Source organism: Alcaligenes faecalis, assembly GCF_009497775.1.
Taxonomy (GTDB): domain Bacteria; phylum Pseudomonadota; class Gammaproteobacteria; order Burkholderiales; family Burkholderiaceae_B; genus Alcaligenes; species Alcaligenes faecalis_D.
Map to the genome: position 1 here is coordinate 3,765,950 of NZ_CP031012.1, position 57,671 is coordinate 3,823,620.

Consider the following 57,671-nt stretch of genomic DNA (forward strand, 5'->3'; position numbering starts at 1 on the left):
AGTAAAGCGCCAGCTCGCCACCAATGGCACTGGTGGCACCAGTAATCAGAATCCGTTCCTGCCTTGCTGGTTCAGCTACGCCCACGCGCTCTCCTTTCTTGAAAGGACCAGTACAAAACCATGCCAAAGCCTACGCAAACCGTCGCATTCAAGGGAATCAACAAGTAATTGCCCATGTGTATGGCCACATACAGGGCCAATGCCGAATACAGGAAGGTGAACACTTCACCAATCAGCAAATACAGGTTGATGCGGGGCTGTCTAGCGGCCTTCTCGCCTTCGCCTTTGGGGGTGCGGTTAAATTCCCCGTAGACCCTGAAAGCGGCGCGTACTCCACCGACAAAATAATACCAAGCCATGGGCGGGAACATGGCGACATACAAATAGGTGTGCCACAAAGTGCCCAACACGCCCGGCCTGTCATCAAAACGCGCCCCTTTGCGAGCCCCAAAGGCATTATTCAAAGCCCAGACAGCGACCAGCAAGAAGAACAGCGGCGCGCCCCACTGCAAGACTACATGATCAAAATTCAACAAATAATTCAGCGGCAGGCTTAGCAAGATCAAGGCATAAATCGATGCCAGCATGACCGATGAAAACATCATGGAAAACGCATGCATACGCTTCATCAGGGGCATGTCCTGCTGCCACATCTGCCCCAGATGTTTGAAGGCACTGTGAATCAGCCCCCGCCCCCAACGCTCCCGCTGTACACGGAAGGCGCTGATGTTCTCGGGCAAGGTGGACATGGACACCACGTCGCGCAAATAGGCATACTTCCAGTCACCAAACTGGGCTCGATAACCCAGGTCCACGTCCTCGGTAATGGTGGAGGCATTCCAACCGCCCAAGGCTTCCACGCAAGCGCGTCGCCAGACACAGGAGCTGCCACTTAAAGAGGCCATGTCCCCATCTTCACTCAGCCCCACCGTCACATACTGCTGGTGGCCCATTTCCATGGCCTGAAAGCGAGTCAAGAAAGAATGATCGCGGTTTTCATAGCCAATACCAGTCTGCAAAAAACCCAGTTTCTCGTCCCTGAAAGGCGGAATGGTTTTCTTCAAGAAGTCAGCTGGCGGCAAAAAGTCCGCATCGAAAATCGCAAAAAACTCGCCCTGGGAATGCTGAATACCGTGCACCAGATTCCCGGCCTTGTAGCCGGAGCGGTCTTCACGCGTAATGCGGCGGATTGGCACACCTTGTCGAGCACGCTGATCCACCTTGTTCTGGGCCAGCTTGGCCGTCCTGTCGGTAGAGTCATCCAGCACCAGAATTTCCAGCGCGGACACCGGATAATCCAGGCGGCAAGCCGCATCAATCAAACGCTCAACAACGGCGGCCTCGTTATAAATCGGCAATAAAACGCTGACCTTGGGATACCAGTCCTGCTGCAAGGAGGCAGACGTCTGCACCAGTTCGCTTAGCTTGCGACGTTCCACCCGGCGCGAGATCAGCAGTACCCGCAGCTCCAGGACCACGTACAGGGCAAAGGCCCCAACAACCAGCAAGAACAGCGCCTGAATCAGGTACGCAAAAATACTCACAATCATGGAAAAAAGCGCACCCTAGAAGCCGACCACATCAGCCAACTCCTGGAGGCGATGCTCCCAGGTGTGGAACTGGCGCACATAAGCTGCCCCCGCCGCCGCACGCTCACAGTCCTGCTTGGTGGGGCCTTGGCGCAGACGGGCAAACAATTCACTGGCCTGCTCACGGGAATGCACCACGTGGCAGAAGTCACGGAAATAGCGATCCACCGCACGGCCAGGATTGGTCACCGCAATGCCCCCACTGGCCAGAATTTCCAGCAAGCGGCGCGAGCACATGGTGTCCGAGTCCGTGACCGAGTTCACGTTCAGGCACATCACATGCTCTTTGTAGATACGCCCTGTCTCGCGATGCGGCACCTGGCCGTGCACCTGCACATGAGTCGAGCGCGGAAAGCGGAACTCGATATGCCGGGACAATCTGTCGTGATTTCTGTCGTAGGCATTCAGCTGCATCTGCGCATCCTCACAGGCCCCGAAAATCATGTCCAGAAAACGGCGACGCTCACTCAAGATACGGCGGTAATAACTGCCGGTAAAACAACCTTCCATGCGCGTGAACTCAAAGCCCGTGAAATTATGAAACGCAGGCTGATACGGCATGCTCAGGGTGTTCACGGGGACATCAGGGTTCAAGCGAGCACGGTAGCGCGGCAAACAATCGCTGTCCGTAGTGAAGACATAATCAAAGGCCTTGGCCACATCAATGAAGTGCTCGAAATACGCCCCGTCGTCCTTGTTCCAGAACACCGTGGGCACGCCCTGATCTTTAGCAAACTGCACAAGCTTGTAAATCGTGCGAGGAGTACGCAAACGGATCAGGCGTGACTGCTTGGCCAGCTCGTAACGCCACGCGCCTCCCAAGCCATGAAACACGGACTCCACAAAGAGCAGATCGGGCTTCCAGGAGGAGATGACCTCCTCGTAGTTACGTGGGCTAAGAATACGGATAGAGCACTCGGCCGACAGGCAATCTGCCGTGAAGTAGTCCGAGACCAAAGCCACTTTCAATTGCCCAAACTGCCCTGCAGGCTTGCCGTCTTCGCTGACGGTTGGGTGCGTATAGATGCGCGCCCCCAAAGCCCGGATTGCACGACCGATCATGAGTTAGCCCCGGCCGGCAAAGCATGCACCACAAAATCAGCCCAGCTGCGACGCTGTGTGGCTTCTTCACGCGCCAAAGCGCCATCCTGCGCCAAGACGTCCGGGCCTGCCTGAAAAGTCTCCTCCAGCACTCGGGCCAGATCCTGCACATCACCCGCTTTAAAAAAGCGCACCGAGCGACATGGACCAACTTCATCCTGAAACACGGGCAAATCCGGCACCAGAACAGGCTTGCCCATCGCCATCGCCTCGACCAGCTTGATGGGCGGCACAATGCGGCACACTTCAAAGGGGCGACGAGGAATACACACCAGCGCGGCTTTAGCCTGCAAGCTGCGAGCCTCTTCAGGCGAGACTCGACCGGCAAACAGCACGTGCTTTTCCATACCCAGACTTTGCACCTGAGCCTGCAACTGAGCGCGCGCCTCCCCATCCCCAATAATGGTCAGGGTCAAATCCTTGCCACGGCCTGCCAGATCCGCCACGGCGTCGATCAGAACATCCAGCCCTTCATAAACAATCAGGGAGCCAGCGTAGACAATCGTATTGGGCTGCACATCCTGGGCAGCGCCAGGAACAAAGCGCGAGGGGTCGACACAATTGGGCATCAGTCCCATGCGTGCGGGATCCACATTCCAATGCTGGCGAGCGTATTGGCCCAACTGCTCGGAAATCACAAACAAACGGTCTGCCTGGCTGGCAACCAGACCTTCCAGCTCCAAACCCTGCTTGAAACCTTGGGAATCACGGAACTCCGGCATGCGGGAGGCTCGGCTCAACTCCCACAGCCCGCGCATTTCATATTGGAACGGAATGCCTAACTGACGTGCAGCGATCAAGGCAGGCAAGGCATTGACGTGATTGGAAGCGGCATGGATGACAGCGACGCGTTGCTTGATGGCTTCCTGGGCGATGGAGGTGGCGGCTTCTATGGCGAACTGCATGACAGGGCGATTATTGGCCGGACGTTGCACATGAACGTACTGCACTTGATCCACCACCGTTGTCTGCACCGACGCATCAGCCAATCTATCTTTGCGATCCCACGGGTAACCAGGGCGAGTCAAGACACACACATCGCCGCCTGCTTCCTGCAAAGCCTGAGCGATAGCATGTGTACGAGTGGTATAGCCGCTTATGTGATAAGGCAAGGCACTGGCCGCCACATACAGCATGCGGCCTGGTATCGGCTCATAAGGGGTTTGCACCGACCCACGCTGCTGCGTCTTGCGACGCAACATTCGCACAGTCAAAAACCGATTAAAGGCTAGCCAGGGTTCTCCCAGCAGCCTTTGTAAAAATTTCAGCGCCATCGCCTTAAACCTTTGCCTTCGCCTTCTTGTTTTTTTTCGGTGGAGGCGTGTACTGCGCTAACGATAAATCCACGGACTGCGGCGTGGATATCTTGCCTCGAGCATGCAAATCCAGAAACTCTGCTGTCGTGATCACATCGTAATCCTTGGTCAGGCGCGACAACATCTTGCGATACCCTTCCAGGCGACTATCGTCCCGGTACTCACCCAAACCGTTCTCATCCCAATACAAAAGAGACCAGGAATGCAGCAAGAACACGGCAAAAGACGGGCTACCGCTAACAGCATTTAGCAACAAATTTCCCCACCATGGCCGGAAACGGAAGTAGCGGGACTCTGGGTAAGTCAGCCGAACCCACCAATCTGGCTTACCTAACTTGCCCAGAATCCGCTTCTCGGTCATGGGGACCTCAAGGACACCATTGGACCAAACATAAGGGTCATTGGTGGCCTCGCTATATATGCATTGACCATTGTGCACAGCACATACCGAGTTATTAAAAGACAGCGGAATACCCACTTCTTTCAATGCCCGGATCGTATCGGCATTCCAGCGGAATGAACCTGCACGATGCGCCAAGACCGGCTTTCCCGTTTGCTCTGTCAACAAATCTGCAAAGTGCCGAAAAACAAACTCGGCCCGAGCCTGGTCCGTGTACTGATTCATATACTGTGGACGATTGGACAAGCCATGCTCTTCCCAGAAGCTGTCCGGCAAGTATTCAGGGTGCGTATGCAACTGTACATCCTGCCCCTGCTCATCCAGCCAGCGCACGACTTCCTTAAGCTCGTCCAGGTAAGAGTAGGCACCACACAAGTCTGTAAAAAACACATGCTTGGCACCGAACTCATCACCGATGCGGCACATCTCGGCCACCCCAGCTGTACCCTTCGGAAATCGCCCCCAGATCAGACGATTGACGTGGTCCGCAGACGCGCGCTTGGGCAGCGCCTCCGTATCCACCGTAATCATTGCGTAGCGATCCCTCATACCTGTGCTTCTACATGCTCTAAATTAACTGTTCGTGAAATGTCGATTTTACCCTGCGCATGCAGCTCCAAGAATTCGGCGGTCGTGATGACCTCACAATCCTTGACAAGGCGACGCAGAAATTTGCGGTAACCCTCCAGCAATCGATCATCTCGATATACCGCGTGCCCTGCTTCATCGCGCTCAAGCAAAGACCATGAGTGTAAGAGCACCACCGTGACTGGTGCGGGCTTAGGTGCAAAAGGATGTTTCCAAGCAGGGATGGGGCGTGAGCCGAATTTGAAGTAAGGAGACTCGGGGTAAGTCAGGCTGACCCAACGATCCGGGCGGAAGCCGGGTACTCCGGGTACCCAGCGTTCGGTAACGGGGACTTCGATGACGCCGTTGGACCAGGAGTAAGGAAGGCAGTCGGGCTCACCGTGTACGCCTCTACCGCTTTCCAGGGCACGCATGGATTGGTTGAAGGACAGCGGGATATTGAGTTCTTGCAAGGCACGTATGGTCAGGGCATTCCAGCGAAAGGAGCCTGCACGGTGGGCGAGGACTGGCCTACCCGTTTGCTCTGTCAGCAACTTAGCAAAGTGCTGCACAACAAAACGAGTTCGCGCCACATCCCGATACTGGTTCATAAATCGCGGAATAGCTGGTAACCCTTGTTGTTGCCAAAACACTTTAGGCAATGCTTCAGGATGGGTATGTAACTGCACATCATGGCCGTGAGCACTCAGCCACCGGATGGCTTTTTTCATATGCTCCAACTCCGTATAGCATCCACACATATCCGCAAAAAAAACGTGAGGAGCATTACATTCCGCGCTCAGCTCACATATTTCACGAATACCAGCAGTCCCAGCCTCATGCCTTCCCCAAACCAGGCGGTCAACATAGCTACTCGTAGCTCGACCGGCTAAAGCCTCTGTGTCAACTGTCAACAGTGCATAACGCCCATTCAACATCAAACACTCACGCAGCCAAATAAAACCGATTCAAAAAAAATTTCTATACCTCATACAACAAACTCCAAGCCAACAAACACAACGCTTTTACCCAATGAGTTTCTTACCGAGCAACGAACCTTATACTCGCCTTGCTCATCACAATTAAAGCTGAGCTCCTTATTACTACCATAGGGGACCTTAATCAGAGCGTCACCATTCCGTTCCACCACCCATCCATATCGCAACTCATCATCATCAATGTTGTGCCGAATCCTCACCCCCCCATTAACTCGATGAACCGTTAAAGGCCTTAATTTCAACTCCATGAAATCGCTTTCTTCTTCTTTCTTTTTTTCTTTTATTTCGCAGCTATTAATTTCATAAAATCGATACAGACGCTCTTGCACCATATCATCTCTAAAAAAACTCTCTATGATTTTTTTAGAAAACAATCCCAGCTTCCGTCTGCATGCAGATCCGGACATTAAAATATCTAAATCCGCTTCAATCCTCTTATCAATATCGTCTTCCTGTTCTACTCCAACACCACCAAAATTACTATACACCGCCTTTTGCCAGGTATCAGGACCCACTAAGCCACTATAGGAAGCACTTCCCAACGCAATAGTGGGAGTTCCACAACTCATAGCCTCTAATGCGCAACGACCAGGACCAATCACAACACTACTTCGACTGTACTCTTCGCTAAGATTCCTCCCCTCCAACCAACCCTTATAGACAACACTATTACCTTTTGCCAATATTTTCACTGTTTCCAAAAACTCAGCCTTTAATTTTCCATCTCCAACAATATTCCATATTATTTTTTTTGAATATTTTTTTGACACATAAGAAACAATCTTATAAAAAATATCAAGAATAAATTTCTTATCCGAATCCAATCTAGTAACCAACGAAAAAACCAAATCTTCCGATTGATACTTTCGAGAAGAGTCACAATCAAAAACACTTACATCAACAGCATTAGGGACAACATGAATATGTTCTTCTGGGATTTCCGCCTCTTTCACAAGATAACGTCGGATACCCTCTGAAACAGTAAAAACAGCATCAAAAAAAGAAATATTCTTCCTGATCTCATCAGTGTATTTTCCATGCATCGTCACAACACAAGGAACACCCAGAACTCGAGATACGATCACCCCTAAACGCCTTGAGGAGAACGGATGACAATGCACCAAATTTATTTTTTTTCTGCTATTTATTTCTTTAATTTTTTCAAGAACGCTATAGTAAGAAAACAAAGCATAGTCAGTAACCACAACAGCCACACCAATAGCCCGCAGCCTGTCAGCAAATACCCCCTCTTTACATGCAACGGTTACTTCATTATTTTTTGCCTTCAAGTAAACCGCAGTGGAGTATATATTCTCCTGCAACCCTCCAATCGGAGAGTTAAAAAAAACTGTCAAAAGCACATGCATGGCTAATCCTAAAAAAACTACAATTTCAAATATAAAAAAGAAAAGCCATACAAAAGATCACACCAAGAGACCAGACAGCTCCTCACCCGATATATTCACAAGTTGATCCAGAGAGGGTGGATTATGGCCCAGTTCCTTATCATCAAATATGAACTCCTTTAACGTAATTTGAACCTCACTGGCTTTTAAATGTTCAAAATAGGGTTTCATATGGTTTTCATAATGAAGGTTGTCAGATCTATTTTGAATATAGACAACCTCTGCATCAGGACTCATATTTTTAGAATTCATAGCCAACAAAGATACTCGAGGCTCATCAGTTTTGTCGAAAACATAGCCCTCCCCACCATAACTACTTACAAATTTCGCAACAGAACTTTTTGGTTGATATTTTTTAATATCAGTTTGAGGATTCACCACAATAGCCTTTTGAAAAAAGCCCATATGCAATCCTGACAAAGCAGCAAAACCACCAGCAGAAGACCCAAAAGAAATAACCTTAGCATTCTGGAATCTTTTTTGGACGGAACTCATTACCCCGTTTAGGCTCTTCTGAAGATAACACTCATCCTTCCTGCCTACATACCAACCCAGCGCTAATCCTGCATCTCCATATGTTGCCGGATCAGAAATAATTAATACCGGATGACGAAATTTGCTAGCCCATGTCCATCGTTGAAATGCATATCCATTTTTTCTTTGATCCAGGCTGACTGCACCATTAAAAAAAACCAAAATCTTTGAGTGATCGCTATTATTAAAAAAGAAAAACTCTTCAAAGCATCCAATATTTGATGCTAACAATTCATCAAAGCTAGAAAAATTTGGTATTTTCAATTTAGAATTCATAAAAACCTTGCGCATCAACCAATATTATTCGAACTGCTATCTTGACATATTTTTTTCAAGAGCTTATCTGCTTCTTTCGAATATCTTATTTTCAAGGAATTTTCCAAAAAAGACATGGCTGACTCCGGATCTCCATCCCTAGCAAGAACACGCCCTTTCTCATAATTCCAAACCGAGCATCCATTAAAATCATAGTTTATATCTATGATTTCATTACGCTCCATAACCCCCTCAATAAAGGATTTCAGAACTTTATGCTCACTTAAAACTTGTAAAACGAGATGACCACTAAAAGGAACTTTTACCAAATTAGCATCTTTATAGGCTGGCAAAACCAGGCGCTCTATATATCGAGCATCTTCCCTTTGATGCGGGTCATAGATAATAATAGGATTTCTTTTCGACTTTGGAGCATCAACGAGCTCTAAGTGCTTGAACTCCATGGGATACTTAAGATTATGCTTCAGCATAGGATGAGCTGAATTTTTTGGGGCAGCCGCAATCGCTTGAGCATTAATAATGCCTGCATAATACAGAGCACAATATCCTCCCAAACTTGATCCGTACGTATATACGTCCCTCTCGGCACAGAGAGGTAAGACAGCATCACGAAACTGCTCGAGGCTCAAACCCTGATACTGACTTCCTGCTGCTTGAGCAACGAAAATATGGTGATAACCTTTCTTGATTGCGTAGTCGCTGCCAAATCCGGTGCGTGTTTTACTGGAAGGCAATCCTCCAAAAGTAATAAGCATCTTCTTGGATTCAACAGCAGCCGGATGATAAGTAATTAAGTAACCTTCACCTTCTGCCAAAACCATACCTTCCTGCTCATTCTCTTTTTTTTTATCCTCAATGGAATCATGCTCAAGCATGTCACGAAAGAGCACAGGAGTCAGGCTTCCTTCTCGAACATACTCCTTCACGTAACTCAAAGACTGGTCAAGAAATTCTTTACTATTAGAATATAGGCCACCGGAATCATCATTATCATTGATGCCATGAAACATCAAAACAAGCCATTTATTTTCCAAAATTGCCTTATCTACCAACTTTTTAACTCGCTCAATACTAGATTTGCTATTCAGCGCGTTTGCATAGATTAAGCCATCAGCCTCTCCAATCAAGTTAAGCTTTTCATCAGCCAGCCTAACTTGCTTGTAGTACTTTTTTGCCAAATCAAGAACTTCATCATTGTATTTTGCAAATGGAATATTAATTGCTTCTATTTCTTTACTAACAAATCCATTCAATATTTTTTTACTATGTGACAGCTCATACTCAAGCTCATCATGTGTGAGCTCAGTATATTTTGTTTGATGGTAAACCCCATGAGAGACTATTTCATGACCTCTAGCGTCTGCATCCACAATCTCTCTGGGAGACATATATTTATCCCAAAACTCCGGATTTACTGCTCGATGAGCGATAATCGCCAAACTAGCAGGAATATTATATTTCTCATGCAGAGGCAAAGCCAGATGATAGTTATTCTTCAGCCCATCGTCATATGAGAATGTTATATATGCCATTATTCAAACCTGAATCAAAAATCACAAAAACTGGTATCCAGATAATTAGCCACAACTTGCGTCTGATTACCTGTCAAGAAATACTCATCCGTTACATTCCAAGTATGGCCTGCTGTCTCCCCTCTCCATACAATAAAATTAAACGGATCTGATGCGTAAATCTGAATACCATCTTTCTTAAGACGATCGATCAGATCACTATCCTCACCACGATTTAGCGATTTAAATTTATACTTTTTAAATACATCAGTTTTAAAAATGAAGGTAGCGCCAGCAACAAAATCGACATTCCGATGCTTCATGCCCGGGAATCGCCTAATAAGTTTATTAGCCCCGGAAAGATACATATATATCTCACTCTTTCCAACCAAGCCATAATTTCCAAAGCTGAATGGAATCAACATATCCGAAAGATAGTTAGCAAAGTAGAAATCATCATCATCCATCTTTGCAATATACTCGCCACGAACAAGCTCAGAAGCCTTATTGAAACGTTCACCCAAAGTATCCTCTGAGTTATTTTCAATAATCTCAATCCTCCTGACATTCGATTTTCTGGTTTGCAATTTATTAGTCAACTCATATTTCTGAGCAGCCGTAAACCCTTGGATAACCAATATCAATTCGCAGTTCGTGTAGTTTTGTCGACTTATATTCTCAACGATCCGATCTATCATATTCGGCCGCCTAGTACATGTAATGATACTTACCAGAGGCTTAATATCATGCACCTCATACCCTAAAGCCATTTCTATTGATCGAGCTCTATGACTATAAGTATGTTTGGTCATTACTTCACGATATCCCAAATGTGAAGACTTTTCCCAATAAAACTCATCAGACAACAATTTATCAATAATGACATTTGCTTCCTTGGAGTCGTTAGCGACATGAACGATTCCAGAGAACTGCGCATCAATCGCTTTTGATGGAGTTGACACAACTGGGGTGCCACATGCCAATAGCTCATACACGCGTCTAGACATCATTGTTGGGGAATCAATAATCGTATTGACGTTCAAAAATACTTTGAACTTTTTATACAATTTCACGATTTCCGTAAACGGTACAGCATCCCTGATGAAAGACTGATATTGAGGAGGGAACTTATAACGATCACCTTCAATTTTTGACATGCGATCGTAAATCGCACCATTAAAGTCAATAATTGAGGGAAGCAACGCATCCATTTGTCGCTTACGTTCATCGTGCCCCACACCGTAATACGAGCCGGCAAAACACACTGACTCAGAAGGTAGTCGAAATCGATCAGACGGATTGCATATTTTCTCTTGTGCAGCAAATGGAACCGCATAGACCTCTGCACCCGGCACATCACGGATATAGTCCTTGACCTTATTGGAGTCGGTAGTAAAGATAATGTCCGCAGACTTTGCAATCGGTAGGTACCGATCATAATGCATAGGGTCTTCTTTATTCCAGAAAACCAAAGGCATTTTATTTTTCACATTATCAATTAAATCCAACAATGCCTGTGCATTCGCATGCTTAAGACCAGGAGAGGTAAAAGCATACTCCCATGTCCCTTTATTCCCCTTCCAGCAACTCTCCAGAAAGCAAAAATCTGATGAAGACTCCACAACCTGCTTTTTATAGTTATTCCTATTAATTGGATAACATTTCATTTCATGCCGCCAGCATTCCTCTGAAATCTCATCCAAGATAGATACTGCCCTCAACTTACCGTTCAGTTTTCCCTTATTTTGCAAGAATGCACGCTTTCCAGTTTGACTTAACAAGGCTGCCCCCGCAGCCTTATCTGATCCATGCAGTCTTTCATAGCACAGATCCACATTAACTTTAAAAAACTCGGAACCCAACTTTGCACTCAACTCTCTATAAAGAGCAATAGCAGTTGAATAGTCCCCATTCCGAAAAGCATCTGCAGCTTTTTTTACGCCGGTTTGCGCCATGATTTTAAACTTCCACTTCCAGTTTCATTAGTCAGCAATGAATTAAGATCAATGTCTTCCATCTATTTCTAGATATTCTTAGGAAATCATTCCCACGACATCAATTTTTACTGGATGCTTGGCAATCTTCTCAGCCGCAGCAATGAAAGGCTGATGCTTAACCAGAACGCAAACTACGTCTGCATTATCCAGAGCAAAGTCTAACGACACCAAAGACACATTGTCCGCGGCCAGCTTGCCTGGCAAGGCATCCACATTAGGCTCTACAGCCAAAATCTGGCACCCCAAATTGCTTAATTGCCGCGCAATCAACGCAGCAGGACTTTCTCGCAAGTCATCGATATCAGGCTTGAAAGCCAAACCAAGGCAAGCCACCTTAACATCAGCCATACGAGCGTCGGAACGTACAGCCAAGACCCCAGCCATTGCAGCTTTCACTTTTTCAACGACCCATTCCGGCTTGTAATCATTGACTTCACGCGCCATCCGAATGATGCGCGCTTCCTCTGGAGTCGTGTCAACAATGAACCAGGGGTCCACAGCGATGCAGTGGCCACCCACCCCGGCACCAGGCTGCAAAATATTAACGCGTGGGTGACGGTTGGCCAGGCTAATCAGTTCCCACACATTAATATTCAAGCGGTCACAAATCAGGGATAGCTCGTTGGCAAACGCAATGTTGACATCACGGAAGCTATTCTCTGTCAGTTTGCACATTTCAGCAGTGCGAGCATTGGTTGGCACCAAAGCACCTTCCACAAAAATCCGGTACAGCTCAATCGCCATCTCGGTCGCTTTTTGGGTCATGCCACCAATCACGCGGTCGTTGCTAACCAGCTCATGGACTACGCGACCAGGCAAAACACGCTCCGGGCAATAGGCCACCTGAATATCAGCCTCCTCCCCTGCTTGCTGAGGAAAACTCAGGTCAGGACGGGCCTCTGCCAACCATTGAGCCAGTTGTTCAGTCGTACCGACAGGAGAAGTCGACTCCAGAATAACCAGATTTCCTTTGGCCAGCACGGGGGCAATAGCTTTGGCTGCGTCGGCGATGTAGCTCAGGTCAGGTTTATTGCCTTCCAGGAAAGGGGTTGGAACGGCAATCAGAAATGCGTCAGCTGGCTCGGGAGTCAGCGTGGCGTGTAAATAGCCGCCATGTACCGCTGCCTGCACAAGCATATCCAGCTCAGGCTCAACAATATGGATTCGGCCTTGGTTGATCGTATCTACCGCATGAGGGTTGACATCAACACCAACCACCTTTTTGCGGCGAGAGGCAAATAATGTTGCAGTAGGCAGGCCGATATAGCCTAGGCCGATCATGGATAAAGTTTCAAACATGTTTATCTTCCGAATCAATAGATCAAAGTTTTTAAAATTTCACTAATGCGGGTAGCGGCCTTGCCGTCACCATAGGGGTTATGTGCCCGTGCCATACGCTCATACTCAGCAGAGTTATCCAGCAACTGCATGGCAGCGCTGACAATGGCTTGGGTGTCTGTACCCACCAAACGCACAGTTCCAGCATCCACAGCTTCAGGACGCTCGGTAGTGTCTCGCATCACCAATACCGGCTTGCCCAAAGAAGGCGCTTCTTCCTGAATGCCCCCGGAGTCGGTGACCAAAAGGTCACAACGATCCATCAGGTAAACAAAGGGCAAATAATCCAGTGGTTCGATCAAATGAACGTCGGAAACGTCGGATAAGATACGACGTACTGGTTCCTGAACATTTGGATTCAAGTGCACTGGATACACCACCTGCACATCGCCACGGGAGGCAATCTGGCGCAAAGCCAGGCAGATGTTTTCAAAGCCAGAGCCGAAGTTTTCGCGACGATGCCCCGTCACTAGAACCAGGCGTTTGGCTGGATTAATAAAAGAAAATTGCGCTTCAAAACGACGACGCAATTCCGAGTCCTGGCGAACACGAGCCGCCACATCCAACAACGCATCAATTACGGTATTGCCCGTAATATGTACTGTCTTGGGGTCCACACCCTCACGCAGCAAGTGCGATTGCGATTGCTCTGTCGGAGCAAAGTGCACATCAGCCATCACCCCTGCCTGGCGACGGTTCATTTCTTCCGGCCAAGGCGAGTACTTGTTATGCGTACGCAAACCCGCTTCCACGTGCCCGACCTTAACCTTGGCGTAATATGCCGATAGGGCCGCAGCCATGGTGGTGGTGGTATCACCATGCACCAAAATCATGTCAGGCTGCCATTGCCTGTAGACATCACGCATACCCAGCAACACGTTGCTGGTAATGTCGTAAAGATCCTGGCCAGGCTTCATCAAATTCAGGTCAAAATCAGGTTTGATCGAAAAAATATCCAAAACCTGATCCAGCATCTGACGGTGTTGCCCCGTCACGCAAACACGTGCATCAAATGCAGGGTCCGCAGCCAGCGCTTTAACCACCGGAGCCATTTTGATGGCCTCCGGTCGTGTGCCAAATACAGTCAAAATCTTCATAAACTTACTTTGTGTCTTTAGGGTGAACAGTTATCAAACAGGCGTCTTTCTCGAACTTGTATTCCGTCAAAGCTCCAGGCACCTCGGTCAGCTTCAACTCAGAAAGCCAACGCTGTGCCGTTTCCTTTTCATCCTCACGGATATAGTCATCCAGAACAAAATCGATATGAGCCTTGGGAAAGCTATCAGCAACAATCGGTCCAGCCGGATAGCGCGCACGCGGTCCCGTCGAAGCAGGAGGCCCATCGACAATGACCAAAATGCGTTTAAAAACTGGACTCTTGCTACGAGCAAGATCACTTAATTTTTTGCGGCAATCGTAATAAGCCTGTGTCTCGCCATCCGCCCCCTTCCATTCCGTCAAAGGTGCTAAAACCAAATCAACAGAATCGCCAAACCCGGCTTGATCCAAATGATCTTTAGTCTGCTGGTAATAACGTTCCAGATGATCGAAAGACACAAAACGGGGAGCTTTATTTCCCGTTCGCTCTGCTACCGTAGCCAAGGTTTTTGCAAGCAGAACTGTAGACATGCCGGAGCCAAATTCCACGATCAAGTCGTATTGTTCAAGCACAACACGTTGCATCAAAAACAAGGCAAAGTCCGAAGAAACAGGCCAGCTATGGCTTTGGCTATTAAAGGCAGGCAGGCTACCTGTTGCCAAATACTCCTGCATGCCAATAAAAGACTGAACTTGACGAGTTGTATTGGCACTATTGCTTTTAATCAGATTTTCAAGATAGCGACGCACTCGCAGCAACTCGTCAGTCTGCTGTTTGGATTGCTGCTCCGCTTGCTTCTTCATCAAGGCAGCCACAGCAGTTTCAAGAGCAGGCTGTTGAGCTGCCAGCACTTGCGCTTGATCCTTGATACTTTGCATTTGCTCAGAGTGCACGCGCAGCAGTTCTTCGGCCTGGCTTTTTGCTTGTTGTTTCAACAAATCCGCTACCTTTACCTCCAGGGCGGGTTGCTGAGCAGCAAAAGTCTGAACCTGATCTCTAAGATTTTGCAGGTGCTCTGTCTCACGTGCCGTATGTACAGCCAACAAGCGCTCCAGCTCTTGTTGACGGACCTCCAATTCCATCTTGGATTTTTCAAGAGAGTGGTGGTCCCGAGCCTGCTGCAAAAGCTCACCCTGCCTTTGCGCAGCCAACTTTGCCTGCTCGTCCCTCAAGCGTCCCAGATCACGCAGCTCCTGCTGCAATTCATCGCGCTTGAGTTGCTCTTGCTTAACCTGGGCTTCCAGTTCCTGGCTATGCTGGGCCATCTCGGCAATACGTTCCTGCAAAGCACTGTTCTCTAAAGCCAACCCCTGCTTCAAAGCATCATGCTCATGCTCAAGCGCAACAAGTGCAGCTTGTAGTGACTCACCGTGCTCCAGCCGCTCTCTGGCCAAAGCATCGGCTATCTCATACTCTTGCTGAATGGAATGAAGCGAGGCCTGCAAAGCAGAATATTGTTCATGCATCTGCATTACCTGCTTTTGCCCTGTTTCCCCATCTGCTACCAGTTTGGCCTCAAGCTCGGCGCACTCTTCCTTCTGTTCTGAGACAAGCGAAGCCAACTCATCGCGTTGTTGGGTCAACTCGGCAATACCTGCCTGCAAGGAAACACCTTGCTCAAACCATTGTGCAGCCAAGTCCTTCTGCTCTTGATGCAATTGCTTGAGGTCACGCAATGAAGACTCCAGAGTTTTACTGCGTACTTGCTCCTGGCTAAGCAGAGCACTGCGTTGATCTCGCTCTTTATGGGCAAGCACAAGCTCTGCTTGCAACGTTTCACAACGAGTACGGAACTCCGTAACCGCCCTGCTCTTGGTGTCTTGCTCTGTCTTTAATGCTGCAGTCTCATTTTGTATCAATGCCAACTGCGACTGGAGCTGAACAAGCTGAGCACTTAACTGATCCCGAGACTTTGCCAATTCCTGCCATTGATGCTGAAGTTTTTCCTGCTGTTCCGTATGGGTATAAAAATCTCGTGCCAGGCTAAAACGAGAACGCTTTGATTCAATCTTCAAGCGATCCGCCTGACGAACTTCAGACTCACTGAACTTGATATCTGCCGGCAGTAAGGTCAGCAAGGCCTCCGCCTCCAGCAGGGCGCCCGCCTCATGTAAACGGAATGCCAACCATTTTTGTCGAAATGGCTTGGGCTCCAGCCCAAACGCTCGCCGGGCCATCGTGGCAGCAAGCTCCGGAGCAACTGCCATCTGCGTACGGGCCAACGCCGTCCATGCGCTAGCCTGCAAAGCCACAGATACGGCAGCTCGCCCTAGCAAAGACTCAACGACGGACTCTCCCCCCTCCTTATAGGCTTCAATGACCTTGTCAAAGGTTTTGCCGCCTAATGAGGCTGGTACCGCCTCCTGACGATTTTGACGCCAAGCTTTATGGAGACGCTTGGGCACAGAAAGCATTGCACCAGCCGAACGGCTACCATCAATCAAGATTGCGCCCAACTGTCCCGCCAAGGCATATTTGGACTGCAACGCATGCACTTCACTTTGTGCAGTCAACAAGGCCTGGCAACGCAAGTTTTCTGCGTGCGTATCAATCAAACGTTCATCTACTGGTGCCAACTGAATAATCGTAGTCGACATAGCGTGCTCAGCTACAACGGCAGACTGCGTCAATGTCTGAGAATGTCGGCGCTCCAGCTCCTCTTGCACGAGCTGCAACTGATCAAACAACAAACGATTCTCTTCCTGCAAATTGCGCGAACTCATATTTTTTTGCTTATTAGTAAGTAGATCTGGCTGAGCGGCAGTCGAGACTGTCATAAGTGCTCTCCTACAATTATTTTTAATCTACGTGATCCAGAACAATGCTCTTGAGCAGCTTCAGAATCCCGGCCAGCATCAGAGCCAGCAACAAAGTAATGATGGTGTTATAGACACGACGTGGCTCCATTGGATACTCAGCCAAGGTTGCGGTCTGCAGCACCGACACTTTTTCCAGCATGCGAGTAGCGTCGATCCGCCCTTTCTCAAGAGCGACCAACGAAGACTTATAAAGCTCCTGTGTGAACTGCACATCCATTTGCAAGCGATGAAACTCTTCAACATAACTATTCAGTGTCCCGCCTGACGGTGTGGCCAACTTAAGCTTTTCCTGCTTTATCTGTTTGTCTACAGCATTGAGTGACTGCTTAAGCAAAACGATATTGGGATGGTCCCGATCCAGGGACTTGGGCAAAGAGGCCAACTGCGTCTGTAACTGAGCGCGCTGAGACTCCAAGCTCGCCACGATGGCATTAATGCTGTCTGCGGTCGCCTGAGGCGACAGCAAACCAGCCTCGTTCTGATAATTCAACAAAGCCTGACTCGCTTGCTGGAAGCGTTGCTGAGCCTGATCGACCTGAGTGGTTAGAAAATCAACCTGCACCTGGGCCATTTCATGGCCCAGCAGGTTCATATACCGCTCCCCTTCCTGCACCAGCGTCTGTGCAATTGCCTGGCTGGTCTCAGCGTCATAGGCTTGGACCTTGATACGCAGGACGCCAGCGAACTCATCAAACTCAACTTGCACACGTGACAAATAATGCCGATAGAACCATTCCAGCGATGCATCCTGAAACCACATGCGTGAAATCAAATCATGAGACGAATCACTAAAATGCGTACGCAAATCCAGCTGTTTATCCAGCTTCTTAAGCATGTCTACAGACAGCAAGTAATCGCGCAATAGCAACTGATTTGCGCGATCAGCATGGGCTACGCCTGAAACCAGCATCCCCAGATCAAAAGAGGGAGCGCCCACCGAGTCAGTTTTGCGAATGATCACATTCGCCTCGGACACATAACGATCAGAAGCAAAAATCAACCAATATGCCGAGGTCAGAACAGCCAAAATCAAGATCAGGTTCACTGCGTAGTCAAATAAACGCAGAGAAAACCAGGAACGCACACGCGCCAAAAAACCAGTCTGTTGCGGCGAAGACTGAGCGGAAGCAACACTGGCCGAAGTAGAAGCTTGAGGTGTATCTGTCATTTGGGAATTGAATCCTTGTAGGCACGAAGCGCATCATCAATCTCATCGAACCAATGCGCTTTTCCTTGATACAGCCAGACACCAGCCTGGCAGAATTGTTTTAAAGTTTTGTTATCGTGAGCCACCATGATCAGGCCCGCACGATTAGTCATTGTTTTGAAGGCCTCTGCAGCTTTTTTTCGAAAAGCAGCGTCCCCTGCTGCAGTAACCTCGTCAGAGATATACACATCAAAATTAAAGGCAAAAGACAAAGCAAACTGAAGGCGAGAGCGCATACCGGACGAATAGGTATAGACCGGCTCTTCAAACGCTTGCCCAAGCTCAGAAAAGTCTTTGATGAAAGCCAGGCGATCAACCAGGTCCTCTTGATGCCCATGCACTCGGCAGACAAATTTTGCATTCTGCCGGCCGGTCAACGTTCCTTCCAGGCCACCATTACCCATAGGCCAGGACACGCGACACAAACGCTGCACAGAACCTTTATTGGGATGATCAACCCCACCGATCAAGCGCAATAAAGTGGATTTGCCTGCACCATTAGAGCCAATCAGCCCAACATTCACCTTAGGAGGTATCGTTAAGTTCACCCCTTCCAACACCCACTTGCCGACACCATGGGCAGTTTTGTAGCGCTTGTAGATATCGTTAACAATGATCATTTCATCACCAGCTGCAACGCAAAGCGGCGATACAACACCAAGCCAAGAAACAGACTAGTTACGCCCCAAGCGTACAGATAAGCCATACTCACGCCTGGCACAGCGTGGTAATAAGTGGCAAAGCCTTGACGCACCAGCTCTAAGCCATGCACCAAGGGGTTTAATAACAATAAGTCCTGATACGGCTGCGGGACGGCAGAGATCGGCATAATGACACCTGAAACCAAATACAAAGGCATCATCAAAATTTTCAAAATATGCTCGGTCTCCCGAACAAGCGCCATGAGCACCGAAGCCACTAGGCCGTAGCCCACTCCGAACAGCCACAAGCCAAACATGGTGACAAGAACTTGAATCGAATCATCCGGGCGTATATCGTGCCCTAACAACGCAACGCCAGTAAGAATGACCGCAGAGACCAGAATCATCAAAAAGGCCTCTAACGCTCCACGGGCAATAGCCGTATCAAACGGCTTGACCTGTCGATAAGCAAACAAAGGCTTATTACTATCTGCGGCATACATCACCTGTATTGCCGTTCGTCGGAAAGAAAAGAACGCCAGCATCCCCACCACAATCCAGATCGTGACATCGATACCACCGACCGTACGTAAGCGAATCACTGTAAAGATAAAGGTGACAAAGCTGATATGCAGCACCGGCTCCATCAAGAGCCAGAACCACGCCGCACGCATATCAAACAGACGATCCAAAGCTTCACGCAGAAACAGCGCACGCCAGACCGACCAGGTAACGGCCATGGGGCTGCGTACCTGATTACTCATGCCCGCCTCGGTTGAAGAGTTTGATTTCCGGCATAAAGCTCATCAATTCACCATTCTGTTCAACGTCGTACTAGGCACAGCCACCGACACCACTAGACGCAAGAACTTCTGGAACTCAGCCGCTGGCGAGTTGGACACGTAAATCACGTCCTTATCCTGCACCGGGAAGTTCTGGGTAACAAAGAAAGAAGCCGGGTCGCGCAGGTCAATCTCGTACACCACGGGTACGACACCCTTCTTGTCCAGCAGAGTCGATTCAGGGGCACCGTCCACCAGCGCGGCATCCTCAAAACGGAAGACAAAAACACCGCGAGCATCGGCTCGTGACGTATCCAGGCCACCCGAACGGGCCAGGGCCTGCACCAAGGAGATACCTTGGGCTTCAAACGGAATTTCTTCGTTCTTGCCGGTTGCACCCAAAATGGAGAAGCTCTGGTTCTGATACAGGGCAGTGATTACATCGCCCGGTTTCAGCATGATGTTCTGGTTCGGATTACGAATGATCGTATCCAGCGCCATGGTCGATGTATTCATCTCACGCGAGAGCTGAATGGCAATCCGGTTCACCGCTTGCTTGACGCCACCACCAGCTGCCAAGGCATCCAGCAGGCGTTCGCCTTTCGGTGTCAAAGCCATCAAGGTGCTTTGATTGACTTCACCCACCACGGTCACGTTAGAGGTGTTGTTCTGAATGACTCGCACCAGCACTTGAGGATTATTGGCCTTGCCCTGCAAACGCTTGGCAATGCTTTCTTCAATCTGTTGGGTATTGCGGCCCTTGACGGCAATACGGCCCGCAAAAGGCATGCTGATCATGCCGTCTGGTGTCACCATTTGCTGAGGGAAAGAAACAGCGTTGGTTGTTGCTGCAGTCGCCTTGGGATCCAAGGAAATGCTGCCAAACAACATGGCCGGTGGCGCTTCCCACACTGACACTTCCAACACATCGCCAGGGCCAATCAGGTAGTTGTTCGAGCCCGTGCTGGGGAACTGGGCTGCAAAGTCGCCCATGCGTTTTTTAGCGGCCAGCTTCTTGGTCAGCTCATCGGTCACGTTGACCAGGGTGATGCCTTCGATACGGCCTTCACGTCGTTCCTGCACTTGCTGGCGGCTGGGGCCGTCTGCAGGCATCCAGTCGGGCATCGTGGCACATCCGGCCAGTAAAGCGACCAGGGCGCTGGCCATGACAGGCCGTCCCATTGCTGCAATCTTGCTAACTGCTTTGTGTAGTAATTGAGCCATGCTTATTTCTTCATGAGCGTGTGAACGGTTTCACACGCCAGGTCTATGTCATCCTGGCTATGCGTGGAGGACAGGAAAAAGCGCAGACGCGCGGCTTTTTCTTCCACCGCAGGATGGATAATGGGTTGCACATTCAGACCGGCATCAAACAACTGGCCGGACAGTTTGACTGCTTTAAGTGAACTACCTGTAATCGCGGGAATGACGGCATAGCCTTGGGCAAAGCCGGTATTGACTCCCATCGAGCGCATCGAATTCAGAAACTGACTGCCACGCTCTTGCAAGGTATGCACACGCTCGGGTTCCCGGCGCATGATCTGCAGGGCTTTCAGCGAAGCAGCCGCCAGCACGGGTGAAATCCCCACGCTGTACACAAAACCGGAGGCAGCGTACTTGAGCAGCTCCACCAGCGCGCGGTCGCCAGCGATATAGCCGCCGCAGCTTGCCAGGGTCTTGCTCAAGGTGCCCATCCAGATATCGACATCACGGCCTGCCACACCAAAATGTTCGTGCGAGCCGCGACCCGTCTTGCCCAGCACGCCCAGGGCGTGAGCTTCATCGACCATCAAAAACGCTTTATAGCGCTGTTTTATGTCAATAAATGCAGGCAGATTCGGGATGTCGCCATCCATGCTGTACAAGCCTTCGATCACAATCAGCACACGCTCGAACTGGCCACGAATATCAGCCAGAATGCGCTCCAGAGCGGCGCTATCGTTGTGAGGGAAGGAACGGCGGGCGGCACCCGATAACTGGATGCCTTGCAAAATACTGTTGTGGATCAGGCTATCGTGAATCACCAGATCCTTGGGACCGAACAAGTAACCAATGGTGCTGACGTTGGTGGCGTGTCCACTGACAAAAACCACGCAATCATCCACCTCGTAGTTCTGCGCCAGCTCTTCTTCCAGCTCACGCTGCACACGGCGCTCGCCCGCTACCAAACGGCTGGCCGAGGCCGATGTACCGTACTGGTCCATCGCGGCTTTGGCGGCCGCATTCACTTCGGGGTGCGCGGACAGACCCAGATAGTTGTAATTGGCAAAGTTCAGATAGTCGCGCCCATCGATACGGGTGTGCGCAGCGGCCACACCGTCGTGACTGCGGAAAAAAGGGTTACGCACGCCCATACGATCCGCCATGGCCTTGGGCACCAGCATTTTCTCGTAACCAGGATGGCGGTCAAAGCGGGTGTAGGACTCCGGAATATGGCTGGCCGCGCCCTGACGGCTTGCAGACGACTCGGCCATGCGGCCATTGCTGGCCGCTTGCCCGGTTTTACGTCCCAGAATGCGCTGTATCAGTTGTGCTTTGCTGCCTGGCGCTAGATCGTTCTTACTCATTGATCAGTGATGTTCCTGTTTCTGCCAATCGCTGTACATCTTTCGCCAAGCCTTGCAAATCAGCCTCGGACATATCGTCCCCATGCTGACGTACGACATCGGCCACCAAATGCCCAGCGTCCTGCTCTGCCGAGTCCTCGCCACCGGCCGTCAGCTTGTCCACAATACGGGCCGCGACGTTCCAGACGGTGGGAGAATCGTTCAGTACCATGGCGGGCAACTGCACGCCAAAGCGTTGCTCCAAGCCCAAGGCCAATTCCACAGCCATCAAGGAGTCCATGCCCAGATCATGCAAGGAGCGCTGGGTTTCAATACGGTCTACTTCGGTGCGCAAAATGTTGGCTACTTCTTGCGCCACCCACTCGGCCACCAAAGCGTGAATTTGCTCGGGCGTTTTACCAGCGATCAAGGCGTGAATATCCTGGCCATCGCTGCCGGAATCATGATCTTTCCGAGCGCGGTTCAAGATGGCAAAGCGTTCGCTCTGAGCCGAAGCCAGCAAGCGGGCCAAGGCATTCCAGTCGAAGTTGGCCACGATGGACACTTCACCATTGACGGCCAGGACGCGATCCAGTTGATCCAGAGCCTGATCGGACTGCAAAGGCGCTTTGCCCAGACGTTTGCCCAAGCTGTCCTTCACGGTTTCATTACGCGTCAGGTAACCTGCGTCGCCAATCGGCCCCCAGGCAATGCAAGAAGCCGCCAGACCCAGGTTCTGACGCAAGCGCGTCAGACCTTCCAGGCCCGCATTGGCGGCTACATAGTTCGCCTGTCCGGGGTTACCAATAGAGGTCGTCACCGAGGAATACAGCACGAAGTGAGACAGCTTCAAATCCTGAGTGGCCAGGTGCAGATTCCATGCCCCTACCAACTTGGTTTGCAGCACCTTGTTCAAACTGTCCTGATCCATATTGGCGATCAGACGATCATCAAACACGGCGGCAGCATGCAGCACGCCGGTCAGTGGGCTATCACCCGTCTGAATCTGCGCAACAACAGCTTGCACCGCTGCGGAATCCGTAACATCACACGCCACGATTTGCACACGACAGCCTTGTGCCTGGAACTGCTCCAGCAGCTCTTGTGCACCAGGGGTATCGGCACCACGACGACCCGCCAGAACCAGAGAACGCACGCCACGCTTGACCAGCCATTGGGCTGAAGCCAAACCGAAACCAGACAAACCGCCCGTTACCAGCCACGTGCCTTGTCCAGACAAGTCGATCGGGGCCGCTATTTGCTTTGTGAGCAAGTGGGGCTGGGCATCCTTCAAGGACACCACCAGCTTGCCGATGTGACGAGCCTGTTGCATGGCGCGGAATGCATCAACCACATGCTCGGCACCGAAGCTACGGTAAGGCAGTGGGAACAGCGCACCATCATGGAACAGCTCCATGACTTCCTTGAACAAACGCCCCGCCAGAGCTGGGCGTCCTGTCAGCAACTGGTCGGCATCAATACCGAAGTAGCTGATATTGCTCTTGAAGGGGCGCAGACCAATCGGCGTGTTCTCGAAGAAGTCACGCTTGCCCAGCTCCAGGAAGCGGCCAAATGGGCTCAAGACATCCAGACTGCGGCGCATGGCCTCACCTGCCAGCGAGTTCAGCACCACGTCTACACCTTCACCGCCAGTGGCATCCATCACGTCCTGAGCAAAGCTCAAGCTGCGCGAATCGAACACATGATCAGCGCCCAGCAAGGAGGCGAATACGCGTTTCTCGTCCGTGCCAGCGGTGGCATAGATTTCAGCGCCCAAATGGCGAGCCAACTGAATTGCAGCAATCCCCACGCCACCTGCGGCGCCGTGGATCAGAACTTTTTCACCGGGCTGGATATGAGCCAAGTGCGTCAGGGCGTAGTACACCGTGAAGAACACAGTGGGAACGGTTGCGGCCGCTTCAAAATCCCAGCCTTCAGGCATGGGAGCGATCGCATCCGCACGTGTCACCACATGGCTGGCAAAGCAGGAGGAACCAAAACCCATCACCGGCTGGCCTACAGCCAAGTGGGTGACATCAGCACCAACCCGTGTAACCACGCCCGAGAACTCCAGGCCCAGACTAGCACCGGCAAAACCGTTTTCTACGGCTTCGTCCGGCAACAAGCCCATCAAATACATCACGTCACGGAAGTTCAGGCCCGCTGCCATGGTACGGACTTCAACCTGATCCGCCGCCAGCTTGGGCGCCTGAACAGCTTGCCATTCCAGATTGCGCAGTTGTCCAGGCACCTGGAAGTCCAGCTTGAAGCAGGCATCCTGGCTTAGCTGAGCAGCCGCTGCCGGAGTGGCCTCTTCCAACACCAAGGTATGGCGTGCATCTTGAGACAGGACAATTTCGGTTGCGTTATCTGGCCACAGCAACTCCAGTTCCAGACGCTGTGCAACATCGCTGACACTCACATCACCGGCCAGATCAATCAAGGTGCAGGACAAGGCAGGCAGCTCGTTCATCACGACACGGCCAAAGCCCCACAAAGCCGACTGGGCTGGATTCACCGCCCAATCCAATTCCTCTGCCATCGCAGGCAAGGCACCACCTTGCGTCACCAGGAACAAGCGGCTTGCAGCAGTACGGGCAGACAGGCTTTGAGTCAGGTTCAGCAGTTGCGCGCTGGTCTCGCTGACGGCAGCGGCAGTGTCAGCCCAACCCAGCATCTGCACCACGTTCAGCGTGCTTTCATCAGCCAAAGCATCGGCACTGAGTGGCCGGGTTTGAGCGCTGACCATTTGGCCAGCGGCTTCCAAACGGGCCTGTAAAGAATGAGCTTGAACTTGGGAAGCCTCATCAAACAACAACAGCCATTTCGCTGCAGCGACGACGTCCTGGTTTTGACTCGCTGGCTTTGTCGCGGCGCTGGCCAGAAGCAAGTAAGCACCTTCGCTCAACTCCAGAGCAGCAGGCTCTTGCGCAGTTTGCACCTGCTCAAAACCCGCTTGTTCCAAAGCCTGATGCCAGCCTTCAGGCGACAACAAAGAGGAGGATTGCGACTCACCAGCAGTGTGCCACCAGCTTTGGTCCAGGCCGGACAGAAAATCTGCATGCCAGTCAGGGTGACACTCGGCCAGCAGCAAGACGCCACCGCTTGCCAGCCACTGCTTGCTACGCAGCAAGGCAGGCGGCACATGCACGGTACGGTGCAGGCTGTGACGCAGAATCACGACATCAAATTGTGTATTGTCGGCCTGCTCCAGTTGCCACTCTTGCAGATCAAAACCGACAACCCGCACATTGGCCAGCGCATGATGTTGCGTCGCCTGGCGGGCCTGCAAATCAGCATCCGGCAAGGCCAGGACATACTCAAACTGGTCTTCGGACAGGCAAGCTGCCAAAGTCTTGGGCAGGTCACTAGGGCCTACGGCTACTTCCAGCACGCGCAGGCGCTGGGAAGCAGGCAGGTTCGTAGCCAGTTCTCGCAACTGGGCTTCCAGTGCCAGACGTACACCCAGATACATGGGGTCATCGTCATACAACACTTCAACCACCGGGGAACGGCGCAAGGAGGCCAGCAGTTTTTCACCCGAAAGCTCACCACGCAACAAGGCGGGCAGTTGGCTGCCAACCGAACCAATCTGGGTCAGTTGCGGCAAGCTGCTAGGCGAATCCTGCAAAATCGTGCGCCACAGGTCCTGGGCAGGAGGCATGTCGGCCTGGTCCACCACTTGGTAGCCTTCGCCCTCTTGCAGCAGCTCTTCACCGCGCAGCAGCTCGCTCATCCAGCGGCCATACGGGCTATTCAAGACTTCGGCGCTTAGCTCGGAAGGTTTTACGCCCTGGAAGGCTTCATAAATAAAGGACAGGCTCAAGGCATCCAGCAAAGGCAAAGTCTGCTGGAACCAGGTTTCGCGTTCTTGTTGCTGGTCAGCCAGTGCTGCCCAACCGCTTTGGGCCAGTTGTTCGGGCGCAAGCGTAACAGCGGCTCGCTCATCACGAGGATGAGGGCGCAGGTATGGCGTAATTTGCCAGTTGGAGACCGCATGGCGATCCTGACGCAAGAAATACGCGGCACGGAAACGGCAGGCCTGGGCGCTGGCCAGCAAACGGCCATCAGCACCATATAGCTCAAAATCCGCCAGTACCGAACGGGCGCTGCTACGACGCAGATGCGCACGGAAATGCGTCACCTGTCCTTCGGTGGACAAGGTAAAGCGGCCTACTTTCACAGGCAGCAAGGCGACGCCTTGGCCTGCTTCAATATCGTGTGCGAAGAAATCCACCAAAGACTGGTAGCACACGTCCATCAAGGCCGGGTGCAACAGATAGCCGTCTTGCTCCAGGCTGACAGGCATCTCCAGTTCGGCATTCAGGTAAGCACCTTGAACCTGCGAGGCTTTCAAACCCTGGAAGGCCGGACCGTAATCCAGCCCCAGAGAATGCGCCAGACGATAGTGTCGATCGCGGTCAATCTGCAATTCAGCCGAGGCCAAAGGCGAGAGCTCCGCCATAGGCATACGTTCATCCGAGGCCAGAATGCGACCACTGGCGTGTACCACCCACTCGTCCTGGCTCAGGCGCTGGCGGCTCTTGATATGAAAGCTGCCATCGCGCGGGCTCAACACAAAACGCAGGCTGCGGGCATGTTCACCGTCAAAAACCAGCGGAGCCAGAATATCCAGCTCGTCCACCAGGATCAGGGCTTCGCCCAGCCACTCACGGGCTGCGGCTAAAGCCATTTCCAGGTAAGCGGCGCCCGGATACACCATGGCTCCGCCCACTTTGTGGTCAGCCAGCCAAGGCAAAATCACCGGGTCCAACACGTTTTCCCAGCTGATATCGCTATCAGGCAAACGCCAGCCCAACAAATCATGCACACGGCGGCGCTCGATAGAATGCATTCCTTCAGTGCTGGACTTGTACCAGTGGCGCTCACGCTGCCATGGATAGACAGGCAGATCCACTGGATTGCCAGCCACGGGGAAACGGGCTTTCAATTGGGTCGGCAACAAGGCCAAAGTATGCAAAGCCGTATCGGCCAGACGCTGCGGGCCGTCGTCATGCTTGCGCAGACTGGACAGCACCACACCCTGAACATCATGCTGAGTCAGGGTTTCACGGATATAGCGCTGCAAAATGGCGTGCGGGCCAATTTCCAGAAACACGCGGCAGCCCTGTTTAGCCAGGCAGGCAATGGCCTGCTCGAACTGCACGGGCTCGCGAATATTGCGCCACCAGTAATCCACGCCCAGCTCTTGCGGGGACAGTTCTTCACCCGTAACGGTCGAAACAAAACGGGCTTGTGGTGCCTGTTGGCCGGGCTGCAAATCGCCCAGGCTCTTTTCCAGATGCGGCAACAAGCCATCCATATAGGGGCTGTGAAAGGCGTAATCCAGATCCAGCAGACGGAAGAAAACGCTTTGGCCTTCCAGAGCAGACTGAATACGTTGCAAGCCTTCCAGACTGCCGGACAAAGTGATATTGGAGGGGCTGTTCACACCCGCCACATTCACGCCCAAGTCTGCACCCAAGCCTTCCAGCAAAGTACTCACCGCTTCCAGCGACAGACCAATAACAGCCATCCGACCTTGGCCACGAGTCAGACCTTGAGCCTGACTACGGGCACAAATCACGCGTATGGCTTGTTCCAGATTCAGGGCTCCGGCCGCCCAGGCGGCAGCGATCTCGCCCACACTGTGGCCAGCCACGGCATCGGGTTCAATACCATCTTCGCGCAGCATGCGCGTCGCAATAACCTGTACGGCAAACAGCAAAGGCTGAGCGACTGTGGTGTCATCCATGCGAGAAGCAGCTGGCTCGGCCTGCAGTTGCTCCAGCAGCGAGAAACCCGCCAAGGGCTTCATCATGGCATCCAGTTCGGACAGCAAAGCCGCGAAACGAGGGGACTCGCGCAACAAGGTCACGCCCATGCCCAGCCACTGTGCTCCGTTACCGGCGTAGACAAAGGCCAGTTGGCCTTCTTTGCTCAGGGCATCTACAGTTTGCAGACCTTGAGGAGTCTGGCCTTGCGCGTAAGCACGCAATTGCGCCACGCCTTCTGCAACCGTTTCGGGCTGAATGATCAAACCACGAGCCAAGGTCTGGCGACGGTGAGCGACAGCGTAACTGACATCGTAAAAATCTTGATCTGTCTTGCCGTTCAGCAAGTCAGCATAATTACCCGCCTGCTCGCGCAGGGCGGCTTCCGTTTTGGCCGACAAGACCAAAGGTGGCAAACCCGCGTTCGGCAGTGTCACCGATTGGCTTGTTGTCGCGACAGGAGCCTGCAACAGGACGTGGGCGTTGGCACCACCAAAGCCAAAAGAATTAAGACCCGCAACCAAAGGCTTGCCATCGTTGCGCTGCAGTTCGCGGCCCTGGGGCAGCAGCTCCAGATTCAAGCCATCAAAATCAATGGCAGGATTAGGGGTCTTCAAGTGCAAAGCAGGTGGCAAGGCCTGATGCTGCAAAGCCAGCACCGTTTTGACCAAACCGGCCATGCCGGAGGCCGATTCCATATGCCCCAAGTTCGCCTTGACTGAACCAATAGGCAAGCGCTGTTCGCGTGATTTGCCATACACCGCACTGATCGCGGTGGTTTCAATAGGATCACCAACTGCAGTACCAGTACCGTGGGCCTCTACAAAGTCCACCTCACCCGCAGTCAGGCCACTGCGCTCCAGCACGGAACGCATCAACTCAATTTGTCCCTGACAGCTGGGAATGGTAATGCCGGTCTTGCGGGCACCATCGGCATTCACGCCGGTTGCCAAAATGACGGCCTGTACTTGATCGCCATCGGCCAGGGCTTGCTCCAAGGGCTTGAGCATCAATACCGCACCGCCCTCGGAACGCACATAGCCATTACCGGCTGCATCAAACGCCTTGCAACGGCCATCTGCCGACAACATCGAGGCTTTGGTAAAGCCGACAAAGGGATAAGGATGCAGCAGCAGATTAACGCCGCCCACCAAAGCAGTGGAGGCCTCGCCATTGCGCAGGCTTGAACATGCTTGGTGCAAAGCGACCAAAGAAGACGAGCAGGCGGTATCCACCGCCATGGACGGTCCGTGCAAATCGTAGATGTAAGACAGACGATTGGCCGCAATACTCATGGTATTGCCGGTCATCATATGGGCGGTCAGGCTGGCCAGATCATCCAGGCCACGCATGCCGTAATCCAGGCCGGAAATGCCGACATAAACCGCACAGTCACTGCCGGCCATGGTGGACGGCAAGACGCCCGCATTTTCCATGGCCTCCCAGGACAGCTCCAGCAACAAACGCTGTTGGGGATCCAGCCAGGCGGCCTCACGAGGGGAAATGCCAAAAAAGTCTGCATCGAACTCGTCGATGCGCGATAAGACGCCAGCCGAAAAAGTGATGCTGCGGCCAGGTTCGGACCTTTTGTCGTGTTGCAATTCAGTCGTCGCCCAGCGATCCGCAGGGATTTCCGTAACCAGGTCACGCTTTTCAATTAAGGCATTCCAGAACTGGTCGGGCTGCGACAGGTCGCCCGGAAAGCGGAACGCCATACCAATAATGGCGATTGCTCCAGACGCAGTATTGCTTTTACTAATATCCGTACGGGATGCTTCCAACTCCTTAGCACCCTTGCCTATATTTTGAGACACGCACCCTACCCTTTCGATCTTTACTGACTTGCCCTGTCACCGCGGAGCACGGAATAGTCATATTTGATAAAACGCTATTTCGGACAACGACTTCTGACATAGCCGTGTCGCAGGCAGCACACCAGTAAACAACGGTGAAAATTACACCCAGTTACTATGATTTACAAACCATAATTACATGGAATATATATAAAATCCCATGCAATTTGATAATATTTATTTTCGATTTTTATTTAAGCAATGACGCAAAAAATAAAATATCCAAATTAAATATTCACTGACAATATTGTTCTATTTATTGTTAACCACAAAAAAACGAGTGTTTGAAAAATAACCAGGCCTTGGGCGCATTTACCAAGGCAGTCTAATCAAGACACTAGGCAAAATATCAAAGGTGTTTTTATTTCGTCGCCACCCTTATCGAAATAAAAATTTCAATTCAATATTAAGCAAAGACCTTTACTCGCCAAGAAAACTTTGCCTACTTGGCGGTAGCCTGCTGCACTGCAAAAAGATTAGCAGCTGCGAATGTTACCATTGCGCAGTTGTTCTAATCTATAAAGAATTGAAATGAAGCAGGGGCGCACTGTAACAATCCGATGCTGCGCTAAAGCCGCCTGACTAGCTTCTTCAGTACTATCAGGCAGCTTACAAGCTAGTCATAACTGACATTTGCTGACTTTGTCACAGACACAATAAAACCACCTGGTCGTATTAAAAAACTCATTTTTGATACAAACACGACATACGCGCGACGAGTGCAAACCCGTTACTGGTGCCGGTATACAACGGTCCCCCCCCCCTGACCTGACCATGTGCCACCAAAGCAGTGTTTTCCCTTAGCCGCATGAAAAACGCCCGAATCAGGGCGTTTTTTTTGGGGGTTATCCCTCATTTATAGCTAGGTCCACCTAGGCTCTATACGAAATGTCTTATGGCTAGGCTGTCGCACGCCGTTACATTGAAATGGCTTCATCTAATAATTAATCCACTCTGGAGACATTTCATGGGTACGAACGCGACCACCGCACCCGTCGACGAACGATTACCGAACGGCAGGCTGGCTGCGCTGGGCTTGCAGCACGTTCTGGTAATGTACGCCGGTGCTGTCGCGGTTCCACTAATTGTGGGCCGGGCATTAAACCTGACGTCTGAAGAAGTATCGATCCTGATCGCCGCTGACCTGTTTGTCTGCGGCATCGTGTCCATCATTCAATCGATGGGCTTTACGCAGTATTTTGGCATCAAGCTCCCCGTCATGATGGGCGTGACCTTTGCCGCTGTCGGCCCCATGGTTTCCATGGCACAGGCCAACCCCGGCCAGGAAGGAGCCCAGCTGCTCTTTGGCACCGTGATCGGGGCGGGGATAATCACCATGATCATCGCCCCTGCGGTCAGCCGCATGCTGCGCTTTTTCCCGCCTGTGGTGACCGGCACGATTATTGCCATGATCGGCATTACGCTGATGCGCGTGGGGATCAACTGGATTTTCGGTAACCCCGTGGGCCCAACCGCTCCCAGCGTCATCAATCCCGATCACCTGGCCTGGATACAGCACGCACAATCGGCCGCCGCCATGCCGGGCTCTGCCTTGCCGCCGCTGCCTGAAGGGCTGGCCTTGAAGGCAACGGTACCCAACCCGCGCTACGCCAACCTGACTGGCCTGGGCATTGCCGCCATCGTGCTGACCTCGATCCTGCTGATCGCCAAATTTGCCAAAGGCTTTCTGGCTAACGTGGCCGTATTGCTGGGTATTGTCATTGGTGCGGTTGTGGCTTCGGCCATGGGCATCATGACCTACGAAAAAGTGGCCAACGCTGCCTGGGTGGATCTGGTCTTGCCATTCCACTTCGGGATGCCTCGATTCAACCTCCTGCACATTGCGACCATGACGCTGGTCATGATTGTGGTGCTGATCGAATCGACCGGCATGTTCCTGGCGTTGAGCGACATGACAGGCAAGAAAGTGGATCAGAAAGATCTGGCACGCGGCCTGCGTACCGACGGTCTGGGCACCTTGCTGGGCGGTATCTTCAACACCTTCCCCTACTCCAGCTTCTCGCAAAACGTGGGTCTGGTTGCCGTAACTGGCGTGCGTAGCCGATTTGTTTGCGTGGCCGGTGGTGTGATTCTGATCATTCTGGGCCTGCTGCCCAAAATGGCTGCCCTGGTTGAGTCTCTACCCACCGTGGTTCTGGGCGGCGCCGGGATTGTGATGTTCGGTATGGTGACGGCTACTGGTATCCGCATTCTGTCCGGCGTGGATTACAAGACCAACCGCAACAACTCCATGATTGTGGCCATCTCCATTGGAGTGGGCATGATTCCTCTGGTTGCGCCCAACTACATGCAGTGGATGCCTCACGCCATTCACCCGCTGATCGAATCCGGCATCTTGCTGACCTCGATTGCTGCCGTTCTGCTGAACTTGTTCTTTAATGGTGCTAAAGAAGATACTCACGCAGCGGTAGAAGCAGCCAAGCACGCTGAAGCCTAAAACGCTTGCCAAGCTTGTATTGAAACCGGCCTGTCGAATCCATGACAGGCCGGTTTTTTATCGTCCGATATACCAAGCGAAAACGCCCCCTTCAGGAACCACCAACTGAAAACGGCGTACAAGTTACTTTTCGCTGGGCAGTCCAAAGAGAAATATCGCCTCCTTGCTGGACATCAAACCCAAGGCGCAGCGCATGGCTGCTCCCCTTTTCTGAGGTCACGAAGCAAAGCGACGTGCACCGGCCACGCACAAGGCAGCACCTAAAGTCACCCAGATCATGCTGGCATTGACGGACTCGCCCAATAAAGCGGCAGCCAGCCCCAAGCCCATAAAAGGTTGCAGCAACTGTAATTGCCCCACCGCAGCGATCCCGCCATGTGCCAGCCCCCGGTACCAGAACACAAAGCCCAGAAACATGCTGAACACTGACACATAGCCGAAACCTAACCAGGCGGCAGTATTCACATTACTGAAGCTCTGGGGCCAGAACCAGAGCATCATGACGAACATGAAAGGCAAGGAAAGCACCAAGGCCCAGCAAATCACTTGCCAGCCACCCAGGCGACGTGACAAGCGTCCACCTTCGGCATAACCCAGGCCACACACCACCACGGCGGCCAACATATACAGATCCCCTTGCCAGGCCGCATCCAGACCTTCTCGCGCGGCGTAAGCCATCACCAGCAAGCAGCCTAAAACAGAGCACACCCAGAACACGGGTTTATGCCGCTCACCGGCCAAGGCCACCCCAAAAAGCGCTGTGCACAAGGGCAACAGGGCAACGTACACAATAGAATGCGCCGAAGTGATGTACTGCAGGGCCAGCGCCGTCAGCAAGGGGAATCCCAGCACAACACCAAAACCAACCACGGCCAGGGGTAAGAGGTCCGATCGTTGTGGTCGTGCCACGCGCCCAATCAGCAACCAGGCAGCCGCCAGCAAGGCGGCGACCACCGCTCGCGCACCCGTCAGAAAAAAAGGATCCATACCCAGCACAGCGACACGTGTAGCCGGTAGAGATCCGGCAAAGATTGCCACGCCTATAAAACCGTTTAGCCAGCTGACTGCCTTGCTATCCATCATTTACTCTCCAACAAAGATGCTTGTCAGTACAACACAGCTATGCCAGCATACACAGGCACAGTCCAGTACAGTTTTAAAAAACTGTACTGCTCACTAGACCCGTACACCGTGCCCGAGACCGCCCCATGTCTGCTTTGACCCGTATCGACCACATCATGCAATCCGTGCGTGAACGCATCGCGGCACGGACCTATCCGCCCGGCACTCGCCTGCCGTCCGTACGCGCTCAAGCAAAGTCAGCAGGAGTGTCGGTGTCCACGATTGTCGAAGCCTATGGCAGGCTGGCCGCCGAGGGGCTGATCGAGGCTCGTGCGGGCTCCGGCTTTTATGTGACGGCTCCTTTGGCTCCGCTCAGTTTGGCCGCTCTGGAACCTGCCCTGGAGAAGGATATAGACCCCTTATGGATCTCGCGCCAGTCTCTGGAAGCGGATTCCGATGTCTTGATGCCCGGCTGCGGCTGGCTGCCCTCAGACTGGATGTATGACCACGGGGTGCGCCGGGGTCTGCGCAAGGCCGCCCGTAGCCCCAGCGCGGACTTGACGGACTATGGCTCGCCCCTGGGTCTGGAACCCTTGCGCCAAATGCTGGCCCGCCGCCTCGTACAGTCCGAGATAGACGCTGCCCCGCATCACATCATGCTGACCGACTCGGGCACTCAGGCCATTGACCTGCTCTGTCGCTTCTTTCTGGAGCCGGGCGATACCGTCCTGGTGGACGACCCCTGCTACTTCAATTTCCATGCCTTGCTACGCGCACACCGAGCCAAGATCGCCAGCGTGCCCTACACCCATCAAGGCCCTGATCTGGCCGCCTTCGAGGCAGCCCTGCAAGAGCACAAGCCCCGCCTGTACATCACCAATTCCGGCATACACAACCCGACCGGCGCGCGTCTTTCCGCCATGACTGCGCATAGCGTGCTGGCCATGGCGCAACGTGCCGACCTCTACATTATTGAGGACGATATTTTTGGGGATCTGGAAACCCGACCCGCCACCCGGCTGGCCGCGCTGGATGGCCTGTCCCGTGTAGTACAGATAGGCAGTTTTTCCAAAACACTATCGGCCGCCTTGCGCTGCGGCTACATCGCCGCCCAGACTCCGTGGATAGAAAGTCTGGTTGACTTGCGTACCGCCACCAGCTTCAGCAGCAACCGTCTGGCCTCGCATATTCTGAATAGTGCCCTTAGCGACAGCGGCTATCGCAAACATCTGGAGCGGGTTCGATACCGGCTCTCCAAAGCCATGGATCACGCAGTGGCACAGCTGGAACAACTTGGCCTGACACCGTGGCTGCGCCCCCGCGAGGGCATGTTTCTATGGGCCCGTCTGCCAGCGGGACATGATGCCTTGAGTCTGACACGCGCCTGCCTGCCCCATGGTGTGGTGCTGGCCCCTGGCCCGGTTTTTAGCCAGGCTCCCGATGCAGCCCAGTTTCTGCGTTTTAACGTCGCACAATGCGGTGACAAACGCGTCTTTAGCGTCCTGAAACGGGCTCTGAACAAAGAGCTGTCTGTTTAAAGCATCAAGGAATTTCAGACCGTCCGCAAGAACACCCCGCGTCGGTGTCCTGGTCGCGGCCAGAGGATTACAATCTGCTCTGTTATGCGGCCCATGCGGACCGCCGCCACCGATCCCATTCCCATGTCCCCCAAAGACTTACGCGATTTATTCCTGCTGGCCGCCATCTGGGGCGGCTCGTTTTTATTTACGCTGCAAGCGGTCCCCGACTTTGGCCCCTTTCCCCTGACTGCCGTACGCGTCGGTGTCAGCGCCCTGGCCTTGATGAGCTACATCACCATCACCGGACGTTTGCCCGTCTTTCTGACGAACTGGAAACCCATTTTTGCCCTGGGTGTTCTGAATGCCGCTGTGCCCTTCTCCCTGTACGCCTTCGCGGCCTTGCGACTGGAGTCGGGCTTGCTGGCCGTTTTGAATGCCATGGCTCCCTTGTTCGGTGCACTGGTGGCCCGAGTCTGGCTAAAAGAGCGCCTGACACCCAGCCGCATTCTGGGCCTGTGTTTGGGCTTCCTGGGCATTCTGATTCTGGTGTACGACAAGCTCAGCTTCAATAAAGGGGCCGAGGGCTGGGCCGTTCTGGCGTCTTTACTGGCCACGGTGTTTTACGGTATTGCCGCCAACTTTACCGCCCGCTATCTGCGTGGTGTGCAGCCACAAGCCGTAGCGGCAGGCAGCATGGTCAGCGCAACATTGGTATTGTTGCCAGCGGCAATTTACTGGTGGCCCGCACAGTTGCCAGGCCTGCATGCCTGGGGCGCTGCACTGTCCTTATCCCTGCTGTGTACCGCAGTCGCCTACCTGATTTTTTATCGCCTGCTGTCCAATGTCGGCCCCTCCAAAACCATTACGGTGACCTTTCTGGTGCCGCCCTTTGGAGTACTGTGGGGCGCCTTGCTGCTGGACGAAGCGCTGACCGCACAGATGCTGATCGGCATGAGTACCGTTCTGTTTGGGACCTTGCTGGCCACTGGTTTGATCGGCAAGCGCAAGGCGGCGTAAGTCAGCTACGCCGCCCCCTGGGTCCTGCGTCTTCGTTCTCGGTTCTCGGTTCTCGGTTCTCGGTTCTCGGTTCTCGGTTCTCGCAGCCTATTTGAACTCGTGGCTGACGCTAGCCGTCTTTCCTGAACGCACCCGAATTGTTGTGCTGAACTCCGGCAAACCCGCATTTTTGATGACGATGCGGTGCGAGCCTGGAGCCAGCGACAAGGATTTCAAAGGCGGGCTGACACCTTGCTTGCGACCATTCACATAAACCTCACCCCAAGGGCGTACATCCAGGACGATCGTGCCCTTCGCCGGTGGCGCAGGCTTGGCGGCGACGGGTTCCAATTGCTCCACATGATCGACTTGAGCGACAGGCTCAGAGGATTCGGTTTGTGTGCTTGCGGCCACTCCTGATGCAGTGGCCGTAGCAGTCCCGGTAATTCCCATTGCTCCGGCACTTCCCGCAGCCACGGTAGTTTCATTAACTCCGGAGGCGCCTGTTGTTGCAGCCCCCCCTCCAGTAGCTCCTGTCACGCCGACGGCTCCGGCTGTTCCGGCTGCTCCGGCTGTTCCGGCTGTTCCGGCTGTTCTGGCTGTTCTGGCTGTTCCGGCAGCATGATCAGCCAAAGCCAAACGAGCTGTCTCATCCAGTGTGTTTTGTGTTTGCACTGGCATAGCAGGCTGCAAAGCCCCCAACTCGGACAGCAGTTTCAACTCCGGTGTTGCTGCTTGCGAACCCGAAGCCTGAGCTAGTTGCTGCCCTGCCCCCGTGCCATTTTGCGCACCTGTCGGCTGCGACCCAAGCTGACCTGCTCCTGCCGCCAAAGACTGCCCGGATTGAGGTGTAGACATACTCCCCGATAGCGGTTGTCCTGACTGTGAAATCTGTTGCTGAATCTCTTGCTGTATTGGCTGCTGTGCCTGCTGCTGCCCGGACAATTGCTGATGCGCATCCTGCCCTGACGACACCCCTGACCCTTCCGCTGCCCCCACGGTTCCAGCCACTCCCACAGACCCAGCCCCAGCACCCAAAGCAGCCACATCATTCGGTTTGGATTCTCCACCAGCCACCAACCCTCCTGGCGGCTCCGACGTAGTTGTTCCCGGCCTTGATGTGGACTCTTCAGACTTGGCCCCGACCACCGCTGGACGATTGGCATCAGACGATGCAACAGCGGGCCCGGTCGTATCACTATCCCCACTCCAATACGCCGCCCCCAGCCCTGCCAGAACGACCACTGCCAAGCCCGCCAACCACAGCGGCAAGGAAGACCGGCGTTCAGGCGTAATCGGCAGCACCGCTTGCGCAGGGGGAGCATGTTCAGGCACAGGCTCTGGCACTTGTCCCAATCGTTCCAGCCTTCGATACGAAGCCATGGATTGAGGCCGCTGCACCCAGTCCAGGGCCAGCCCCTGCAACATGGCCTGCGTAGGACCATCCGCGTCCTCATCCATCACCACAGGATCTTTCAGTTGCCGCCAAGGAGCCGCCATCAAAGGAAGACCCGTCGTCAGTTGCCAGCGCAAGGCTGCATAGCCGTAGACATCCGTCCAGGGGCCGGCAGGCCGCACCGGATCGTCCACATATTGCTCGGGAGCCGCGCAAGATTCATCAAATGCCATGCCCTGAGCACGTGCCTGCGCCAGACTGCGCTTGTGCATGTTCTGCTCCAGCGGCAGTAGCTGAACCAGACCTTCGTCACTCAAGACCACCGTATCCAGCCCCAGCGCGCCATACCATTCCTGGTGCTCATGCAGCTCGGCCAGTTGCAAGGCCAATTGATCCAGAATCACCAGCCGTTGGTCCAGCAGCAAGGAGTCCAGAATCTGCCCCAAAGGGCGACCCTGGGCATCCTTGGCAGAGTTTGTACGTTTCATGAGGGGTCTCACCATGGTTGATAAGCGCGGCTTTCTGCATCTGCCGCTGTGGCTGACACGAACAAGCGTCGAAACAGGGCCAGACTTAACTCGCCACTGTGCGTCACGCTGCGCCAGCTTGGATTGTTCATGCCCAGGCACCACCAGTAACTGCGGTGGGAACCGGGCTCCAGACAAGGCTGCAAAACAGCCCACGGGTCTTGTGGCACAGACGGGGCTTGAGAGCCGTACAAGACATCCAGAATGTCCTGCCCCGCATCGCGCTGCTCGGACTTGACGGCAACGCTGTCGGCCAGCAAACCGGCATAGGGCATGGCACTGCACAAGGTGTGGTCCAGCTGCGTTGCCGCCCAGCAAAAGCGCACACCTTGCTGCAAGGTCAGGCCCAATTGCTCAACCATACTGGCCAGCACAGGCAGGCGGACACGCTGAGACTGATCGGCATCCAGTGGCACCAAAGCACACACCAGATACTCGCGCCCAACCCGGTCCTGACTGGGCATGACCGCCCCTGCTTGGACACCCCCTTGCGGCAAGGACATCAGAAATCCCCAGACATGGACGGGCGTGCCGGGCATATTGGGGCCAGCAGGTTTGTTGGGCGAACGAATCTGGCTGACACCGCTGCTGAACCAGCGCTCCCAAGGCAGCAAGATCGGCTCGGGCATGCGTCTGCGCACAAAGTCCCCCATGGCCGGAATCTTGCCGTACCACATCACCACCGGGCTGGAATCGAAATCATCCTGGCGCATCTCAGTGGCTCCCTGGGCAGCTAAACCCTCTCATCTCCGCCAAACGCCACGGATTTTTGGAGCTATTGGCCACCACATCCACCACAAACTGGCGACCTCCCAAGGCAAAGGACAAGCGCTGGGCCCCGGCAGACGCGCCCGATACAGGCTGTGCCTTGTCCAGCAAGCGCAGCAGCGCCCAGGCACCGGTCGCCCTCATCCCCGAGCCTTCGGACTGTGGCTGTGCCTCCAGACTGACCTGACGGCCCCCGCGCGGCCCCGGCCACTGCACCCCCATGGCAACCTGCGGGCCATGGGCATAACGCAGCACCTGGCCATCCACATCCAGCAGCACTTGTGACAGCTCGGCATCCAGCTGAACAGGCGTGAACGCCATATCGATACGCGGTTGATTACTGCCTGCCGGGAAGAACACATCCCGAATCACAGCCGCACGCTGAAACGCATCCAGATAACGGAAGTTGGCAGCCGCCTGCCCATCTATGCCCGGCTTGAAGCGCCAACGTCCACCTGACATATCCACCTGATGCATCAGATGCTCTTGAAAGAAGGCATCCATCAAGCCACCCGGCGCAAACATGCGGGCAAAATCGTTAGGCGCAACATCCTGACTGGATTGAGCGGCGAAGGGATAACGCCCTGCAATCGCACTACGGCAAAACTGGCCAATGGTGGCATTCAGCAACTGCCCCAAACTGGCTTGAGTCCGCGATGCAATCTCGGCAGAAGCCCCCACTGAGAACTGATCCAGCGCATCACGCAAAGGGCCGGGCAGTCGGCCTGCCTCTGCTTGCAGCTTCGTCAGCACATTGGACTGTGGAGGAGTGCCCGCGCTACGCAAAGCCGCATCCGAGGAGGTCAAAAAAGCATAGAACTCATCCAGCAATTCCAAAGTGCCATCAATAGGCGCAGGTGCCCCGCCGCTGCTGGAGGCCAGGCGGTGATAAGGCTCAAAATGCTGATCCACAATCGCCTCTACCTGCTTGGCCTGAGGCTCATTACGACGGCTGCCTTCCAAGCCGACCGGGCCAAACATCTGCTCCAGCGCCTGCCGGGTATCGTCCAGCCGCACTTTGGCTTGCGCCCCCAAGGAAGCCCCCTGCTGCGCATCTTCTCGCAACAAACGGGTTTGCAAGGCCACCTGCTGGACCAACTGCTTCAAGGGCGAATCAGCCATGGACAAGGTCCGGGCCAGTTGAATGTTCTCCAGCAAGCTGCCGCCTTGCAACAGGCGCAAGTCAGCCAGATAGTCATCCCAAACCCGCACGTAATCCAGCAGATACAGGCGACGCAGTTCCTGGCTGGCCGCACGACGCGCCGCTTCGGACTGCCCGGCCCCCGTATCCAGCCCCAGAATCCAGCGATCGTCCTCGCGCATCTGCTGCAACTCGCTGTCGATGCGTGGCTCAACCACGGTCCAGTAACCCTCGTAGGTGTACAGGCCGTCTACCCCTTCGGTTAGCGGCTTGCCACTTTCACGCTTGAACACAGAGGCCGCATACGGCCCGGCCATGCCTGAGACCGACATGGGCATCAAACCAGGCGTGGCTGCCAGAATGCGACGCATGCGGCTGTAAGTGCGCTGCTCCAGGCTGATACGCGCCAGACGTTCCCGGCTTTGTTCAATCAGGGCTTCATTGCGCGGGAAGGGATTGAGCAACAAGCCCGCCTGTGTCACGGCACGAACATGGCTCTCCAGCCTGTCGTATTGCGACTGAGTAAAGCCTGCCGGCAAATCCTGTTTCAAACTGCCCAGCAACCAGGTCTGCAAATGGGCAGCGTCATAGCGTCGCGTGTCGTACAGCATCAGGTAGGCACGCAGTGCCTCGTAGCCGTACTCCAGGTCCTGCGCCTGCTCGCTGCGCAACACGGTTTCGATACGACGCGCCAGCAAGGGGGCCAGCAGTTTTTCTAAGGCGCGTTGATAGACGGTATCGGCGGCAGCCTTCATCTTGTCGCCCTGATACAGGCCCATGCGCCGCTCCAGGCCGGGCGCATTCAAGCGAAACTGATCGCTTTGCGGCAACAGCGACAACATATCCAGCAAAGGCAGCAAGCCGACTGCCGGAGTGGTATCCAGCACCTGTGTCTGATCCGCCTGTTGCTGAGCCTGGGGGACACGTCCCTCAATCTGCTCCACATAGCTGCGGTTCAACAGGAAACTGCGACCCCAGGCCAGCCCCAGTAACAGCACGCCCACCGCCACCAGACCGTAGACCAGAAAATGGCGCAAACGTACACGGCGCTCCCAGCGCTCGTCCCGGCCTGCCACACCAGCTTCCTGAAAAATCAGCTCTTTCAGCAGCTGCGTCAGAAAATAGCTGCGACCCTGACCGGCCACCGGCTGCGCTTGATCCGCCTGTACATCCACTTCCAGATACTCGCGCATGGAGTCCCGCACCTGATCCAGGCGCACACCTCCTTGCCGACCACTGGTGAAGTACACGCCACGCAGCAACAACGGTGCCTCGAAGCGGGACTGACTAAACACCTGCTCCAGAAACTCCTCCAGCACCGGCCCCAGGCGAGCAAACTGTTGTGGCAGCAGATAGGCCTCGGCACGCACGCTTTCATTGGGCTGCTCGGCCATCACGGCCGCCAGGCCACGCTCCAGACGTTGATGCAAGGCTTCGTACTCGCGCCCATAGGTGTGCGACAAGGAAAACCCCGCTTCACGCGAGCTTTCATAAGGCAGGGTGAAGCCCCAGACTTGCTCCAGTTCCTGACGATCACAATGGTCGAAATACTCCTGAAAGCCCTGGAGCAAATCCATTTTGGTGACCAGCACATAGATAGGAAACTGAATCCCCAGGCGTTCACGCAATTCGGCCAAACGCTGGCGCAAGACCTGCGCATGATCGTGACGTTGCGCGGCCGTGCTGGACAATAAATCCGGCACGCTGATGGTCAACAAAGTGCCATTAATCGGCTGCCTGCGGCGATAGCGCTTGAGCAGGCCCAGAAAACCACGCCATTCCTGCTCATCCCCTACCGGATCGCTTTCATGCGTGGTGTAACGGCCTGCCGTATCCAGCAAGACAGCTTCATCGGTAAACCACCAATCACAATTGCGCGTGCCACCCACGCCTCGCAACGACGTTTTTCCGTAGCGCTCCGACAAGGGAAACTGCAAACCGGAATTGACCAGCGCCGTGGTTTTGCCCGCTCCGGGTGCACCGATAAAGACATACCAGGGCAACTGATACACGTACTGACGCGACAGCAAGGAGCGCAAGCGTCCACCCATATGCGAACCAAAGCGAATCCGCTTGAGCAGTTCGATGGCCTCATCAAACTGGCTCTGCAAAGGATGAGGCGTAGCCGTATTGCCCGGTGCTGCCGTCTTCTGTGCCGGGCGGCTTAATTGCCCCAGCAATTGCGCATTCAAACGGCCTTCCCGCCAACTGCGCCACAACAGGCGCAACAACCAGAACACCACCACAACCGCCATCGCAATCCAGCGCGACAGCTCGGTTTCCAGTGGCCGGGTTTGGCCAATTGCCAACAAGGGCCCAAGCAACCAGATCAGCACCAGCAGAATCAGCACACCGACAAAGGTCCAGACGCTGCGGCTGAAGACCAGACTCAAAAGACGTGTCATTGCCCGACCTCCTTGCTCAAGGGCACGATCGTGATCTCCACCCGACGGTTCTGTGCCCGACCTTGAGCGGTGTCGTTGTCAGCCACAGGTGCGGCATCGGCCCGACCTTGGGCACGGACACGTTCAGGCTGGCTCAAGCGCTCCTGCAAGACGGCCTTGACCGAATCGGCACGTGCCTGCGAGAGATGGAAATTGGAAGGAAAGCGCACACTGCGTATGGGAACGTTATCGGTATAGCCATCCACCAGTACCAAGCCCGGTGCAGCTTCAACGGCATCCGCAATACGAGCAATGACAGGGAGCTGCGGCGCACGGATCTGGTCGGCTCCTGAGTCGAACAGACCGTCGCCTCGCAAGATAATGACGCTGCGATCCGCCTGATCTCGCACGGTCAGCAGGCCCTCGGCCACCTCGGGGGCCAACAGCTCTGCCAAGGCCAAAGGTGCAGGCGGCACCACGCTGCTAGTCGGCGGCTGGCCCTGTGTCTGCAAGGCCGGCAGGCGCAAGGCCACGATGTCCTCAAAAGCCTGATCGGACTGTCGGTTCAGCAACAGACTGGCACCCAGATACATCAACAAGCACAGCAGCAAGGCCACGCACACAGCCACCCAGATAGGTACAGGCAAAGGCTTGCCGACTTTCTGCGCCGGGTTGTCGCGCCAGTGCGGGGACAGAGCGGCAGGTACAGCCTGCCCATACTGGCGCAAGCTCATGTACAGACGTTGGCGCACGGTTTCCAGCTGGCTGGCACCCTGCTCATGCACGCGATAGCGACCTTGAAAACCCAGAGCCAGACAAAAGTACATCAGCTCCAGCAACTGCAAATGCGCTGCCGGGCTTTGCATCAATTTATCCAGAAGCTGAAAGAACTTCTCCCCGCCCCAGGTCTCGTTGTGAAAGGTGACCAGCAAGGTGTGCGATGACCAAACTCCGGCCTGCCCCCAAGGGGTGAGCGCAGCCGCCTCATCCAGGGTCGTACACAAGCAGTAGCGCGCCGCCAAAATGGTTTCATTGGCCACGGGCACGGCCTGTGCACGCAATTCAAATTGACGGATTTCAGCCACCAGCTTGGCACGCAAACCCGCCGGGTCCGCATGCCGGGCGCTGCGGCGTATATCGGACACCATCACCAGCAAAGGATTGGCGGCCTCCAGCAAGGGATTGGCCCCTTGCGCAACAAAGCGCGGCGCATCTGCCCGCGATCGGCGCTCGTCCGGGACCGGGCCGTTACTCCAGGAAACTGTCTCGTTCATAGCCATGCTCCGGGTCAGCGGCGTATTGCCCAAAACTCAAGTTGCAGGCCGGGAAAGTCTCCGGCCAAATGCAGGGCCAATGCGCCGTTCTGCTCCAGCTGACGCCACAGTTCGCCGCCTTTTTCCAGCTCGAAGTAGGTAAAACCGGCGTGATACGGCAAGGCACGTGGCGCGACGGACAAGGGCTGCAAACCGATGCCCGGCAATTGCAGATGAACCAGATCACGGATGCGTTCTACCGGCCCCAATTTCACCTGTGCCGCAAAGTGCTGCCGCACCGTTTGGGCGGGCAAATCGGCCTGTACGGCCAGCACAAAACCCGCTTGACGCATGAGTGCACGGTCCGCAATCTGGGCCAGCCGTACGCCCTGCCCTTTGTCCTCCAGAGCAATCGACACGGCTTGCTGTTCCAGGACGACAGACAGAGCACGGCGCAACTCCAGCACCAGCGGCAAAAAGGACTGGGCCAGATCGTCATGCTGATAGGAAGGCCAGATCAGCGGCTGACGCCCGTCCTGGGTGTAGGTGGCCAAGGCGCCATGCAGTTCCATCCAGGTCTGATACAGCTCGCAAGGATGCACGTGTACGCGCTGCTCCATGGCCCACAAGGCAGCCCGGTAACGATTGACCAGCTCCAGCATCATGAAGTCGGCCACATCGCCCTGCCCGCGTCCTCCCGGCCCCAGGCGTTCTGCCAAGGCTTGGGCACGGGCCTGCAATAAAGCCTGCACATCCGCGCTTAAAGCACTAAGGCGTGCATGGGCCTGAATGGACAAGATGGGGGGAATGAAATCCGGGTCCAGCACCAGCGAGCGGTCGGGCCTGCGCTCCAGAATACGGGCCACGGGCATGGCAATGCTGTCTTCATACACCTCGGACTCGGGCAGCAGAACCGGCTGCAAACGCCCCAGTTGCGACAGGCACGGCTCAGGCGACAAACCACTGCTGTCATACAAATCCTGCTCGCTGACCACATAGCGCGAACGACGCGAGCTGTGCCCATCAAACTGAATCTCTGCACGCCCGGCCTGGCGGCGGGGCAGCACCAGCATCAGGCGTTCGGGACGCACCACTTCGGGGGCTGTCCAGGCCACAATCTGCATCGCACCCGGCCGGCAATCAAAGGGCGTGCCATCCGGCAGCAGGCCGCGCGCTTCGCGCAGCACGACACTGCCCATGCTCAGGGCCTGCTCGTCCAGACTCAAGGTTTCAAAGCCCCAGCAAAATGGCTGCGCAGCCCGACGTCCGGCGTGGGCATAGTGCTCCAGATAGCGCTCCATCTGCTGAAAATGCTGGGGTCGTAAAAACAGCCCTTCGGTCCAAATGACTTTATCCATTGAAATAATCCGTTCTACGCCCTGTCAATCAACAACATGAATGGCGTTCTTGCGTAATTGCAGGCTGACCTGGACGGCATCCGGGGCCGACTGCCAGAACTTGTAGATATTGGTGGTGCGCGACTCTGGCAGCGGCAACAGGACACGCCACACGCTGGCATCCAGCTCGCGATAACCCACGACCACGCCAACCGCAGTGGCTTGCAGATCGCCCGGCCGTTTGAAGGTATGGGTCTGGCCGGGGCGCAGCACGATCTGCTCCACATTGAGCAGATCCGCCTGCAAGGCTTGTTGCGGGTCGGACTGCAAGGCAAAGAAGTCCCTGGATTCAAAGGTGCTGCCCGAGCGCAGCTCGAACACAAAAACCTGTACCGGGGAAGGCCGACCCGTGGCATCCGGGTTGAGCTGTTCATCCGCCGTCAGAACAATCTCGTAGGGCACGGCCATGCGACTGGAGGTGGACGCGCACGAGGCCAGCAAACCCAGCATCAGCAGCGAACACAAACGAAGCAATCGGCAAACGGTCACGATGTCTCCTTGAATGGCAATGCGCCCCATCTAAAAGCATGAATGCGACAACTTTGTTAAGGACACGGGGTGTTTCGGTGCTTACCCTTGCGCAACAACTCTTACAAAAGCCTCCGCGTCATGTCATGTGGCTGTCTTTTTCCTTTCCTAGTCTTGATGGCAAGTACAACTTTTCTTTTTTCTGCCATGTATTTACCTGCCCGCCTGATCGTTCCGGCCCTGGCTTTTTTACTGACAGCCTGCGCCCAAACCCAGCACAAACCAGTGGCTGTTTTCAGCCCGGCTGCCGAGGCCGAACTGGAGCAAATACGCTCTGCCTTCAATGAAGGCGACTACAGTGCCGTGATCCGGCAAGTGGGCCGCTCCAACACCCTGCCTGCAGCCGCACCCAATCAATACAGCGAAGCCTTGAAGCTGCAAGCCTTCAGCTTTTGCGTGCGCGAATACACCTTCTTGTGTGAGGAGCGTTTCAAGCAGGCACTGGCCGTAGACCCTGGCTTTACCCTGGCCCAGGCCGAGCGCGGTCACCCCACCTGGGGGCCGGTTTATGAAAAAGTGGCAGGAGCACAGCCATGAACACAGCAGCTTTAGATTGGCGCTTGCAAGCAGAGTCCGGCGGAGCCCCGCGCCCTGTTCCTGAACCCGGTCTGGTCTGCGGTTCCTGGACTCAGGCTGATCTGGTTTTGCCCGATAACAATCAGACGCCGCCCGTGCTGTCTTACCTGCGTCGTCAGCAAGATGTGCTGACAATTCAACGTGCTAGTGCAGACGGCCAGGTCGCCGTAAATGGCATCGAGCTGACACAGGGGCAGGTCAAGACTTTACAGAACGGGGATCGCCTGACCTTGGGGGAAATGCACTACCGGGTTGAATCGGGAGTCAGTCCTGTCAAGCAGGATGAAGTGCCTTTGGCCGCTGCGCCTGCGGCCGATCCTTTCGCGGACCTGCATGTTCCCGGCATGGTCCCGGTGGGTGGTCCCATGCCTGCTCCTTCGGACAAGCATCCCTTCGACACAGCCGCTGAACCGGCCAACTCGCCCAGCACCGACAGCACTATTCGGGCAGCCAGCTGGCTGCCCGAACTGGGGCGCGCACCGGAGTGGGTCAGCACCTTGTCGGACAAGGAAGACGAGTTCGATCTTTTACAGGGAGTGCGGCAGGCCTGAGCCTTAGCTCGGCGGATCTTGCCAATCTGGGCGGCTGTCCAGAAACAGGCACAGATCCGCTCTGTCCTGCGTGCCGGGCTGGCCCAGCCAGGTTTCCTGACCCAAACCCAAGCCTGTCCCCAAGCCCAGATCAGGCTGCTCGTTGGCTTGCAGCACCAGTTGCAACTGAACCGACCACTCCAGCCCCAGATACAGGGCCAGGCAATAGCGCAATTGCCGCCAGGCCGGGCGACCCGGCAAGAAGCGCCCATAGTCCTGCCGACTCAAAGGGCCAATTCGTATCCGTATGGTTTGCTGCACGTCCAGAATACGTGCACCCAGCACGGTGCTTTTCCCAAGCCCCGAACAGCTGCGGCCCAGACAGACCTGGGTTTGATCATCCAGCGGCACCCACACTGGCACGTTCTGCTGAATGCTCACAGGCAATTGGAAATAGCTGGCCAGAAGCGCTTGCAAGGCCGGTGCACTGCGGGATTGAGACGCCAGCGCCGGTGCCTGGAAATGCACGGCATGGTCGCTCATGGGAGCCGATTCGCTCTGTCTTCCTACGCCAGCCAGACTGGCCAGCCAGCGCGTAAAACCGTCCTGATCATGCTCCAGATCACAGACTGCCTGCGCTTGTGCCCAGGCTCTGAAAAACAGCAAAAACAAGCGGTGATGAAACTGGTCCAGAAAGGCCACACCAGCACGGTCACCAAAGTTGCGGCTACGTTGGAAAAAGTACTCTGTCATGTGCAACGGCAAAGGGCCATTAGGCCCCCACAAGCCAAAGCCCTGCACATCCAGATGCAGTTGTTCATCCTCCCAACGAGCGGTTTGCACGCTGGAGGCGGCAAAAGCCAAACTAGGCGGCTGGCCTACCCGCACTTCTTCCTGACGAGGCGTAGGCGCGGTTCCCAAACGGGGCTGGCCTTGGGCGGCCTGCAAGGCATCGACGGCCCGCAAGACTCGAAACAGATCATGACCAAAAGGCCATTGCTGAATGATACGGCCCAGCTCTTCCAGGGAAGCCTGTGGCTTTAACTGCTCCTGCTCGGCCCGGTTCACAGCACCGCCCGCGTACCTGCTTGCGGCCCCCACGCGCCCAGCTCCACCCCTGTCTCGGAACGAAACTGGGTAGAGACAAAACTGTTCAGGCTGACATGACGGGCCAGGTAACGACTGAGCACGGCAGCCAGCACAAAAGGCCGGCCACCAGGGAAACCGCTTTGGTCCAGCGTGACCTCAAAATGCACGCCACGCGCCATCACCAAGGGGCCTGGCCCCGGCATGGCCCGCTGCACAGGCCGCGCCTGCACCGCCACAATGGACGCCAATTGGCGCAAGGCACCGGCATCAGCGCCATCCACATGCGGGGCCAACAAGGCCCGCCAGCGACCAGCGGCCTCCGTGGGGTCCGACTGGGCCACACCCAACTGGGCCAGACTCATCTGCGAAATCAGATCCCAGGCCTGACGGCCGCCTGTTGATGCCGCTCGCGGACGAGTCAAACCACCCAATAAACTGACACCGGCCACAGGTGCCGAGACTTGCAGACTGAAGTCGGACTCGGGCGAGCGCGGCAGCAGCAAGGGCAAATCCCGGTTGCTGCACCAGGCCGTGACACTGATCTGATTCATGCCGAAAAACTCGGACTGCTCATGCTGATTCACCAGCGATAAATACACTTCGCTACCGCCATAACTGCTGCGGCCACCCCAGCGCTTCTGGGTATCGGACACGACACGCGGTTCACGGCGCAAGGTGTAGTAACTGCCATAGCGCCCTGCATCCTGAGCCGTGCTGGCATACAAGGGGCGAAACAGCACATCGTCCGTGCCCTGTCGGCCATGCCCTTGCACCTGCTCCATCAAGCAGACTTCAAAATCCATGGGACGCGTTCTGTCCATGACCACATGATGGTCTGTTGCCTGTGGACGCAAGGCCATGCGCTCACTGCGTCGACGAAACAGATTCACGACAGGCGTGCAATACAAACGCACATGACCAGGGCCAACGCGTGCTGCCAGATCCGGCCAAGCCTGTTTAAGCACAATATGCAGGCTCCAGCGGCGGCTTTTTTGCTCCTGCGCACGTCCTCTGGCGATAGCCGCTTGCAGACCCCGCAGCCGTACAAAGGCAAAGCGGCTAGGCAAGGCGAAATATTCCCGCAGCAAGCGATGGCCGGAGAACTCGTGGGACACCATGGGCAAGATGGCCTGATCATCTTCCAGGCCATCATGAGTCAGACAATCGGACGTTGCCAGAAACTGTGGGGCTTCATCCTCCATTTGGATGAACACCCCCAACGCTTGCCGCAGCAAGGCATCCAGCAACAAGCTGCTGTCAGATTCCGGGCCGTCCAGATGCAGGCTCAGCTCATCCAACGCCAATTCTTCCAGCGTTAAACCGCCCTGCACCGTGAAGTCCAGTTTCAAGGCTGAACGAGCTTGTGCGGCCTGTCGGCTACCCAATGCTGCCAGGGGTAAATCAGCCGCCACATCACCTAAACGCACCTGCGACAGGCTCATGGGCCACAAGTCCACCGCATGGCAGGTAGAAAACTCGCAGGCGGTTTGTTCACCAGCAGGAATACGGGAGCGCAAGGCGGTGTGGCGCGGCATGGTAAAGCCCTTGGCCAGGGCGCCTTCGCTCATGCTGGGGCGAAACTGCACCAGTCCCATGCTGGGTGTGGGCATCAACCAGGAAGGTTGAATCACATCCAGCAATTGCTGGCTGAGACGGGGAAATTCCGCGTCCATCTTCATCTGAATGCGAGCCGTCAGAAAGCTGAAGCCTTCCAGCAAACGCTCGACATACGGGTCAGCCACCGCCGTATCGTGCACGCCCAGACGGGCCGCCACTTTGGGGTAGGCTTGCGCAAACTCGGCACCCAGCTCGCGCAGGTAAGCCAGTTCGCGGTTGTAGTAATGCAGCAGCTCCGGATTCATCCCGACGCGTAACTCTCTTCAAGGTCCAGTTGCCCGCTTTCCAGATCAATACTGGTGCGCAGCAAGAATTCCTGCGGATACGGCTCGCACCAGACATGGCCCTGAATGCGCAGGCTCAAGACGTTATGCAAATCGCGCTGAGCGCTGTGATCCAGACAATGCACCTGCAAGGTATCGGGCAGGATGCGCGGCTCGAAATGCAGGATTGCGGTACGCAACGCTTCTTCCACATCCAGCCACTCCACTTCGCTCATGGTCTTGCCCGCCAGCGGGCTCATGCCATAGTTCAGGCAGGAGCGACGCACATGGACCAAGGCCTGCATCAAGGGAGTGGCCCCCTGATTGGGCGTATTGAGCAAATGGCCCAGATCGCGCAGTACCGCCTGGCGCATCTGGTACTGGCTCATGGGTTGGGGAGGTTCCCAGGTTTGATCGGGCCGCTCGTCGGTCAGCCTGTCCAGCAGACAAGGTTGCAAGCGATCCGCCTGACCGCGCATCAGCGCGGCCCCGCGGCGTCCCGGTAAGCGAAAGCGGTCCATAGCGGCCCTGCCTGAAAACCCAAGCCCTATCAGGCTTCTTTGTTTTGCTTGATGTCCCAGGCCACCAGCGTTTCAGCACCTTTGCTGCCGCGGTCGGACTGTTCCCAGTACTGCTGTTTGACGCGTGCGGCCTGGAAGGAGTAATTGACCATTACGCTTTCCACATCGCGCTCGGCATTGAGCTGAACCGAAGTCACCAGCACTTCTTCCAGGGTGATTTTGGAGTATTCCACCTGCTCGCCACCGGCCTTGCACACCGACAGTTCCACCTTGCCCAGGTGCTTGCCGCTGGCGCAATGCTTCATCACGGCAGGGGCGGCCTTGTCGATGCGGGCGACCACATGCAGATCGTTGAAATTGGCCTTGCCCTGGCCGCCACCGCCGCCCGAGCTCATGCTTCCGGGTTGCGAAGCGCCCCACGAGAAGGACTGGATATCGGTCCAATCCTTGTGGTTGGAATCTTTGGATTCGCCATTGGCGCCTTCAATTTTCATGAACATATCAACAGACACGCTTTTCTCCTTGGAGGTCGAATAAGGCCATCAAAAGGCCAGGGTGGGAATCAGTTCTGCTCGCCTTTCAGTGACGGCAAGCGGGACACCAGGCGCAGGGAAACCGTCAGGCCTTCCAGCTGGTAATGCGGGCGCAAGAAGAATTTGGCGGCGTAATAACCGGGGTTGTCCGGCACTTCCTGCACCGAGACTTCGGCAGCGGCCAATGGCTTGCGCGCCTTGGTTTCCTGCGAGGAGTTGGTCGGGTCGCCGTCCACGTAATTCATGATCCAGCCGTTCAGCCAGCGCTCCATATCGTCGCGCTCGCGGAAGGAACCGATCTTGTCGCGCACAATGCATTTCAGGTAATGCGCGAAACGGCAGCAGGCAAACAGATACGGCAGGCGTGCGGCCAGACGGGCATTGGCGGTGGCGTCTGCGTCGTAATATTCCTGGGGCTTCTGCAAGGACTGGGCGCCGATAAAGGCCGCAAAATCCGAGTTCTTGCGGTGTACCAAAGGCATGAAGCCGTTCTTGGCCAGCTCGGCCTCGCGACGGTCACTGATGGCGATTTCCGTGGGGCATTTGATGTCCACACCGCCATCGTCCGTGGGGAAGGTATGGCAAGGCAGGTTCTCGACCGCACCGCCCGACTCCACACCGCGAATCGCCGTGCACCAGCCAAAATGCTTGAAGGATCGGTTGATATTCACCGCCATGGCATAGGCCGAGTTGGCCCAGGTGTAGCGGTCGTGGCTGGCGCCGTCGGTGTCTTCCTCGAAGTCGAATTCATCCACCGGATTGGTGCGCGCGCCGTAGGGCAAACGTGCCAGAAAACGCGGCATGGCCAGACCCAGATAACGGGCATCATCCGACTCGCGCAGGCTTTGCCAGGCGGCGTACTCGGTATTGGAGAAAATCTTGGTCAGATCACGTGGATTGGCCAGCTCCTGCCAGGACTCCATCTGCATCACGGACGGTGCAGCTCCGGCGATAAAAGGGCTATGCGCGGCAGCGCCGATGCGAGCCAGCTCACCCAGCATTTCCACATCGGGCGGGCTGTGGTCGAAGTGGTAATCCCCCACCAGGCAACCAAAGGGCTCACCACCAAACTGGCCGTATTCCTGTTCGTACACCTTCTTGAACAAGGGGCTTTGATCCCAGGCCACGCCTTTGTAGCGCTTCAGGTTGCGTGCCAGCTCTTTCTTGGTCGCAGGCATCACGCGGATACGCAGCAGCTCATCGGTTTCGGTATTGCTGACCAGATGGTGCAAGCCGCGCCATGCCCCTTCCAGGCGCTGAAATTCGGGGTGATGCAGGATGTGATTGATCTGTTCGGTCATCTTCTGATCGATCTGGGCAATCACCGCCTGAATGGTTTGATAGGCGTCGTCGCTCAAGGTCACGGACTGGTCCAAAGCCTGCTCGGCCAGCGTGGTGACGGCGAACTCAACCGCCTGCTGGGCCTGCTCGGTTTTAGGACGAAATTCCTGCTGCAACAGGCTGGACAGTTCGTCCAGCTGGGCCGTATCGCGAGTTGCGGTCAATGTCTGGGTGGAAGTCATGGGGTGGGCTCCTTATGCTTTGGACTCGCTGTCCTGATCGGGCTGGGACTCGTCCATCGTCAGGGCCTGGGGTGGGCGGCCAGCCAGGGCACGCAAGAGTTCGGGTTGCTGAAGCAGGCGGGACAGCAGTTCTTCCGCCCCGCTTTTGCCGTCCATATAAGTCAGCAAATTCGCCAGTTGAGTCCGGGCTTCCAGCAAGCGGGCCAGGGGTTCTATCTGACGGGCCAGTTCTGCCGGGGAAAAGCTGTCCATGGAGTCAAAAGACACTTCCACACCCAGCACGCCATCGCCCTTCAGGCTGTTGGGAACCTGCATGTTCAGCTTGGGTGCGATGGACTTCATGCGGTCATCGAAGTTGTCCACGTCGATTTCCATAAACTTGCGCTCGCCCAGCTCCGGCTGGCTCTCCGTGTTGTGTCCGGCCAGATCAGCCAGCACACCCATCACGAATGGCAGTTGCACACGATGCTCGGCGCCGTACAGTTCAACGTCGTACTCAATTTGCACACGCGGAGCCCGATTGCGCCCAAGGAATTTCTGGCCGCTGCCAGAATTGGATTTCACAGACATCAGGTCTTCTCCAGTTGATTTATGGAATTAAGAAGCGGCTGTTGCCACTTCGGATCGAGGCATGAAAACCTGGATCTGATCCCAGGCGCCGGGTGCCAGGTCACGAATCAGCTCGTGAAAACCCATGGGCACCAGTTGCTGGGCGCGACGCAACAGCAAAGGGGCAGGATGGCTGGGCTCGTGCTGCTCGAAATACGCCACCAGCTTGTCCAGCAACAGCACCACCTCTTCGCGGGATGAAACATGCAGGTTCTGCCAGCCTGCCAAGCCCATCACCGGGGCGGCCTGATTGGCAGGCTGCGGCGACACAGGACTGGTGGAATGGCTGGCCTGCACAGGTTCGGGGGCAGAAGGGATAGATAGTGACGTCGCCGCATCCAGCACTGCGCAGGCGGCCTCCACGGTGTCCCAGGCCCCATCCAGACGCACGGACCATTCGGCATCCAGATAGCGGTGCACCAAGGCCTCCAGTTCCTGGCGGAACTGGCGCAAACGACTCAAGGCCACGGTCTGGTTCTGGCCTGCGGCAAAGGCGCGGCGCAGCTCTTCGACCAGTCGATCCCGACCGGGCAAACCGGTGTCTTTCTGGCTGCCATCCAGCACGTAGCCGACTTCACGTAAATTCAGTTGGCGATGCCCCAGGCTGACCACGGGGGCTTCACGCATCAGGCGACCCAGACCATCAATGGCCGACAGCCCGGCCAGCGCATTGACGCGTGGCAAGGGGTCCAGTTCGTCGTCTTCATGCAGACGTGGGTGGACGTGCTCCCAGCCTTGTTGCAAGGCATTTAACAGCCAGTCGCACACCTCCACCAAAGCGGGCAGCCCGCCTGTCTGCAAACGCGCCTGAGCCAGCACCACCAGCAAGCGAATATCCGCCGAGCGATCCAGCAAGTCCTGCACCAGACGGACGATGCGCGTCCAGTCCGGAACCTGGGCCGGAATGATGGTTTGGCCAAACTGCTGCTCACCCTGCACTTGCAGAGCCTGCATCAAAGCCAGAAAGTCCGCTTCGTATTCCAGGTTGTCGCCGTAATGGGCGGTTTCGGGAGCCAAAATCCAGGCTGGCTGCCACTGCTCCTGTATGCCTTCGACCATAGCTGTCGTCTCGGATAACTGATCACGGACCCAGTCTAGGAAGCGAAGGTGACACCTTTTTGACGAAAATTTTTCCTTACTTATTTTGCAAAATAGATGTATTTACGCTCTTTTTGAAGCAAATAAAGCAAAAGCGCCGCCCGCAGGCAGCGCTTTTCAAAAGAAGGAAACAGATCAGCGGGGCTAGTTGTCCAACCCCTGCTCCTGTCGCCAGTGCTGGTAGCGTTGCTCCAGAACCGGGCGCAAGGTTTCATAGCTGTTCCAGTCATCAGGCACGTGGTAAATGGAGGGCAAAACCTCGTCATCCAGCGTATCCACGTAATCGTCCAGATACAGCTCGTCGTAATAAAAGTCGCTGAAGGCCTTGCCCAGCTCGGACATATCTTCGCTGACCAGCACATCATCGCAACACTCTTGCAACAGTTGCGAGCCTTTGATCATGTGATCACGGCACTGGCGCACCTCGTTGGGGTAGCGGTCCATAAAAGCATTGGCCAGCAGACCTTTTTCCACCAGCCAGGCCAGATACATGCCGATGTGCGTGCGGCCACCTTGCGGGCCCAGGTCAGAGGGGTAGTCCCCGCCCACATGCCAGTCCACAGCGTCATATTTAACGGGATCAGTGTGCGTTTTCAATGTCGTACCTCCGTAGGTATGCGTATGTTCTTGGGAAGTGGCTGCTTGGGCGCATTCTTGCCAATCAACTCTGCGCCCTTGCTCTCCATCGCCTTGTCCTTGGCCTTCTGGGTTGCGGAGCGGCGCGCTCCCCCGCTCTTGACTTCGACCGCCCGGATTTTGCCCGTGTTCTTGTCCTTGATCAGTATATCGATCACACGGCGGGTCAATGGTGTTTTTGCAGACACCTGCGTGCCCATTACCTCGTGGCCTTCCTGCTTCAGCTCGGCCTCTACCTCGCGCTCGCGCTGCGCACCCCGACGCCGATTGCGTTTAAGCTGCGCCCGCTTGGCTTCGCGGGCTGCCGCCTTGCGCGCCGCCTCCGGCCCGCTACCCGACACACCCTTGCCGCCTTTACCGGCTCCGCCCCCGGCACCACCGCCACCCAGCAACAGCACTTTGAACTGGCTGGGCACCACCCGCATGCCTACCGTGTTGACGGTATTTTGCATGCTGAGACTGGTCAGGCGAGTCGCCGGAATTCCCTTCCACAGTACATTGGGCACGCAGGAAATGGAGCGCGAGCGCGACATTACGGTTTGCGAGATCAAGCCCAAGGCCACGCCCGGATTGTCACCATTACTCAAGGGTATCGTCGTGAGCAAATTATGGGCAGGGCCGCCCTGCAACAGGATGTTCCAGGCATTGGGAATGCCCATCAGTCCCGTCGCGAAATTCGGGTAAGGAATCGGCAACAGAGCCGGTGGTGTCTTGCAGATGTCGGGAAAGGCAATATCCATGCCGCCCCGTTGGCAGTTGGCAAACATCAGGGCTCCTTATTCAAGATTCATGTAACGCGCCGTCCAGCTTTCAGACTCGTGCAAAGCCGAGTCATTGGGCAGGCAGCCTGCGGCCTGTTCTTGCCCGGCCTTGTCCAGCAGGCAGCGATGAAACTGGGTACGTTCAAAGTGCGCGCCATCCCAGCGGGCACGGCGGCAATCTGCGTAGGAGAAATCGGCATAACGCAGCTGGCTATGCTCGAAACGGGCCTGCTCCAGAACCGCTTGCGCGAAGTAGGCTTGCTGCAAAAAGGAAGCACGAAAATCTGCCTCGGGGGCATGGGCTTGAGCCCACAGGCTTTGGGTCAGATTCGCCTCCCGTATCTGCAGCCCCTGGGCCTGCGCCTGAACGAATAAAGCTTGGTTGGCTTGGACTTTGTTCAGCACGGCCTGATTCAGGATGGCTGACTTGAAATTGGTGCCGCACAGACGGGCGTGGCTTAGATCCGCTTGAGTAAAGTCGGACTCCATCAGGACACTGCCGCTGAAATCCAGCCCGGACAGGTTCATGCCCTGGAAATTACAGGCTTTGGCCGTCACCCTGCCCCAGCGACTACCGGCCAGCACACTGCCCCGCCAATCCATTTCGGTGACCACCACATCTTCCAGACGGGTCGATTGCAAGGACAAGTCCCCTGCACGGCAACCGGTCCAGGTGCAGCGCTGCAAAAGGGCTTGATCGAAGTTTCCCGCCTGCAAAACACATTCCGCCCAGTGGGTGTCGCTCCAGGCTCCACCTTGCCAGATCGCCCCCTGTAAATCACAGTCCTGCCACATCACCTCACTGGCTTGAACGTGCTTGCAAGACAGGCCGGCAAGCAGGCATTCCATGAAGGCGCAGCCATCCAGCACAGTGGCGTCCAGTACCGCCCCGCTCAAGTCACATTGATGGAAACGGCTGCCTGCCAGATTGACGCCCAAGGCCTGCACTCGCGGCAGGCGGCAAGAGATGAACACCGCCCCCGAATAATCACCCGGTGGCAAATACAGATCACTGAAATCCAGCCCCAGCAAAGGCTCGCCTTGCCGAATACGCAAACGCAAAGCATGGGCGTCCATCAGGCTTGCCCCCCGGCAGGGTCGCAGCGTGCCGTGCGCAGATACAGATTGCGGCTACGAGTACGTGCATCCGTTTGCAAGCCCATCAGATCAGCACGAAAGAAGTTCACGGTATCCAGCATCGTGCCCTGAACATTCGCGCCCCCGGCCAGGCTATTGCTCATATCCACCTTGTTCAAGATGGCCTGACTAAAGTCGGTCTCAATCAGGATGCAATCGCTTAGGCGGGCCTGCGTCCACTGCGAGCCCTGAAGATTGGCACCGGATAAATCGCAGCGAATCAGCTGGGCCTGCTCAAAACAGGATTGCGACAGATCCAGCCCACGCAAATTGCTTTCTTCCAGGCGAGCACCACGCCAGTCCGACCCCGGCATGGCCAAACCGGACACCACACTTTGACGCCAGGTGCTGTCACGGCAATCGACCACGCCGTCCAACAGACCTAGCAGCCAGGACGTGTCCTCCAGACTGGAGCCCTTCAAGGACAGCCCCCGCAGATCACAGTCCAGCCAGGCGCATTGCTGCAACTGGCAATCCAGATAAGACAAGTCGGACAAGCGAGAGCGCATCAAATACTGCACACCCTGCAAGTGCGAGGCTTCAAAGGTGCAGCGCAGCAGGTCCACATCCAGCCACTCCTGCTCCTGCAAATGGCACTGCTGAAACAAGACATCCTGCCAACTGGACTCACGCGGCTGCCATCGGGCTGCCTGCACCTGACGAAACTGCACGGATTGCAGCACGGCTGCACTGAAATCCACATCGTCCAGTTGGGATTGATCGAATTGAATCTGCTCCAGTCGCGCCCGCACAAAAGTGGCTCCAGAGCAGTCTGCTCCAGCAAACCTGCCTTGCTGTAGAACCGCATCGTTAAAGCAGGTGCCGACACAGCGCACCCCGGAGAAATCGAAGTCCTGCAAATGCAGACCGCTCAAATCCAGGCCCGACAAATTGCGGGTTCCGGCCAGGATCAATTCCACGCGCCTGCGCAGCCGCTGCTGACGCAGGTCGGAAGCAGCAGGCGGTGCAGGGGCATAGGTTTGCATCGCGCGTCTGGCCTCTTCCATGGGCTTGGATAGCAAGCCGGACACAGGTGCCTGGTCGCTGGTCGTTGCATCCAGCTCGTGCAGCATGCGCTGCGTATCGCGAGCCGTAACACGGGTGCTGGCCTGATCCTGAAAGGGAGATTCACGCTGCAAATCCCGCACTTTCTCCATGCCCTCTTCCATCTGCTGACGCGCATCCCATTGCTGGCGATTGGCTTGGCGCACTTCCTGTACCCAATCCGTCCGGTCCACATCCATAGGCTTGGGAGGCCCAGCCTGCGCCAGGGAAAACAGCTCGTTCTGCCAAGCCGGGTGTTCGTGTGCCGCGTCCTGCGCCCATCGCTCCAGGCGCATCCGCATGGTCAAGGACAAAGGGTCGTCTGAACGGGTCTGAAAATCATCCAAAGGCGCGCAGCAGTCAGCGGGTAGCAAATCCTGGTCGCGCAAGGCAAATAACCCGGCCTGATCGCCTTCACTACGCAAGCGCAGCACTTGCTCGTAATGCCCCCGACCACGTGGCATCCCCAAAGGCTCCAGGGCAGGCATCAGCAAATTCACATCTTGTGCCTGCGCGTCCTGGACCGGCACGCTTCCTTGATACAGCAAGA

At 55.1% G+C, this 57,671-nt stretch carries 42 protein-coding genes (2 of these 42 running past the window's edge); 5 read left to right on the forward strand and 37 right to left on the reverse strand.

The window, feature by feature from the left end; all coding sequences use genetic code 11:
* The 19 genes from DUD43_RS17285 to DUD43_RS17375 form a co-directional block, all read right to left on the reverse strand.
* Positions 1 to 85 carry the 5' portion of an SDR family NAD(P)-dependent oxidoreductase gene (locus DUD43_RS17285; protein ID WP_153231249.1) on the reverse strand. The gene continues 689 nt to the left of window position 1, outside the view, so the window shows 85 of its 774 coding nt (coding positions 1-85); it begins with the start codon at positions 83 to 85; its stop codon lies off the left edge, out of view.
* Positions 72 to 1,550, reverse strand: a complete 1,479-nt coding sequence (locus tag DUD43_RS17290; protein WP_153231250.1) for a glycosyltransferase — start codon at positions 1,548 to 1,550, stop codon at positions 72 to 74. Before DUD43_RS17290 ends, DUD43_RS17285 begins: the two co-directional genes overlap by 14 nt.
* A gap of 15 nt (positions 1,551 to 1,565) precedes the next feature.
* Positions 1,566 to 2,651 carry a CgeB family protein gene (locus DUD43_RS17295; RefSeq protein ID WP_153231251.1) on the reverse strand — a complete coding sequence of 362 codons (1,086 nt, stop codon included), beginning with the start codon at positions 2,649 to 2,651 and terminating at the stop codon, positions 1,566 to 1,568.
* Positions 2,648 to 3,892, reverse strand: coding sequence for a glycosyltransferase (locus DUD43_RS17300; protein WP_228125836.1), 1,245 nt, complete (start codon positions 3,890 to 3,892; stop codon positions 2,648 to 2,650). The genes DUD43_RS17295 and DUD43_RS17300 overlap by 4 nt, the downstream gene beginning before the upstream one ends.
* A gap of 76 nt (positions 3,893 to 3,968) precedes the next feature.
* Positions 3,969 to 4,955 carry a polysaccharide deacetylase gene (locus DUD43_RS17305; RefSeq protein ID WP_153231253.1) on the reverse strand — a complete coding sequence of 329 codons (987 nt, stop codon included), beginning with the start codon at positions 4,953 to 4,955 and terminating at the stop codon, positions 3,969 to 3,971.
* Entirely contained in the window at positions 4,952 to 5,704 is a 753-nt protein-coding gene (locus tag DUD43_RS17310; protein WP_228125837.1) for a polysaccharide deacetylase, read from the reverse strand. The genes DUD43_RS17305 and DUD43_RS17310 overlap by 4 nt, the downstream gene beginning before the upstream one ends.
* 257 nt (positions 5,705 to 5,961) lie before the next feature.
* The gene (locus DUD43_RS17315; protein ID WP_153231255.1) at positions 5,962 to 7,338 is read right to left on the reverse strand and encodes a glycosyltransferase; all 1,377 of its coding nucleotides are present in this window, start codon (positions 7,336 to 7,338) and stop codon (positions 5,962 to 5,964) included.
* Between the two features lie 57 nt (positions 7,339 to 7,395).
* On the reverse strand, positions 7,396 to 8,187 hold the full coding sequence (locus DUD43_RS17320; protein ID WP_153231256.1) for a hypothetical protein: 792 nt from the start codon (positions 8,185 to 8,187) through the stop codon (positions 7,396 to 7,398).
* 14 nt (positions 8,188 to 8,201) lie between these two features.
* Positions 8,202 to 9,719, reverse strand: a complete 1,518-nt coding sequence (locus tag DUD43_RS17325; RefSeq protein ID WP_153231257.1) for a polysaccharide deacetylase family protein — start codon at positions 9,717 to 9,719, stop codon at positions 8,202 to 8,204.
* 14 nt (positions 9,720 to 9,733) lie between these two features.
* On the reverse strand, positions 9,734 to 11,653 hold the full coding sequence (locus DUD43_RS17330; RefSeq protein WP_153231258.1) for a glycosyltransferase family protein: 1,920 nt from the start codon (positions 11,651 to 11,653) through the stop codon (positions 9,734 to 9,736).
* A gap of 78 nt (positions 11,654 to 11,731) precedes the next feature.
* On the reverse strand, positions 11,732 to 12,994 hold the full coding sequence (gene wecC / locus DUD43_RS17335) for a UDP-N-acetyl-D-mannosamine dehydrogenase (RefSeq protein ID WP_153231259.1): 1,263 nt from the start codon (positions 12,992 to 12,994) through the stop codon (positions 11,732 to 11,734).
* Between the two features lie 14 nt (positions 12,995 to 13,008).
* Positions 13,009 to 14,130 carry a non-hydrolyzing UDP-N-acetylglucosamine 2-epimerase gene (gene wecB, locus DUD43_RS17340; RefSeq protein ID WP_153231260.1) on the reverse strand — a complete coding sequence of 374 codons (1,122 nt, stop codon included), beginning with the start codon at positions 14,128 to 14,130 and terminating at the stop codon, positions 13,009 to 13,011.
* A gap of 4 nt (positions 14,131 to 14,134) precedes the next feature.
* Entirely contained in the window at positions 14,135 to 16,909 is a 2,775-nt protein-coding gene (locus tag DUD43_RS17345; protein ID WP_153231261.1) for a hypothetical protein, read from the reverse strand.
* A gap of 22 nt (positions 16,910 to 16,931) precedes the next feature.
* Positions 16,932 to 18,119, reverse strand: a complete 1,188-nt coding sequence (locus DUD43_RS17350; protein ID WP_228125838.1) for a chain-length determining protein — start codon at positions 18,117 to 18,119, stop codon at positions 16,932 to 16,934.
* Positions 18,116 to 18,778 carry an ABC transporter ATP-binding protein gene (locus tag DUD43_RS17355; RefSeq protein ID WP_109089245.1) on the reverse strand — a complete coding sequence of 221 codons (663 nt, stop codon included), beginning with the start codon at positions 18,776 to 18,778 and terminating at the stop codon, positions 18,116 to 18,118. The genes DUD43_RS17350 and DUD43_RS17355 overlap by 4 nt, the downstream gene beginning before the upstream one ends.
* The gene (locus DUD43_RS17360; RefSeq protein ID WP_153231262.1) at positions 18,775 to 19,563 is read right to left on the reverse strand and encodes an ABC transporter permease; all 789 of its coding nucleotides are present in this window, start codon (positions 19,561 to 19,563) and stop codon (positions 18,775 to 18,777) included. Before DUD43_RS17360 ends, DUD43_RS17355 begins: the two co-directional genes overlap by 4 nt.
* A 42-nt stretch (positions 19,564 to 19,605) precedes the next feature.
* Positions 19,606 to 20,805: a polysaccharide biosynthesis/export family protein gene (locus DUD43_RS17365; protein WP_228125839.1), complete on the reverse strand. Its 1,200-nt coding sequence runs from the start codon at positions 20,803 to 20,805 to the stop codon at positions 19,606 to 19,608.
* A 2-nt stretch (positions 20,806 to 20,807) separates the two neighbouring features.
* Complete coding sequence (locus DUD43_RS17370; RefSeq protein WP_153231263.1) at positions 20,808 to 22,148, reverse strand: aminotransferase class I/II-fold pyridoxal phosphate-dependent enzyme; 1,341 nt, start codon at positions 22,146 to 22,148, stop codon at positions 20,808 to 20,810.
* The gene (locus DUD43_RS17375) at positions 22,141 to 29,715 is read right to left on the reverse strand and encodes a type I polyketide synthase (protein ID WP_228125840.1); all 7,575 of its coding nucleotides are present in this window, start codon (positions 29,713 to 29,715) and stop codon (positions 22,141 to 22,143) included. Before DUD43_RS17375 ends, DUD43_RS17370 begins: the two co-directional genes overlap by 8 nt.
* 1,006 nt (positions 29,716 to 30,721) lie before the next feature.
* Here DUD43_RS17375 and DUD43_RS17380 point away from each other — a divergent pair.
* Positions 30,722 to 32,212, forward strand: coding sequence for a nucleobase:cation symporter-2 family protein (locus DUD43_RS17380; protein ID WP_153231264.1), 1,491 nt, complete (start codon positions 30,722 to 30,724; stop codon positions 32,210 to 32,212).
* A gap of 216 nt (positions 32,213 to 32,428) precedes the next feature.
* On the opposite strand, the gene DUD43_RS17385 is transcribed toward DUD43_RS17380, so the two are convergent.
* Positions 32,429 to 33,292: a DMT family transporter gene (locus DUD43_RS17385; RefSeq protein WP_153231676.1), complete on the reverse strand. Its 864-nt coding sequence runs from the start codon at positions 33,290 to 33,292 to the stop codon at positions 32,429 to 32,431.
* A 128-nt stretch (positions 33,293 to 33,420) separates the two neighbouring features.
* On the opposite strand from DUD43_RS17385, the gene DUD43_RS17390 reads away from it, so the two are divergent.
* Positions 33,421 to 34,812: a PLP-dependent aminotransferase family protein gene (locus DUD43_RS17390; RefSeq protein ID WP_153231265.1), complete on the forward strand. Its 1,392-nt coding sequence runs from the start codon at positions 33,421 to 33,423 to the stop codon at positions 34,810 to 34,812.
* A 93-nt stretch (positions 34,813 to 34,905) separates the two neighbouring features.
* Positions 34,906 to 35,811: a DMT family transporter gene (locus DUD43_RS17395; protein WP_228125841.1), complete on the forward strand. Its 906-nt coding sequence runs from the start codon at positions 34,906 to 34,908 to the stop codon at positions 35,809 to 35,811.
* A gap of 87 nt (positions 35,812 to 35,898) precedes the next feature.
* Here DUD43_RS17395 and DUD43_RS17400 read toward each other — a convergent pair whose 3' ends face one another.
* The 6 genes from DUD43_RS17400 to tssJ are packed head-to-tail and all read right to left on the reverse strand — an operon-like array spanning position 35,899 to position 45,145.
* Positions 35,899 to 37,674: a PEGA domain-containing protein gene (locus tag DUD43_RS17400; RefSeq protein WP_153231267.1), complete on the reverse strand. Its 1,776-nt coding sequence runs from the start codon at positions 37,672 to 37,674 to the stop codon at positions 35,899 to 35,901.
* Between the two features lie 8 nt (positions 37,675 to 37,682).
* Entirely contained in the window at positions 37,683 to 38,426 is a 744-nt protein-coding gene (tagF, locus tag DUD43_RS17405; protein ID WP_153231268.1) for a type VI secretion system-associated protein TagF, read from the reverse strand.
* A gap of 1 nt (position 38,427) precedes the next feature.
* Positions 38,428 to 42,027, reverse strand: coding sequence for a type VI secretion system membrane subunit TssM (tssM, locus tag DUD43_RS17410; RefSeq protein ID WP_153231269.1), 3,600 nt, complete (start codon positions 42,025 to 42,027; stop codon positions 38,428 to 38,430).
* On the reverse strand, positions 42,024 to 43,280 hold the full coding sequence (locus tag DUD43_RS17415; RefSeq protein WP_153231270.1) for a DotU family type VI secretion system protein: 1,257 nt from the start codon (positions 43,278 to 43,280) through the stop codon (positions 42,024 to 42,026). The genes tssM and DUD43_RS17415 overlap by 4 nt, the downstream gene beginning before the upstream one ends.
* A 14-nt stretch (positions 43,281 to 43,294) precedes the next feature.
* On the reverse strand, positions 43,295 to 44,617 hold the full coding sequence (tssK, locus tag DUD43_RS17420; protein ID WP_153231271.1) for a type VI secretion system baseplate subunit TssK: 1,323 nt from the start codon (positions 44,615 to 44,617) through the stop codon (positions 43,295 to 43,297).
* Between the two features lie 24 nt (positions 44,618 to 44,641).
* Positions 44,642 to 45,145 carry a type VI secretion system lipoprotein TssJ gene (gene tssJ, locus DUD43_RS17425; protein ID WP_228125842.1) on the reverse strand — a complete coding sequence of 168 codons (504 nt, stop codon included), beginning with the start codon at positions 45,143 to 45,145 and terminating at the stop codon, positions 44,642 to 44,644.
* A 186-nt stretch (positions 45,146 to 45,331) separates the two neighbouring features.
* Here tssJ and DUD43_RS17430 point away from each other — a divergent pair, with 186 nt between their 5' ends.
* Together DUD43_RS17430 and DUD43_RS17435 are read left to right on the forward strand one after the other, a co-directional pair.
* The gene (locus DUD43_RS17430) at positions 45,332 to 45,721 is read left to right on the forward strand and encodes a TssQ family T6SS-associated lipoprotein (RefSeq protein WP_153231273.1); all 390 of its coding nucleotides are present in this window, start codon (positions 45,332 to 45,334) and stop codon (positions 45,719 to 45,721) included.
* Complete coding sequence (locus tag DUD43_RS17435; protein ID WP_153231274.1) at positions 45,718 to 46,311, forward strand: FHA domain-containing protein; 594 nt, start codon at positions 45,718 to 45,720, stop codon at positions 46,309 to 46,311. Before DUD43_RS17430 ends, DUD43_RS17435 begins: the two co-directional genes overlap by 4 nt.
* Before the next feature lie 3 nt (positions 46,312 to 46,314).
* Here DUD43_RS17435 and tssG read toward each other — a convergent pair whose 3' ends face one another.
* The 11 genes from tssG to DUD43_RS17490 all read right to left on the reverse strand — a co-directional run.
* A complete protein-coding gene (gene tssG / locus DUD43_RS17440; RefSeq protein ID WP_228125843.1) occupies positions 46,315 to 47,391 on the reverse strand; it encodes a type VI secretion system baseplate subunit TssG in 1,077 nt (358 codons plus the stop codon).
* The gene (gene tssF, locus DUD43_RS17445; RefSeq protein WP_153231275.1) at positions 47,355 to 49,241 is read right to left on the reverse strand and encodes a type VI secretion system baseplate subunit TssF; all 1,887 of its coding nucleotides are present in this window, start codon (positions 49,239 to 49,241) and stop codon (positions 47,355 to 47,357) included. Before tssF ends, tssG begins: the two co-directional genes overlap by 37 nt.
* Positions 49,238 to 49,780 carry a type VI secretion system baseplate subunit TssE gene (gene tssE / locus DUD43_RS17450; protein ID WP_153231276.1) on the reverse strand — a complete coding sequence of 181 codons (543 nt, stop codon included), beginning with the start codon at positions 49,778 to 49,780 and terminating at the stop codon, positions 49,238 to 49,240. The genes tssF and tssE overlap by 4 nt, the downstream gene beginning before the upstream one ends.
* Positions 49,781 to 49,809: 29 nt before the next feature.
* On the reverse strand, positions 49,810 to 50,292 hold the full coding sequence (locus DUD43_RS17455; protein WP_035270090.1) for an Hcp family type VI secretion system effector: 483 nt from the start codon (positions 50,290 to 50,292) through the stop codon (positions 49,810 to 49,812).
* Between the two features lie 50 nt (positions 50,293 to 50,342).
* A complete protein-coding gene (tssC, locus tag DUD43_RS17460) occupies positions 50,343 to 51,836 on the reverse strand; it encodes a type VI secretion system contractile sheath large subunit (protein ID WP_153231277.1) in 1,494 nt (497 codons plus the stop codon).
* Between the two features lie 12 nt (positions 51,837 to 51,848).
* Positions 51,849 to 52,406 (reverse strand): type VI secretion system contractile sheath small subunit, encoded by a 558-nt coding sequence (gene tssB, locus DUD43_RS17465; RefSeq protein WP_153231278.1) that lies wholly within the window; start codon positions 52,404 to 52,406, stop codon positions 51,849 to 51,851.
* A gap of 27 nt (positions 52,407 to 52,433) precedes the next feature.
* Positions 52,434 to 53,504: a type VI secretion system protein TssA gene (gene tssA / locus DUD43_RS17470; protein ID WP_153231279.1), complete on the reverse strand. Its 1,071-nt coding sequence runs from the start codon at positions 53,502 to 53,504 to the stop codon at positions 52,434 to 52,436.
* A 183-nt stretch (positions 53,505 to 53,687) separates the two neighbouring features.
* Positions 53,688 to 54,140, reverse strand: coding sequence for a hypothetical protein (locus DUD43_RS17475; RefSeq protein ID WP_153231280.1), 453 nt, complete (start codon positions 54,138 to 54,140; stop codon positions 53,688 to 53,690).
* Positions 54,137 to 54,946: a DUF4150 domain-containing protein gene (locus DUD43_RS17480; RefSeq protein WP_153231281.1), complete on the reverse strand. Its 810-nt coding sequence runs from the start codon at positions 54,944 to 54,946 to the stop codon at positions 54,137 to 54,139. Before DUD43_RS17480 ends, DUD43_RS17475 begins: the two co-directional genes overlap by 4 nt.
* Positions 54,947 to 54,955: 9 nt before the next feature.
* Entirely contained in the window at positions 54,956 to 56,017 is a 1,062-nt protein-coding gene (locus tag DUD43_RS17485) for a pentapeptide repeat-containing protein (RefSeq protein ID WP_153231282.1), read from the reverse strand.
* Positions 56,017 to 57,671, reverse strand: partial view of a DUF2169 family type VI secretion system accessory protein gene (locus DUD43_RS17490; protein WP_153231283.1) — the 3' portion only. It continues 868 nt past the right edge of the window; the window shows 1,655 of its 2,523 coding nt (coding positions 869-2,523); the start codon falls outside the window, past its right edge — the gene reads right to left on this strand; it ends in the stop codon at positions 56,017 to 56,019. The genes DUD43_RS17485 and DUD43_RS17490 overlap by 1 nt, the downstream gene beginning before the upstream one ends.

Excerpts from the sequence above, each read along its gene's own strand:
- DUD43_RS17290 (WP_153231250.1), bottom strand. The coding sequence starts at position 1,550 with ATGATTGTGAGTATTTTTGCGTACCTGATTCAGGCGCTGTTCTTGCTG.
- DUD43_RS17295 (WP_153231251.1), bottom strand. The coding sequence starts at position 2,651 with ATGATCGGTCGTGCAATCCGGGCTTTGGGGGCGCGCATCTATACGCAC.
- DUD43_RS17300 (WP_228125836.1), bottom strand. The coding sequence starts at position 3,892 with ATGTTGCGTCGCAAGACGCAGCAGCGTGGGTCGGTGCAAACCCCTTAT.
- DUD43_RS17305 (WP_153231253.1), bottom strand. The coding sequence starts at position 4,955 with ATGAGGGATCGCTACGCAATGATTACGGTGGATACGGAGGCGCTGCCC.
- DUD43_RS17310 (WP_228125837.1), bottom strand. The coding sequence starts at position 5,704 with ATGAAAAAAGCCATCCGGTGGCTGAGTGCTCACGGCCATGATGTGCAG.
- DUD43_RS17315 (WP_153231255.1), bottom strand. The coding sequence starts at position 7,338 with ATGCATGTGCTTTTGACAGTTTTTTTTAACTCTCCGATTGGAGGGTTG.
- DUD43_RS17320 (WP_153231256.1), bottom strand. The coding sequence starts at position 8,187 with ATGAATTCTAAATTGAAAATACCAAATTTTTCTAGCTTTGATGAATTG.
- DUD43_RS17325 (WP_153231257.1), bottom strand. The coding sequence starts at position 9,719 with ATGGCATATATAACATTCTCATATGACGATGGGCTGAAGAATAACTAT.
- DUD43_RS17330 (WP_153231258.1), bottom strand. The coding sequence starts at position 11,653 with ATGGCGCAAACCGGCGTAAAAAAAGCTGCAGATGCTTTTCGGAATGGG.
- wecC (WP_153231259.1), bottom strand. The coding sequence starts at position 12,994 with ATGTTTGAAACTTTATCCATGATCGGCCTAGGCTATATCGGCCTGCCT.
- wecB (WP_153231260.1), bottom strand. The coding sequence starts at position 14,130 with ATGAAGATTTTGACTGTATTTGGCACACGACCGGAGGCCATCAAAATG.
- DUD43_RS17345 (WP_153231261.1), bottom strand. The coding sequence starts at position 16,909 with ATGACAGTCTCGACTGCCGCTCAGCCAGATCTACTTACTAATAAGCAA.
- DUD43_RS17350 (WP_228125838.1), bottom strand. The coding sequence starts at position 18,119 with ATGACAGATACACCTCAAGCTTCTACTTCGGCCAGTGTTGCTTCCGCT.
- DUD43_RS17355 (WP_109089245.1), bottom strand. The coding sequence starts at position 18,778 with ATGATCATTGTTAACGATATCTACAAGCGCTACAAAACTGCCCATGGT.
- DUD43_RS17360 (WP_153231262.1), bottom strand. The coding sequence starts at position 19,563 with ATGAGTAATCAGGTACGCAGCCCCATGGCCGTTACCTGGTCGGTCTGG.
- DUD43_RS17365 (WP_228125839.1), bottom strand. The coding sequence starts at position 20,805 with ATGGCTCAATTACTACACAAAGCAGTTAGCAAGATTGCAGCAATGGGA.
- DUD43_RS17370 (WP_153231263.1), bottom strand. The coding sequence starts at position 22,148 with ATGAGTAAGAACGATCTAGCGCCAGGCAGCAAAGCACAACTGATACAG.
- DUD43_RS17380 (WP_153231264.1), top strand. The coding sequence starts at position 30,722 with ATGGGTACGAACGCGACCACCGCACCCGTCGACGAACGATTACCGAAC.
- DUD43_RS17385 (WP_153231676.1), bottom strand. The coding sequence starts at position 33,292 with ATGGATAGCAAGGCAGTCAGCTGGCTAAACGGTTTTATAGGCGTGGCA.
- DUD43_RS17390 (WP_153231265.1), top strand. The coding sequence starts at position 33,421 with ATGTCTGCTTTGACCCGTATCGACCACATCATGCAATCCGTGCGTGAA.
- DUD43_RS17395 (WP_228125841.1), top strand. The coding sequence starts at position 34,906 with ATGCGGACCGCCGCCACCGATCCCATTCCCATGTCCCCCAAAGACTTA.
- DUD43_RS17400 (WP_153231267.1), bottom strand. The coding sequence starts at position 37,674 with ATGAAACGTACAAACTCTGCCAAGGATGCCCAGGGTCGCCCTTTGGGG.
- tagF (WP_153231268.1), bottom strand. The coding sequence starts at position 38,426 with ATGCGCCAGGATGATTTCGATTCCAGCCCGGTGGTGATGTGGTACGGC.
- tssM (WP_153231269.1), bottom strand. The coding sequence starts at position 42,027 with ATGACACGTCTTTTGAGTCTGGTCTTCAGCCGCAGCGTCTGGACCTTT.
- DUD43_RS17415 (WP_153231270.1), bottom strand. The coding sequence starts at position 43,280 with ATGAACGAGACAGTTTCCTGGAGTAACGGCCCGGTCCCGGACGAGCGC.
- tssK (WP_153231271.1), bottom strand. The coding sequence starts at position 44,617 with ATGGATAAAGTCATTTGGACCGAAGGGCTGTTTTTACGACCCCAGCAT.
- DUD43_RS17430 (WP_153231273.1), top strand. The coding sequence starts at position 45,332 with ATGTATTTACCTGCCCGCCTGATCGTTCCGGCCCTGGCTTTTTTACTG.
- DUD43_RS17435 (WP_153231274.1), top strand. The coding sequence starts at position 45,718 with ATGAACACAGCAGCTTTAGATTGGCGCTTGCAAGCAGAGTCCGGCGGA.
- tssF (WP_153231275.1), bottom strand. The coding sequence starts at position 49,241 with ATGAATCCGGAGCTGCTGCATTACTACAACCGCGAACTGGCTTACCTG.
- tssE (WP_153231276.1), bottom strand. The coding sequence starts at position 49,780 with ATGGACCGCTTTCGCTTACCGGGACGCCGCGGGGCCGCGCTGATGCGC.
- tssC (WP_153231277.1), bottom strand. The coding sequence starts at position 51,836 with ATGACTTCCACCCAGACATTGACCGCAACTCGCGATACGGCCCAGCTG.
- tssB (WP_153231278.1), bottom strand. The coding sequence starts at position 52,406 with ATGTCTGTGAAATCCAATTCTGGCAGCGGCCAGAAATTCCTTGGGCGC.
- tssA (WP_153231279.1), bottom strand. The coding sequence starts at position 53,504 with ATGGTCGAAGGCATACAGGAGCAGTGGCAGCCAGCCTGGATTTTGGCT.
- DUD43_RS17480 (WP_153231281.1), bottom strand. The coding sequence starts at position 54,946 with ATGTTTGCCAACTGCCAACGGGGCGGCATGGATATTGCCTTTCCCGAC.
- DUD43_RS17485 (WP_153231282.1), bottom strand. The coding sequence starts at position 56,017 with ATGGACGCCCATGCTTTGCGTTTGCGTATTCGGCAAGGCGAGCCTTTG.